Below are 57671 nucleotides of genomic sequence, written 5' to 3'. Positions count from 1 at the left end.
GTTCATGTTGTTGTACTCAACAACGCCACTGCCCCCAGGGATCAAGAAGACATCTTTAGATACTTCGGTCAAAATATCTTTCATCTCTTTTTGGCCCGAGATGATGTCATGAATATTTCCATTGGTTCTTATACCAAAAAGAATATCCACATTCGCCATGCCCAAATCGCCATCAAGAATCAAAACCTTTTTGCCTTTTTGAGCCAAACTCAATGCAAGGTTCGCAACCAATGTTGTTTTACCAACGCCGCCCTTACCGGATGTCACGCTGATTGTTCTTGTGCGGTACATATCAAAAGAAGAGTTCACTCTTTTCATATTGCTTCAGAATCCTGTTGTTTCAATTGTGAGATTTTAAAAATCAAATCCAACAAACGTTCTTTCGTCGCGAATTCATAATCTTCCGGCACACGAGAGCCGATCCCGAACGAGTGCAATGGAATATTGAAACGCTTCATAAAGTTGAAAATCGTTCCATGTTGAGCAGACTCGTCAAGACCTGTGAAGATCACGTCCTTATAATTCAAGATCGAATAACGGCGGCCCAATTCTGTCGCATCCATGTCTTTCGCATTCGCTGACAGACACAGATGGACATTTGGATTTAGTCCTTGAGGTGGCAAAAGATTACGCATCATTTGGATCTCGTCGTTATTTTTAAGGCTCAACCCAGTGAAATCCACAAGAACGCAGTCAACGTTCGCAAGATATCTCATCAAGTTATGCCAGTCATTTTGTGTGCGGATTACAGAGAAAGGCACATTCAGAATTTGCGCATAGATCTTCATTTGATCTGCTGCACCCACCTTGTATGTGTCAGTCGTGAACAAAGCCACTTTTTTACCTTCGCGAACAACCATGTGGCTAGCCATCTTAATCATTGTTGAAGTTTTGCCTGCGCCAGCCGGGCCAACAAAGCAGTGGATCTTTCCCGCAGTTGGGTGCACCTGAATTTTCGTTGTTTCTAGAACTTGTCGAGCCACGAAAGCTTCCACCAAAGATTTATTCTTCAATTTCAACGCAGGCAAAGTATCCTGCGCCTGAGTCAAGATCTCTGCTGTAATTTCCGGAGCAACACCTGCCGCCGTCAATTTTGCGAATACAGAACTCAAATCATAATTGATTCCATAATCAGCGCCAGGATGACTGCCTACAAAATTTTGTGGCATTTGCTGGAACTGAGTGATCACTTGCTTCAAACTTGCGATTTCATTTTTCAATGCGCGAATCGCTTCAGATTCAGCCTCCGAAACCGCAGGAGCAACCTTAGCAGCTGGCTGCTGTGGTGCTGGAGATGCCGGCTTACGAGTTTGTTGGAAGGTCTCTTCCTGCTCTTGGAACGCATGAAGAGCACGTTGTGCAGAAGCTCGAACTCTCTGTTCAGAGATCTGCTGTTGACGGACGTAATTGTTGTTGTCGTCTTCATCGATGTCGATGTATCGACGTTGTGTAATCGGAGCCGGTGGCTGATTTTTAGCCACATGCTTATCGACCATCTTGGTGATCAATTCCTTTTGCTGACGCGCGGGACTTTTCAAGAATCTTTCGCGATCTTGCTCACGAAGCTTAGATTCTGCGAATTTCTTTTTTTGCAACGTTTCTTCTGAAACAGCCGCTGTGATCTCAACACTGCCTTCGCCAACAAGTCCGAAGCTTTTATTGTTGTCGCGTGCAGAAAGAATAATGGCGTCGGGACCCAGCTGAGTCTTCACCATTTCCAGGGCTTCTTTCATCGTACGTGCTTCAAATTTCTTAACCTGCATGGCTCATCTCCACTAGTGCAACTGATTGAACGTCTGCATCCGATGTCAATTCATTATGAGAAAGGACAACAAGTTGCGGGATAAATCTCGATGTTAATTTATACAAATGACGGCGCGCTGTCGGACTCGTCAAAAGAATCGGCTGTCCTGCAATTTCAGGATGGCCTTCAACAGTGCGTGCGATCTCGTTGATCAAGCGATGAGCCGTGTTCGGGTCCATCACCAACTGCACACCCTGTTCTGTTTGCAACAATGAATTTGCAATCAATTCTTCAATCACTGGATGCAAAGTCATTACAGGGATATTTCCTTGATCCGTTGTGTATTTCGCAGTGATACCGCGAGCAAGAGCCCTGCGAACACCCTCCGTCAACACTTCGATGTCTTTAGTGCGAGGAGCATCGTCGGCCAGCGATTCAAAGATCGTCAGCAAGTTACGAATTGATACTTGTTCTTTAAGCAAGTTCTGCATAACACGAACCACCGATCCCAGAGGAAGAAGATCTGGAATAAGCTCTTCCACCACTTTCGGATGAGACTTCTTGAAATTCTCGATCAAACTAGAAGCTTCCTGACGGCCCAACAACTCGTGAGCATGGCTTCTAATAAGTTCCGTGATATGAGTTGCCATGACAGTTGGAAGATCCACAACCGTGTAGCCCGCGATCTCGGCATCTTCTTTACGAGCTGGAGAGATCCAAATCGCATCCAAACCAAATGCAGGTTCTTTCGTTGCAATACCGTCGATACGATCCATCACATTACCTGGATCCATCGCAAGCATGTAATCGGGGCGAAGGATTCCGCCACCGACTTTATTTCCTTTGATCATCATGCGGTACTCACCCGGAGCCAACTGCAAGTTGTCACGGATGTGAATGCTTGGAACAACGATACCCAAATCCAAGGCAAACTGTTTACGGATACTGACGATACGCTCAAGCAAATCGCCGCTTTGGTCAGACTCAACAACTTTGATAAGTCCGTAACCAACTTCTAACTCCAGCATATCCACTGGAAGCATCGTTTCGATATTTTCTTTCTTTGGAACGTTTGCTGCTGCTTCGATTTTCTTCTTCTCAGCATCAACCGCCTCTTTTTTATAACGTTTCAATACCCATGAAAGACTCACCAACAAAGTTCCCATGAAAAGGAAAGGAACCGTTGGAAGACCCGGAATCACACCCATCAATAGCAGCACGCCACCAGAAATCATAACGGCACGAGGATTCACCAAAAGTTGGCTTGTAACCTCAGCCCCCATGTCTTTATCAGAATTTGAAGTACGAGTTACGATCGTACCGGCAGCGGTTGAAATGATCAGAGCGGGAATTTGTGCAAGTAAACCGTCACCGATCGTCAACATCGTGTAGTATTTCGCAGCCACACTGATATCCAGACCTTTTTGAATCACACCGATGCCCAAACCACCGATGATATTGATCATCGTGATAATGATACCTGCGATAGCGTCACCGCGTACGAACTTAGAAGCACCGTCCATGGCACCGTAAAAGTCGGCTTCTTGCTCGATTTGCTTACGACGTTTGCGGGCTTCTGCTTCAGTGATGTGCCCAGCATTTAACTCGGCATCAATCGACATCTGCTTACCTGGCATTGCATCCAAAGTGAAGCGGGCAGCAACCTCAGCGACGCGCCCAGAACCCTTTGTGATAACCATGAAGTTGATGACGATCAAGATGGCAAACATGATAAAACCGATGATGTAGTTTCCGCCCACAACGAAGTTGGCGAAGGACGCGATCACGTCACCGGCAGCTCGTTCCCCTTCATGGCCATGAGTCAGAATCAGACGTGTCGTCGCCACGTTCAGGGACAGCCTGAACAACGTCGTCATCAACAGCAGTGACGGGAAAGACGTGAAATCAAGGGCTCTTTCAGTATAGATACTGACTAGCAAGATCAAGATTGCGATAGATAGAGAAAACGTTAAACAGATATCCAAAAGCATCGGTGGCAGTGGAATGATCATCACCGCCAAAATCGCCAAGATACCAAATGCAATAAAAAGATCCGTATTCTTAGTGTACTTTTCGAATCTCTTTAAAAACTGAAACACTTGTTCCATTATCTTTTCTTCCTACGCAAACGATAAACATACGAAAGGACTTCCGCGACAGCGACAAAAAGCTCGCGCGGGATGACCTGACCAATTTTCATTGTTTTAAAAATAGTTCGAGCAAGGGGCTTATTTTCCACGATCGGAATATTGTGTTCACGCGCCAAGGCTTTAATATTTTCTGCCACGCTATCAGCGCCCATAGCCACCAACTGTGGTGCAGGCAAATTATCAGAGTACTTCAACACAACCGCGATATGCGTTGGATTCGTAATCACAACGTCGGCCTTTGGTACATCGGCCATCATACGCTTACTCGCCATCTCACGTTGAATACGGCGAATGCGTGATTTGATCATCGGATCACCCTCACGCTGCTTGTGTTCTTCCTTGATTTCCTGTTTGGTCATCATCATTTTCTTTTCAAGGTCCCAGCGCTGATAGAAATAATCAGCTCCGGCAAGTACAAGCATCATCGCGCCTACACCACCCAAAAGTTTAACGACCACAGCACCAAGATAAGTGATGATTTGCTCGATAGAGTAGCTCATCAAGTATGGAACTTGATGAACCTCACCGCGCAATAAGAAATAAAGTACGATACCGATCGCTGCCATCTTCAACAACGACTTCAAAGCTTCAACAACAGCGCGTAAACTGAACACGCGTTTGAAACCTTCAACAGGATTGATTTTTTCAAAGTTTGGAGTCAATGCATCTTCAACTTGCAAGAAACCAACCTGTGCAATTGAAGAAGCAGCACCAAGAATGCCCGCGATACCCATGACAGGAGCGATCAAGATCAAAGCCTTTTCGCCATTCATGCGGAATGCTTCCGTGAATTGACCTTCGCGAATTGTTTTTACAAGATCTGGTCCGAATGAGTAATGGAAAAGCTCATAGAAGTTCTTGAAGAAGAAGCGACCCAACGCATACACGCTACCAGCCGCAGCCAGTAATAATACTGCTGACGCTAGTTCCTTTGTATGTGCGACATTACCTTGCTTACGGAATTCTTCCCGTCTCGCATCCGTCGCCTGTTCGGTCTTCTCGTCGTTCTCTTCAGCCACTTCAGTTCCTTCCTAGAACTTTAGAGTTGCTTCAGCTTCAGGCCCCGGGCCTTCCGCTCTGCGAGGCCTCGCCTCACAAGTGTTTCATAACCTTGAAAAGGTTGTCAGCTGTGATTTCCACAAGCCCATTCATTTCCATTCCCATCAAAGGAAGGCCAATAAATACAACTGTCATACCAATCATGATTGTGACTGGCATACTTGTGACCAAGACGTTGATCTGGGGCACAGCGCGACCCAGAATACCCATGGCCAAGTTAACCAACAAGATGGTGACGATCACTGGAGCACACATCTTGATAGTTAAAAGCAGAGCGGTCTGACCAAACATCGCCACCTCTGCAAAAGGACCTACATTCAAAGAAAGAGAACTCACAGGAACAAGTTGATAGCTTTGTGCGATTGCATTGATCAACATGTGGTGACCGTTGATCGACAAAAAGATCAAAGTACCAAGAGTGGAGTAAAACGTATCCAGAACGTTTCCATTTGAACCCATCATCGGATTGTACATCTGCGAAGCACTCAAGCCCACGCTCATGGAAACCAAATCCCCCACCATTGTGACAACAAAGAAGAACAAGCGGGTTAAAAAACCCAAGGCTAATCCCACGATCAGCTCGCGAATTGCTAAGCCAATGATTTCATTTGAAATTGTGAGATAGTCCACGTGCCCAATGCGAACCACCGGGTAAAGCACCATACTCAAGGTGATTGAAAGAAGGATCTTAACATGAACCTGAACGGCGTTAGCGCCAAAGAATGCAGATGAAACGATAAATGCAATCATGCGCAGAAGAACTAGCGCAAAAAGCAATATCTGAGCTTCGGTCATCGCACTCCAGTTAAGCATCTATTCCCTTACCATCACAGCGATGTTATCGAAAAGAGTCGTCGTGTATGTACTCATCACGTCCATCATCCACGGTCCTGCCAGGACGAACACAACAGCAACTACAATCATTTTCGGAATGAACGTCAAAGTCGCCTCGTTGATCTGAGTCAACGCCTGGAAAATACTTACTGCTAAACCAACTACCAGCGTGCTCACCAAGAGAGGAGCAGACAACATCGCAGTCGTTCTAAGAGCATCTTGTCCTAATTTAATGATCAATTCTTCTGTCATCTTTTACCTCACCCGAAACTTTTCACCATAGAACCGATGAGCAATCCCCATCCATCTACAAGTACGAAAAGCATGATTTTAAACGGCAACGAAATCACCACTGGCGGAAGCATCATCATACCCATCGCCATCAATACACTGGCTGCAACGATGTCGATCACTAGGAACGGAAGGAAGATGATGAAGCCGATCTGGAAGGCTGTTTTCAATTCCGAAACCACAAAAGACGGAACTAAAACCATTGTTGGAACTTCCGCGCGAGTTTTCGGTTTATCAATTTTAGAAAGCTTAATGAACAGCGCCAAGTCAGAATCACGAGTTTGCGCGAACATAAATTTACGCAGCGGTGCTAGCGTATTTTCGATCGCTACATCTTGTGAAATCTTACCTGCAATATAAGGCTGAATGCCCTTCGTATTCATTTCATTGAACGCCGGTTGCATCACAAAGAAAGTTAGAAACAAAGACAAACCCACGAGAAGTTGATTCGGTGGCATTTGTTGAACGCCCATCGCTTGTCTTAGGAAAGACAACACGATGATGATACGAGTGAAACCCGTCATCATGATCAAAATGGCTGGTGCCAAAGTCAGCACCGTCATGATCAAGATCAATTTTACTGCATTCACAACTTCATTTGGATTATCAGTTGTTTTGAAGCCCAAGTTCACAGTCGGCAATGTCACTTGCGCATGTGCCATGGCTCCGAGAAGGAAAATAATTGGGAATAGAAGCAAAGCCCAGCGTTTCACTAGAACGACCTCATTCCTTTAAGACGTTTAGAAACGATATCTTTGATACCACTAATAGCGAACTCTTCATCGCTATCAAGCTCTTTTGACGAACGTTTGCGAGGAGCTTCTTCAGCTTGTTCTTCATCCACAGAATTTTCTTCGAAACCCGCAGAGAATTTAGAAGAAGATGCTGCACTTTTGCCGATACCTAGGCCGCCCAAAACATTGCCGAAGCTTTTTGGCGCCTCTTCAGGAACTTCATCGTCTAGCAAAGACAATGATTTGATCATAGAGATATTCTGATCTGTAATGCCTATCAAAATCGATTCACCAGCGACTCTTACAATCGCCAAACTCTTTTTGGGACCCAGAAAATGTTGCTGCAAAACTTTGATTTGCGTCTGGTGTTTCTTTTCTTTTGGAACTGAATATTTCTTAAGAAAGATGAAAGCGCCTGTTCCCACTACGCCCAACATAGACAAGGTAAGAAGAATGCGGAACATACCTCCGCCTTCAGCTGCTGCCTTTTTATTTCCTTCCAAGTTCAATGGAATCTCGGATTCTTTACGATTATCTATCTTTGGCTTATCGTCGGCAGAAGCGGCTCCGGCCTTTGCGTCAATCGACGCTACGGCACTGCCAGCATCCGTCGCCGAAGCAACAACCGCATCTTTTGCTTTCACGTCAGAAGCAGGGGCTACTTCTTCAGCTTGAGCAGTTACAGAGATAATAAAAAGTAAAGGCAACAACCAACGCATCTTAAAACCTCTTATCTAAGTTGTTCTACACGCTCAGCAGGAGAGATAACATCCGTCAAACGCACACCGAATTTTTCATTGATAACTACGGCCTCACCGCGAGCGATCAATTTGTCATTCACGTATACTTCCATGGGCTCGCCCGCAAGCTTGCTTAACTCTATGACACTTCCTTGGGTCAAATTGAGTAATTCACTGACCGGCATTTTTGTACGGCCCAATTCAACCGTTACACGCAGTGGAATATCGAGAATTAAATTCAAATTTCTATCTTTTTGACCGCCGCCACTTGCAGCTTCAGCTTTTTTAGGAGTGGAATCCGCAGCCATTCCCGCCGCTTCTGCCACTAACTGATCAGCCAAATCGTCCAATTTATCTCCAGACATCTTTCCCCCTACTTAGTCACTGGGCGAGTCACTTGAACTGCCACAGTACCGTGATGAATTCCGTAATAACCTTTAAATTTCTTAGTACCTTCAACTTCAACATCGAATTCGCCGGATGCATCTTGATCCAGAGGAATGACGTCGCCGACTTTCAGATTCATCAAATCGCGCAATTTGATTTCTGTTTCGCCAAGGTTCACTTTGATCTCCATGTCAGTTTCAAGAAGTTGTTCTTGAATGATGGATGTCCAAAGTCTTTTATCTGTTTGATCGGATTCCACTTGGAAACCCGTAGAAAGTTTTTGCTTGATAGGTTCAATTGTCGCATACGGAATTACGATTGAAATAGTCCCGGACGCGTTTTCAAGTTCAACGTCGAAAGTAGAAGCGATAACCACATCTGTCGGAGGAACAATACCTACGAACTGTGGATTCACCTCGGTACGAACAAACGAGCAACCAATTTTCTCGATAGAAGCCCATGCAGCCTCCATATCGTTGATCGCGAGTCCTACAACCTTTTGCACGATTTGCAACTCGATCGGCGTAAAGTCCTTACCATCAATTTTCGTATAAGGGCGATCTGCCCCACCGAAGAAGCTATCGACCAAGGCATATGCCAATTTGCTTTCAATAACGAAGAGGGCCGAACCACGCAAGTTACCAAAACGCAGAACGCTCATGCAAGTTGGCATTGGAAGAGTATTAATGAACTCCCCGAATTTCAAAAACTCAGTTCCTGTCAAAGTGATCGAAGCGATCTTGCGAAGCGCTGATGACAAAGAAACGCGGAACGCACGCATGAATTTCTCGTAGATAACTTCCAACTGAGGAAGACGACCACGGATGATACGGTCCTGGCTGGTCAAGTCGTAGGAAACAATCTTACGATCGTCCGGAGCTTTCGCACCACCAGAAGCCGCCGCTTCCGCTTTAGGAGAGTCTGACGACGCGACATCCCCATCAGAGACCGCGGCTAACAGAGCATCCACTTCGCTTTGCGAGAGTACCTGATTCATAGGCCTGCCTTAGTTATAAATAAACTCTGTGAAGAACACGTTCGAGATCTTTCCTTGAACCAAGAAAGAGTTGATTGTGTCTTTAATTTCAGTTCTAAGATTGTCTTTTCCCTCACGCGAAGAGACTTCTTCATAAGTCTTGCTTGAAAGAATAATAATGATGATGTCACGGATTTGAGCTTTGCGCTTGTCGATCTCTTCTGCGGCATGATCACCTTTAAGCTCTAACTCCATGTTAACTTTCGCGACTTTACGGCCTTTAGAGCCCGCTAGATTCACCAAGAAAGTTTCAAGAGGCACAACCTTACCCACCACTTCTTTTTCTTCAGTGGCTTCTTTATGTTGAGCTTCCGCTTCACCTTTAATGACGTTTTCGATTTTAGGTTCTGCAGCTTCTTTTTGTTTGCCTTTATAAAGCATGAAGCCAACGCCTGCGACGATGAGCATATTGATCACTGCTAATGCAATAAGAAGTATAGGCTTTTGTCCTGATCCACCACTTGGCGCCGGGGCTGCTTCCGCCGCTGCCGCTTTTTCTTCTGCCACTCTCATCCTCCGGTTGGCTTCGTCACTTCAGATCCTCTGAAGTAAACACACTTGTCTCGTAGGAATCTTAAGCAACGGTAATGCCAACAGGCCACTGGTCTAGTCGAGATAGGTGACTTGCAACATATTTGATTTCAGGCAATTTTTGCCTTGGGGGAAAATGTTTCCATCCAAAAATTCTATGACATCAGTCAAAGTTTTGGCGTCAGAATTCCCGCAACACTGACTGTGCTGTTTGAAACTAAGACCTCGCACAATTTGACGAAAGGTTGCAAAGAGAGTGCCCTTAAGGTGGAAGTGATTTGGTCAACCTCGATTTAAGTCGAGAAGGAGGAAACATGGACACTCAATCAGTTTTCCAAGGGAAAGTCGGTGAAATTTCCAATGCGTTGAAAAGCCAATTCACCAATTTGAATTTGTCCGAAGATGATATCAAAATGGCGATGAAAAGCCCCGACGATCTCATCAACTTAATCTGCGAAAGAACCGGCATTTCTAAAGAGGAAGCCACTCAAAAAGTTCACGCGGTTATGTCGACTCTTCATATTGACGATGACACTGCAAAAAGTTGGATGGCAAAATTTGGCGATAAAGTGGAATCTAAATACGACGCCTTCAAAAGCAAATTCACTCACTAGATTCAATCTTACATTCGCCAAAATACAACGAAGAGGTTACGGTGACCTCTTCGTTGTATTTTGGAATCTAAATCCCTTAGCGAAAATTGCATCCATCGCACGCACAGGTAATAGGCGCGCAAGCAGAGCCTGCAAGTGAATGTTCTTACCCACAAGATAATACGGATAGGGATTTTCTAGATCCACAGCATTTTCCACGGCCTCAATAACGTGTGAAACGGGAACTGCATTTTTCGCGACATCTTCCACGGCTCCGACAAGACTTGCCATCGCTTCACTATAAACTGCTTGCAACTCTGGTGTCATCTTCGCCTCAAGTTCCCGACTGTGCTGAATCGACTTATCCCAAATCTCTGTACGAATGGGACTAGGTTCGATCAAAACAACTTTCACACCCAAAGAGCGCATTTCTCTGCGTAATGAATCTGAAATTGCACGAACCGCATGTTTTGAGCTTGTGTATGGCGCAAGAAACGGACTGGACATGCGCCCACTGATAGATCCGATATTAATCACTCGGCCCTTCACCTGACGCAACAATGGCAAAAATGTTTGAGTCATTGCAAGCAATCCAAAGACATTCACCTCAAAAAGTTTTCGCCACTCGTTCAAATCAACGGCCTCGACGGGACCGCCTAAGGCAATCCCCGCATTATTGATGAGAATAAAATCTTGCGGCCTCGTGGCCTGAACGACTTGCAATGCTCGAGTGACCTCATCAGCTAATGCGACATCTAGCTTTAGAACTTCCAAAGTCTGAGGGAACTGAGATTTCAAAGAAGACAGAACTTCGGGATTTCTAACCCCGGCCCACACAAAATCGCCACGCTTCAAAAAACTTTCCGCTAAAGCGCGACCGATTCCCGTGGAGGCGCCCGTGATTAAAATATGCTTCATACCCTATCCTTGATTGCTGGTACTTCAACGCTAGCAAAGGTTCAGGGGATTTAGAAATAAAAAAGGCCGCCCTAAAGCAGCCTTTTTTCGGTGGAAGACATCTTCCCACTCAGATATATATTCGAAATTACTGTTGAGCCTTTTGATTTACCAACTCTTCAGCAACTTGATTTAACCATTGCATAATGCCATTGATCTGAGCGTAAGCTTGAGAGTCATCGTTCAACAATTTCTCGATCGCTTCCTTCATGCCTGGTTGATCTTCGCTGAAGCTTTTATTTTGGGGATTCAATATAGTTTTCAAAGCGCCAGCAACGCCCGAGCGATTGATAGACATTTCAAGCTGAAAAGATTTGAACTCAACATCTTCAATTTTCATCGTCGCTGGCAACTTGCTGAAGTCTACCACGCCTTGAACCGCAACCTTTGCAGATACAACATTACCGGCTTCGTCCTTTGTCAAATCAAGAAGCTTTGCTTGCACAGTCAAAGCATCACCATAACTTTGCCCAAAATTCGCTGCAGAGTTTTTCACTAGATCTTCAAAATCAGCGCCAGCAGAGTTTAAGAAGGACTGACCGAATGCTGTCACCAGGTCCAATTGTCCCGTCAACTTACCAGTCAAAACTGGATTTTCGCCATTGCCATAGTGGTATTGAAGACCTTCTAATTTCAAATTCAAAGTATTTTGAGTTCCTTTTTTATAAACAGAGCCTTTCACGCCGAAATCAAGGGCGCGAATGGAATCAACATTCAGATCCGTGAAAACAATTTGAATGTTTGTAGTGTCGTTGTTGTAAGCGGAGGCAAGGGCGCCCACTTTCGCATTTACCGCTTCTTTAGTGATAACACCTGCAGCAACAGCTACAGAGGAAAGAACAAACACGAACGGAACGGATTTTTTCATTAGCGCTTTCATTGAGTTCTCCTAAGGTTTTGATGATCGGCACCATATAGGGGCCAATAGTAAAAGCCAAGAAAAGACCTTTTTAGATGAAAACAATTCGCGATTTTGAATCTCAATTCCTCTAAGATTTCAATATCGCAAGAAACAGCCCTGCATTGTCCGCTGTCGAAATCCTAGACAGCTCTGTTCCTCAAAACAACCCTCCAAATCATTTAAACAGTTCCCCTATATTTTGGTGAATGGCTGAGCTTTTGCTTTAAATCCCTCTGAATTAACAGAGGATTTATAAAATGGTCTCAAAACTGGTGATTTTGGCATTGATTCCTATTGTAGTTGCTTGGGTCGTAGCCAAGGCTTTGCGCAATAGCCTTCTTACAAAGCTTATGACCGAACAGCACAGAAGGCTTTCTGATGCCGGATGCTTTGACCCGACAGAGGCACTTCATGGAATCCTCTAATGCCCATGCATTAGAATCACGTCGAGAGTTAAAGACACGCCAAAAAGCATGGGCGCGGAGCTTCGCTCGCACTCTAGCTTCTGCCAATATCAGCCCGAACATCATTTCTACTTTCAGTGTTGTTTTTTCTATTGCAGCACTGTCAGCGTTTGCAATGGCTCATAGCTCGCAAAACTCTTTGATTTTAATTCTCGCTGCTGCGGGAATTCAGTTGCGCCTCCTGTGCAATATGATGGATGGAATGGTTGCCATTGAATTTAAAAAGAAAACGGCAACCGGCGATCTCTACAATGAAGTTCCAGACCGGATTGCTGATGCAATCATCATCTTAGGAGCAGGTCTTTATTGCCAAAGCCACGATCAGGGCATGAGCCTTGCGTGGGCAAATATTTTCTTGGCTACGATGACTGCTTATATTCGTACATTGGGTGCTTCTCTGGGACACGGTCACCGTTTCTTAGGGCCCATGGCAAAACAACATCGCATGGCTTCGCTCACTGCGGTGGCTCTGATTGAAGCATTTGTGAAATGTGATGCAATTTATATTGGTCTTTGGATTATGCTGGCTGGCCTGATAGTAACTGTTATTCGCCGTCTGACAGACCTCGCTCAATTCCTTAAGGAGACAAAATGAACTCATCATTATCGACTGCGCTCATTTCGATCTACTCCCTGCTGACGGTGCTCACTTCAGTCTTTGCCCTTGTTCGTTGGATTAAAGGACCAGGCAAATTAATTTCTGAATTGATCGAACGCACTCTATCTTGGTGGGCGATGATCACTGTGGCATCTATCTGTTTGTTCATGAACGATATCGTGGCTACTATCAGCTTGATGGTTCTTTCTATTTTTGCTTTTTGCGAAATCATTTCTAAATATGAGTTGGGAGCAGAACATCAAAAAGTTCTAAGAATCTGTTACATCTCAATTCCAATACAATATGCGTTGGCTTACTTTGACCAATACTCTTTATTTTTGACGTTCATTCCGGTTTTGATGTTCTTACTTCTAAGTCTTCGCAGCGTGGCCTCAGGGGCCACACAGAATATCAGCAGAGCCATGGGTGTTATTCACTGGTCATTGATGATGACCGTGTTCAGCTTCTCGCATATCGCTTTGCTTTATTCGCATCCATTGAAACTTGCCAATCAGGATCAAAAATATCATTTGATTCTATTCTTGTTCCTTGCGACCGAAATCAATGACGTTTTTCAATTCACTTGGGGAAAGCTTTTTGGCAAACATAAAATCTGCCCAGAGATTTCTCCGAAGAAAACGATGGAAGGCTTTATCGGCGGAGTCGTTTCAACAACGGCATTGTCTTATGCTTTGAATGGCTTTATTGGCATGACCGGCACACAATCAATGATCCTTGGCTTCTTGATTGCTACTACCGGGTTCTTTGGCGACATCACTTTCTCTGCTATCAAACGTGACTTAAATATTAAAGATCTTGGTAATTCAATCCCCGGCCACGGTGGTCTTTTGGACCGAGTAGACTCGTTGGCTTTGACGGCAATCGTATTCTTCTATGCCATCAAATTTATGTAATCATATTTTTTCAACGAACAAAAAGAAAACCCAGCATCTGCACTGATAGCTGGGTTTTTCTTTTTCTATAAACTTATTCGGCGTGTTTATTGATTCTTCTCTAGTTGGTTTCCTTGTGTAGAAACGGCGCAAGTTCTCTCTGCAATTCCTTAACAATCGCAGGGTTTCCAGCAACGATTGAATTTTTGTACGGAGTGTACTTGTCTCCACGATATGTTTGAACAATGCCACCCGCTTCTTCGACAAGCAGAATTCCCGCAGCGGCATCCCACGGTTGAATGTTGCGTTCCCAATAGCCATCGAAGACACCACGAGCAACTTGTGCAAGATCGTATGCGGCCGCTCCGGGACGACGAACACCGCGACACTTACGCACGATATTTTCAAAGACTTTCAATTGCTCAGAAATCACGTTTTCATGTTCGGCCACGAAACCCGTTGCCAGCAAAGCACTTTTCAATTCGGCTTCTTTACTGATACGCAGAGGGCGTCCATTTACGTAAGCTCCTTTTCCACGAATTGCCGTATAAGTTTCTTTCAACATTGGCACATCGATGACGGCCAACTGCATTTGCCCGTTCACTTCCAGGCCGAGACTTATGCAAAAGATTGGAAAACGATGAACGTAGTTTGTTGTTCCATCCAAAGGATCCAAAATCCAACGACCTTGCGGGCCCGCAGGAGTCTGGACTTTAGCCCCAGAGATATAAGCGGATTCTTCGCCAAGGAACTCTATCGCGGGAAAATTTTTCTTGAGATGCTCTGCAATGACTCGTTCTGATTCTTTGTCGGCCTCGCTGACCAAACCGGCTTGGATTTTTTCTTCGACGTGCTCTAAGTTGCCGAAATAATTGAGAAGGACTTCTCTGCCAAGGCTCACAGCCTTGATAGCTGTACCTAAGACCTGCTCCCAATTCATTGATTTTACGCTGTTTTCCACGCTTTCCTCCAAGGGATTAGCCGTCCAGATGATTGACCAAGAATGCGTGTTAACGCTAACATGGATCTAAGGCCAAAGGAAGGGCCCGAAACTTAAGCATTCAAGCGAGTTTAACCTTATGAGGATTCAAAAAATGGCTTCAAAGACAGATGTTGTCGTAAAACTAGTATTAGTTTTCTTTATTTCTTTGCTCTCGTTCTCGATCGGAACATTCGTAGGCAAAAAGTATAGTGACAACCAACATCAATTGTCTCAATTGGAACCTCAAAAAGGTGAAAAAGCAGAGCGCGAAGTGGCTTCAGTAAATAATGAAGAAGGCACTGCTGCGACTGGCGAGAAAAAAACCGGCGCAATGACTGATGCAGAGATCGCTAAACTTGCGGAAGAATTCGTAGCTGACGAAACGACTCCTGCCACTGAAGGCGGCAAAGAGGGTGAACACGGCACTGAAGTGAAAAACGAAGAGGGCCATGGCGCTGCTGAAACTGCAAAGACTGAAGCTAAAAATGAAAAAGCCGCTCCTGCGCACGAAGAAAATCACGGCGAAAAAGCTCAAATCACGGCGAAACACGAAGAGCCTTCTGCTGTAGCAAAAGAGATCGCTTCTGGTAAAACTCCTGCTGTCGCTGAACATAAAGCAACAGCGACTCATGAAGCCCGCGTCCCATCATCACTTCCTAAAGATGTTGCTGGTTACACTGTTGGCAAATTCACTGTACAAGTTGCTTCTTATGCCGATGAAGGTGAAGCTCAGAAATTGGCTTCTGATTTGAAAACCAAAGGCTATAGCGCATTCTATGTACCCGCGAATGTAAAAGGTAAGACTTGGTTCCGCGTAAGCGTTGGACAATTTGCTACGCCAAAAGAAGCTGCCTCTTACAGAGCAGAACTTTTGAGCAAAGCAAAAGTAAACTCTGCCATCGTTCAAAAAATCACAGAGTAATTCCTAACTCTGTCAGCTGACCTTTAAAACTCACTCATAAAGGTAACTCGATACCGATTCTAAGGACCCCACTGCCAGTGGGGTTCGGATCAAAATCTCCGGCGAAAAGACCGCGCCCTTCTAAAGCACCCACAACTGCAAAATCTTTGGTAAAGTAATAAGACGCCTCTGCTCCGACACTGACACCCGACATGATTCTTGTTCCGGTGTCGTCCGTGTGAGAGTCCCCCAGTACTGTTGTCTTCACTTGTTCTTTATAAGCTCCAACACCAAGGCCACCATACAAAGACCAATGAAATGATGTGCCTGTACCTCTTAAAAAGTGCCAGCGTCCCCATATCATCATCTCTTGATGAGTGCGATCGATGCTCGACGTCGTATTGCCTGACTGATCCTCGAACTGCCCGTACTCAACTAATCCGGAAACAATAGGTGTTTTGTAAGCAAACGAAAAATTCCAGAAATTACGAGCTCCATAGTCTTGTGAAGCACCTCGCTCGACACGAATGTCTTGGCCAACTGGATAAAGTTGCAAAAGAGGAGGTGGTTCTTCCGGCTGAGGCATTGGCATTCGTGTTTCTTGTGCGAATGCAGAAAGGGAAACAAACAGGCTGCACAATACAAAGATGGATTTCATGATTTACTCCGCAGGAACAAGTTTCCAAGAACCGTCTTGTTTACAAGTTTGTTTCTTGTCGGAACTTGAAATGGAATTGTTCATCACAGCCATCCAGTAATTGCATTCCTTTTCTTGAAGATCAGGAATTGCGCCAACAAAGCCTTGAACAAAATTTCCTGGATTATAGTAGCTGCCATCAGAGCTCTTCTCAACATCAGAGCGCAATGTCGCCAGCGACGCCAGCAACCACTTTGCTACTTGCCGACGTGCCGTCAGGGAATCCAGCCCTCGATTGCTTGCGATCAAATCCGCAAAGCCCTTCATTACTCGAGAATATTGAGTCCCCACCGTGTAAGCATAGCCCGTCAAATATTGAGTTTGGTTCAAATCGTAAGTCATATAAGTGCTCACAGAACGTTTTACTGACAGCTCTGTCGGCAACCAGTCCAGGCCGCGAGTTCCCGAAACACTTAAAGAGCGCGCTGACTTTTCTGAAGGTAAAGACGATGCGATGAAGTCCGGATTGCCGGTGTAAACCCAGCCCCAGAAATCCGCCATTCCTTCATTGATGCCACGAAGAAGAGTCTTTTGATAAGCAGCATGGATGTCGTCATCAGTCGCTATCAATTGTGGACGTGTCATGTCGACAATTCGATTGCTTTCTTTAGGCTCTGTTTTTGTTTCGCCGCTTTTTGAATCATCTTTGGTGTCGATCTCCTCAATGCCGGCATTTTTTAGGAAGAATTCGCGATCATGAACAGTTGCGTCTTCTGCCAAGCCCTTAAGTACAATTTTATAAAACAGTGAATGAAAATGTTCGTGAGCAAGAATGCCACCATTCACCGCAATTGGAAGATCCGCCTGCGTATAGGGAACGAACAACATCGAGTCTGTTTTGCCATCATAAAATGCGTTGTTGTCCATGCCTCCGGTGACACGAACTCCAACGCCGACATCACGGGGCCATTGATTGATGCCTTCAGCGCCCAGATCGACATCCATTTGCGCCAAACGTTGCATATGAGCATAGATCACGGTCATTTGTTGGGACAGATCATTCGCCGGAACATAGTTGCCATTGGTATTACGAATGAAGCGACCTTTCGGAGCAACTCCGTCTAAGTGGTTGTTCACGATACGTGGGCTGAAAAAGAAATGAACGAATTTGCCGGAAACTTCCTGCAAATTGTTAAGACCAAGAAGCTCGATAAATTGCAGTGAATAATGGGACGCCGCCTTGTCATCATTCATCGGTGCAAGAACTTTAACGTCGCCAGAAACATTGGCTGAGTCAGGATTCGACGAGCAGGCCGTCAGAGCTGCTACAACAGCAATCGCCGCTGTGATTCGACGGAGAGTTTGTTCGAAAAGGTGCTTCACAAAATCCTCTCTAAGCACTATAAACGGGAGGGCCCGCCAGGCTTCTGACAAAACGCGTTATATTTGTAGTCGAGCCAAGGCAAAATCACAATCAAAACTTCAGCGAAAACTGGGTCTTAGCAAACTTTGTCTAGTCCGCTAAAGTTTCGACAGTGGCTTCATAGAAAGGCCCATTTCAGGGCCAATCACAGGCGCAAGGAAATACAATGGATGTACTTGAATTTGTTACGAAAAACATGAACCCGCCGCAAAAAGACGCCATTGAGACCCTGCAAGGGCCCCTATTGATTCTCGCAGGCGCCGGCTCTGGAAAAACCCGCGTTTTAACCCATCGTATGGCGAACATTATTGGCCAAGGGGCCGCAGCTCCGGATGGCATCCTCTGCGTGACCTTCACCAATAAGGCTGCCAAAGAAATGGAGCACAGGATTTACAAAATCTTGGCCGACATGGGCGTAGTGATTCGGGAACAACTTTGGATCAATACATTCCATAGTTTCTGTGTGCGCGTGCTTCGTGCCCATATCACCTTGTTGGATTATAAGCCGTTCTTTAATATCTACGATTCTTCAGATCAGCTCAGCCAAATCAAAAAGGTCATGGCCGCGTTGGATATCAACGACAAAATGTATCCCGCAAAGAATTTCCAATCGCGTATTAGCAATGCCAAGATGCTGGGGCTGACTCCAGAAGCATTCGAAAAAAGCTCGAAACGTTTGATGGATCAAAAAACTGTCGAAGTGTACAAAGCTTATGAAGTTGAAATGAAACGCGCAAACTGCTTGGACTTCGACGACTTATTGATGAAAACCTACGAACTCTTCCGCATGTATCCGGATGTCTTGAAAATGTATCAAGAAAAATTCCAATACATCATGGTGGACGAGTATCAAGATACCAACCACATTCAGTATCTTCTTGTGCAAATGCTTGCGAAAGCTCACCGCAATTTGTGCGTGGTTGGTGACGAAGATCAATCGATCTACAGCTGGCGTGGAGCCGACATCAAAAATATCTTAGACTTCGAAAAAGACTTTCCCGAAGCCAAAGTTGTAAAGCTTGAAGAGAACTATCGCTCGACCGCGAACATCGTAAATGCCGCTACGGCCGTCATCAAAAACAACTCGCAAAGAAAAGATAAAACTCTTTTCACGTCGAATTCTGCTGGCGACCTTATTAACGTTCGCGAAGAGCGTAATGAATATGATGAAGCGAAGTTTGTTGCAAAGACCATTCAAACCATGATCAACGAGGGCGAAGGCTCTTACAATGATTACGCTGTTTTTTACCGTACCAATGCGCAATCCCGCGTTCTGGAAGAACAACTTCGTACATTGGCGATTCCGTATCGCCTTGTCGGCGGCGTTCGCTTCTATGAACGTATGGAGATCAAAGACATCTTGTCTTTCATGAAACTTGCAATCAATCCTGCTGACGATATCGCCTTGAAACGCATTATCAACGTTCCAGCTCGTGGCATTGGTAAAACGACAATCGATAAAATCGAAGAGTATTCTGCGCAAAGAGGTCTTACGATGTACATCGGTGCGCAAAAAGCCGTTGAAGAACGTCTTTTCAACGCTGGCACATCAGGCAAAATCCGACGTTTCCTGGATATGATGGACGAGCTGCAAGCGAATGCAACTTCATTCAAATTGACTGACTTCTATCACATCGTTTTGGATCGTACGGAATATCTCTTGTCTTTAAAGAAAGATGAATCTCCAGAAGCACAAGCTCGCATCGAAAACTTAGAAGAACTCGACAACGCCATCGCTCAATTTGCAAAAGAGCGTGGCGAAGAGGCCACTCTCACAAGCTTCCTTGAAGAGATGGCTTTAGTGAGCGACGTGGACTCTTTAGATCAAGAGCAAAACTCTGTGACATTGATGACGTTGCATATCTCTAAGGGTCTGGAATTTCCGTACGTATTCGTCGTCGGTGTTGAGGAAAATCTTTTCCCAAGCGGTCGCGCCTCAGAAAGCGAAAGCGAGACAGATCTTGAAGAGGAACGCCGTCTTGCTTACGTTGGCATGACTCGAGCTCGTCAAAAATTATGGCTGACGTATACAAAAATGCGTCGCGTGTGGGGACAAGAGCAATTCAATCCTCCGTCGCGATTTATTAAAGAAATTCCACAAGAGCTATTGTCCTTCAAGTCCGCTGCGGCTGAAGCGCCAAGATTCTTGTCTCGTTATGGCGACAGCGCTGGCCCTAATGACCACTATGAGTCCCGCTGGAGCAACTCTAGCTCGGGTCGCAACAAGCCACGCGCTGCTGATGACTTCGACGCGCAGTCATTCCCTGATGACGACGACGTATTTAGCTCTGGCGGTGGTAATGGCGGTTATTCAAAAGGCATGCGTGTTCGCCATCCTACATTTGGTGTGGGAACTGTTTACGCAACAGAAGGTGCCGGCGACAACTTGAAAGTCAGCGTGATGTTTACAGATAATACCGTGAAAAAGTTTGTTGTGAAATACGCTCGCTTAGAGCGCGTTTAAACTATTTAATCACAGTCACGTCAGACAGCATAGGTGCTAAATTCGTCTTTGGCACCCAATAATATCCATCTTCATTTTCCATCGGTGATGATTCATCGAATTCATCACCCCAGCTATTGCGTATCAGATATTCGCATTGTTGTGTCTTTGAATTGTATCGACGGCCTACGATAGAAGATGCATGTGAACCAGAAGCATCACTTCCCAAGACATCCGCATAGTAACCAATGCCAGCAATGGATTGATGATCTAATGCTTTATCAATTGTCGCAAAGGCATCGGCCCTGGTTTTATCGTCACTGACAAGGACGTCAGCAGTCTCGATGCCCTTCATTGAAATGCGCTTCCCACTGCAGTTCTTATCAGCAAGCTTGACCATCATATCACTGTAATCGCTATCGTAAGCGGTCTGCAAAATCTGAGGAATAGATAAGGCCGGAAATCTTGCGAAGCTCTGACGATAATTTCCAAACTGACACATTCCCGAATCTTTCTGCATCTGATATTTCAATCGCTGCAAATCGTCCAATGACGTTTTCAAGTTGCTCATATCGGTGTCGTCCGAGGGAAGATCCGCCTCTAAGCAAGCGCCTTTTTCTGCCTCATAATGAATAGCGGGGGACGTGAGCCCACCCTCACTGGTCGTCTCTAGAGCGAAATTATTTTTCCCGGTAATATTGCCCGAATTCATCCGTGCTTTAAGCTTGGCACTCAAGGTCCCAAGATCTTTTTGATTAAAATGATAGGCAATATCTAATGCAGAAATTCTTTTCTTCAGTTTATGTGAAATAAGATCGGCCGCAGTAAAGGCGTAACACCACCCCACTTCACCTTGATTGCGAATCGGACCTAAAGAGTCATCGCGGTTGTCTTTTTTGGTACATTGTTTCTTTCGAGCACTGTCATCTTGGGATTGTCTTAAAAGACCTCGAATGTTTTCATCTTGTCGACTGGGCCCAAGAATTTTTGTTAATCCTTCAAAGTCTTTTTCTTCGCCATCAAGTCGACGGTCTTTAAAATCGGATTTAATCATTGTGACAATGTCTTTCCGCCAGTCCACCAATTGACCTCTGATAAACAGGCGATCTACTGATGTATTGCCCAGGTCATTTACTTTTTGAGGGCAGTCACGAATCATTTGCCACAAGGCATTTCGAGCCCCACCATCACTCTTCTCTAAATTAGAAACAAAATCGGAAGGAGCCATCACACATGGCGATACAGTCGAAGCCGCCCGAGCACTGACAACGAACAAAATTGCTGAAAACATAAACATAAGACGCATTTTTTTAGAATATATGACAGATTCGACCAAGAACAGGCCGCACTCGACCTATTCTGCTTGATAAGCAAAATTACTGAAAAGAAATGCTCCATAAATGCACCGCTAAGAGATTGACTAGACCTTTGGAACCATAAAGAATTTTGGAGTCAAAACAAAGGAGTCACTGATGAACAAGTTGATCGTATCTTTAGCTGCTGTGGTGTTGTCTGTATCCGTAGCAAATGCAAAAACCAAATCTTCAAACACATACGTAGCCAAAGCTGCTCCAGCGGAAAGAAGTTATGCTTCTGAAAACTCATTCCTTGCTGGTGGCAATAACGAAAACGAATTCGAAACAATGATGACGAACGGTTTGTTCTCTTCTGAAAAAGTTTGTAAAGATTGCGATAGCGGTACAACTTTAGATATCGGCGCATCTTACTTGCACTATCTCAGAGATGGTTTCCAAGTAGGTGGTGAAGGTCGCCTTCGCCTTCTTTCTAAAGAAGTTTCTGGCACTGGTGGCAGCGAAACTCTGCTAGATCTAGCAGCTGTAGGCGCTTACAACTTCCAAAGTGATCTAAAGAATGCAATCTTTGTTAAAGCCGGTGTAGGTCTTTACTCTGTATTGAAAGACAGCCGTGATGGTTATGAAAACAAATTGGGCTTGTTCGTAGGCGCTGGTAAACGTTTCGCTCTTTGGAGCAACGTAAGTTACACTCCAGAGCTTCGTTTGGTTAAAAAAGGCGACATCGACATGGGTGTTGAGATCGCATTGTTGAACTTCTCTGTAATCTGGTAATCAGATCTATTTAGAAGCATCACAGCAAAAGGCTCCGCAAGGAGCCTTTTTTTATTTCAAAAGACTTTCATCTGAATTTTTCAAGCAAATTCACTAGGGACTTTGCTTCTCGCCTGCTAGGCTTTTTATATGACAACATTAAAAGCCATCGCCATTGTTTTAGCTCTTTCAATTTCTTCTTCTGTATTTGCCTCTGTACCAAAAGGTTTTTCGCAGGTTCGCGTCATGGACATTAAAGAAGACGACGTCACTTTCAACTACATGTCCAATGATGGCACGATTGATTTGAAATGCGCCCATGTTTACGACAAACCAGATGCGTGGGATTGGGACGTTTGGTGTGGAAAAGGCACGAACATGTTGCGCATGTTCCGGGTGCATTTCCTTCTTCGACAGTATGTCTCTAAAACCGCAAATAAAACTGCTTATGAAGTTTTGTATTGGGTTACCGATCGTGACGCTGATACAACCAAAATGTTTTCTTCTGCGACGAACTGGCTGCAGTTCAATGGCATGACAACTCCGGACATGTTGAGCTTCTCGCAAAGTGTAGAAAATGACTACGCTTCTTTGACGTTACAATTCCATCCATCTTCGTCTAAATAAATCTTTTCAGTTCTTGCGATGGATCTTGGCCACTAAAGGGGAAGGGGGGGGAATCCCTCGAACCCCATGCTACGAGCGGCACGTCGTCGTGACTCAGTTGCCGCCGCAGCTTTGCTGCGGTTCGCGCATCCATGCGCCGGCAAAGGCCGCTCTTCGATGGGATTCGAGGAGCCCCCCTTCCCTTTAGTAACGAAGTTGCCGCTTTGATCGATATTTTTTTAAAAGCCAAATAAGAAAATTCTGTGGCAGATCAAAAAACTTCTCATTTAAATTTCAAAGATCATTTGAATGCACTAGAAGCGGTTGGGAGTGGGGTATGCCCCTTAGCTAGGCGTTACCGAAGACGGCCTTTGTCGGCGCCACGATGGCGCGAACCCGACGAAGTCGGGCGACAACAGAGCCCGGATGGCGTGCCGTCGAAGCGTAATGCCTAGCTAAGGGGCATACCCCACTCCCAACCGCTTCCCTCGCATTAATTCTTCTTGGAATTTTTCAAATGAGTCCATTCGTCCTGATAAGCCCCGACGAATGGTTTTTTAATTTTCTCGGGCGCAGGACTGACATATTCGGCGTCAACACCGTCCCAGCCAGTGTAGTAACGAGTCAATCCCTCTTGTCCTGTTTGGAAATTAGGGACCAGATAAGTTTTGCCACCGCCATTTGGAATATCCAAAGACAAGTTTGGCATTGCAAGACCTGAAAGGTGACCCCACAACTCTTTTTGAATTTCCATGGAGTCTTCAACCGAAGTGCGCAGATGATCTGTCCCGATCGAAGGATCGCACTGGAACATGTAATAAGGCTTCACACGCAAGTAAAGCAAACGACGATTCAATGCCTGTACAAGCGCCGCGTGGTTGTTCACTCCGTTGAGAAGAACCATTTGGTTCATCACAGGGACGCCGTTATCAACTAACATTTCCAAAGCACTTGCAGCTTCTTCTGTTAATTCGTTTGGATGATTGAAATGTGACATCAAGAAAACAGGCTTGTGCTTTTTCAAAATCTTCACCAGATCTTCAGTGATACGCATAGGGCACACCACTGGCATGCGTGAACCAACACGAATAATTTCGACGTGATCGATTTTGCGAAGATCGCCAAGAACGCGATCAAGCTGAGCATCTCCTACTGTCAGCGGATCTCCGCCCGACAAGATGACTTCACGAATGCCCGTGTGACGTTTGATGTAAGCCAAAGCCTGTTCGTATTCTTCGTTGCGGATGAAGGCCTGCTCTTGTCCCGTGAAATGCTTGCGCGTGCAGAACCGGCAGTACACGCTGCAAATATCAGTGATCAAAAATAAAACGCGATCTGAATAGCGGTGAATCAAGCGAGGTGCCGCCTTATTTTTTTGTTCACCTAAAGGGTCCAGCATCTGCTGAGCGCCCTCTTCAATCTCATGTCGTTGAGGCATCAAAATCTGACGAATAGATTCACCGGGACCACCCGCAAGACTTGCGTAGTATGGCGTCGTACGAATGTTGAAAAGTTCTTTTCCCTCACTGAAAGCCGCGCGCTCGTCAGCGTTTAATTCAAAATGTTTTTCAAAGTCCGCCATCGTCTTCAATGAATGACGAAGCTGCCACGTCCAATTATTCCAATCGGCTTCGGCTATGTGTTCTGGTTTGGGACTCTTTGGGAAATGAAACTTCATCGAGGGAGTTATCGCTAATTCCCCCTCGAGAGGCAAGCCGGAAGGTGCCCAAAACGGTCGCTTTGGGACCTTATGATCATTTGCCCTTTAAAACTGCTAAGTTATTGAAATCTTTATCCGATCTAGATTTCTCAAAGAGGGGCACTAGAAGTTTAACAAGCTCCCCTCTGCCAAAAATTTTTCTCAACGTGAGAACTCTTAAATATTTCAGCAGTTTAAACCCCTTGGCCTCGTTCCTGTGATCTGGCCCGGCTCTCGCTCTACATCTGTGTAGATAAAAGGGTCTGGAAGACCTATTAACAGGAGGACTTTATGAAAACTTTCACGAACACCCAAAAACAATGGGCGATGGCATCGGCACTTCTGCTGGTGTTAGGTTTTAATGTCTCTTTCAATAGTCACACAGGTGGAGTTGCATCTTTAGAACTGGCTTCTGAAGACGGCGACGTTATTCCATCCAAAATCACAACATCTAATGGTGTTGCGAACGTAAAATACATTAAGACAGGTGATCACGAAGTCCTGGCTCTGGTTCCAAAAGTAACTGAAGGAAAAGGTTACTGCGAAGATTGCGGTTTCAATAAATACACTTTGAATGTGGCTTTCGATAAAAATGCAAAAGACATTGATGCATTGAATGTGGCTCTTCTTAAGAAGATCGACGAGCAAAAAACGATTGCTCCAATTGAAGCTAAACCATCTACAACTGTTTCTGCGGATGCAGATGTAAAACCAAAACCTAAAAAGCCATCTTTCACTGATAGAGTTTTGAAAAAATGCGGTGACGAGAAGAAAGACGTATCTGCGGATACACTTGAGTGCCGTGTAAATGAAATCTCTTCAATTCTTGACGATGAAAAGGTTGATCAAAAAGAAGTGACAGCATTCTATGCCAAGTACGTCCAACAATTCCTGGCAAAACAAATCGCTAGCGATGATCAAGATGCGAATCAAGCAGCACTAGATCAATTGACAGGTTTACAAGACAGTTTGACTCAAGTGACTGGCTGGAAAGAGCTTCGCACTAAAATCGGCCAAACATTGGCGAACTCAATCGGTTACGCCGGCAACACACTAAAAACATTCTACACAAATTATCAAACAGCTTTGAATGCGAAGGACTTAAATGCCTCTCAGTATTGGATGCAAATGTATCAAGCAGGTCAAAGCAATATCTTCAATGCGAAGAACAACTTCCAAAGAATCGAAACTGGCTGGGCAAATACATCTTTGCAACAACAGGCGATCAATTATGCTGACTTAAACAACGTGGTTTGGGCTTACACAACACCAGCGGATCAAATCTATGCACAAATCGTGGCTTCTCCGCAAACATTCACATACATCAACGGTCAAATCGTGACGACAGGTCCGGGCGCGAACGGCTCTGCGACACCAGGCACTTTGGTAAATCCAAATACTGCGACAGTTGTGCAATTGCCAGATGGAACTCTAGTAGCTCCTCGCTTGGCTGCGGGTCGCGGTGTGGTTGTGAAAAATCCGGTGGCAGTTTCACCTAACGGTGCAATCGTAAACAACGGAACGGTAACAACGGCTCCAACAGCAACTTCTAATCAATACACAATGGTTGGCAGCAGCTGCTACGACAATAACGCAAGAGCAGTAGTGAACTTATCAATGTGCTCTAGCGCGGTAACAACAACGGGAGTAACAATTCTTCCAATGGCTAACGCTGCAGCTCGCACAACAGGCCGTCAGTAATTTGATAAAGTTCCTTGAAAATGTTCGATCCTCCACGGACCCACGACGGGTCCGTTTTGCATTTCAGAAGGCAGAGCTATTTCATCCACACACGAACATGGACTGGCTGACCCGGACTGATCGAGCGAACGTACATACGAATAAAGCGCACCTGAGTCGCACCCATATCCGTTGTTTTCACTTGGCCAGCATCATAGTGACCATCAAGCCCAAAAACCTGCGAGCCCCACAAGATATGCGAAATAATATCAAAGCGATCGATGTAACCTGCATTATCCATTTGCACACGCACTTGCGAATAAGTTCCGGGGTTGTGAATCAAGACATCGCGATAAGAGGGCGATTGTTCTGTCGCAAGATACGAGGCAACTTGAGTCCAACTGGCATCAGCATCTGCCTCAGCGTGAGCAACAGCACCGATGAATAATGTCGCGAATAGGCCTAGAATGATTTTTTGCATGATTTCTCCTTATAATGCTTGGTAGGCAAAGGAGTGCACACGCACAACCGCATCCTCCGTATAAAGACCTAAAGCACCGGCCTGGTCATAAAGAGACTCTGGCATTTGCCTACCACGATAATCAATGATCTCTTCCCCATTCTTATACACTTGAAAATGATCTTGTTCCTTTACAATGATGAAAGTGGCGCGCTCGCCAATTTTCAACGGAACAGCTTCATCTGTTTTTAAGAATTGCTGACCGATCTCTTGATAGACGCGACCTAATTCAGCGCCCGAGTTTGGCTTTAAGATAAAATAGTTCGCGGTTTTTTCTTTACCAGCACCTTGTTGATAGTTTCCGAAGAACCAGAACACTTCCCAATCATTCGGAGTTGACGAGCGAAGCTGCTTTTCCGTCGTTACTTCAATTTTTACGGCATAATTTTTTAAAGGCTTTTGAATTGTGTCTTTCAACAACAAAAGGGCGGCAAAAGTTTGGGCCGATGTCGACGCTGTCTGAGGTTGAAAGATCAAATCACCTTTTCCATCGGGGCTGAACTGAATTTTTCCTCCGCCATCGTACTTCACGATCCAGCGATCCTCTGTCAAAGGCACCACAGTCATATTATAAGTACGATTTATTCCACTCACTTTTGGCCTTTTGTGAATGCAACCGGATAGAAAAGCTAATAAAGGGATCAGAAAAAGGAGTCTCATGAGGATATTTTGATAAAAAAAATCCCGGGGAGCAACATTACTGTCACTCCCCGGGCCCTGCTCACCACCAAACAAGATGTAAAATTAAGTCATCAAGTTGTCGTACAAGTTGCAATCAAGCTGTTATCAAAAGCTGATGGCGGCTTTAGTCGCTAAACCAAATGTAAAATCATTACTCAAGTTGTCGTTACCGTTCTTCCATGCTTGACCCGGGAACAACAATCCCACCTGATTCAACCACTGAATGCGTTCACTTGGTTTGTAAATCAGAGAGATATCCCATTCTAGGCCTAAATCTTTTTTCGCATCAACAGAATTTTGCACGGTGTTCAACAATTGCGCATAAACCAGCGTGTTCTTCAAATCAAACCTGTCATTCCATGCATAAGTCACAGTCGGTGCAAGATAGAAAGCATTGCTGATACTTTCATCGTCCGCTGAATTTCCAACGCTCAAATTCGTTGAATCTTTAACTGTGTTTGTTTGGAAGAAATCTTTTTGACCGAGTCGATGATTAAACATCAACATCGCAACGTCATAGTTTTTATTGAAAGCATAACCGCCAAAGTTTGTAGAGTTGGCGTCATCACCTGTTGCCATACCTAATTTGACAACCCAGTCCCATTTAGATTCGGCACGAGGGAAGTACAATTCAGCAGCGATACCATATCCGGTCAAACGAACATCATCATTTGCAGTCGTCACAAGACCTGTTTCACCTTGAAGAAATGCAGCTTCCAGTTTGAAACCAAAAGAATCCCAACCACGTCCCAAAACGAAGCCAGTTGATGTCTCATTCAAGTCAGTTCCAACATGATCACCGCCGTAAGCAGAGATCTGGTCAGCTGTGTAGCCCAGAACCGAGTTATTAGCCGCACCTTTTCTTTGCTCCATAAAAACACCGATCAAAGATTTATTTTCGGTGTTTTCATATTGAAGTTGAACTGCCGCTGTGCTGATTGAGTTCCCTTGGCCAAAACCTTGGGACTGCATGCGACCCAACATTGGCATCAAGAACCAGTCACCCACGACAATTTTGTACGCCACTAGATCACGAGTATCAAACCAGTGATCGAACATGCCACGACCTGCGCTGTAGTTTATGCCAAGACCGAATTCCAATGGAACACGACCCACCATCAAAGCACCGAACTCTTGATTCACAGTAAGATACAATTGATTTACACGAATTGAAGCACTGCCATCATTGTTTGAAGTTGCTGCTGACGAATTGTCATTTAAACCCCAAATCATACCCAATTGAGAGTTTGGATAAAGTGTGTTGCTGAAAACATCAAAGCGAGATGTGATGTTAATACCATCGGCAGCGATGATTTTTGGGCTCAAGTACAACTCATTCAAGCCATAAGCTTTTCTGTCAGTTGGAGTTCCCAAAGAAGGTTTATCAATCTCTGTCCATTCAGTACGGTAACCACCGCTCCAGTCCAAAGACATCGCTCCAGCAGTGGAGGATACCATGGCAATGGAAAGACCCAAAAATTTGATCCATTTTGCGTTCAACATTGTTTTCCCTTTATTTAGCTACCACGCCCATCACGTCGCCTTCGCGAATGATAATGAGGTCTTCATTTTGAATTTTGATTTTAGAACCTGCGTACTCAGAGAAAACAACTTTGTCTCCGAGTTGTACGTCCATAGGACGAAGATGGCCTTTTTTGCTGACGTGACCACGACCTACAGAAACAACAACACCTTGAAGATTGCCCGAAGTGTCTGCTACCGTATCAGGGATATACAAACCACCTGCGGTCATTTTTTCGGCGCCGGAAAGTTGAATGATCAAACGATCATCTAACGGCGTTACAAAATCACTCAAATCCAAAACTTTCGTTGGCTCAGAAGACTTCAGCAAGTGCTGCTTCGCAGGAGTTGCTGCCTTAACAGGAGCAGACTTCTTCGTAGCAGGGGCCTTCATCGCTTTTTTTGGTGAAGCTTTAGCTGAAGATTTCTTTGCAGAAGTTTTCGCAACAGCCTTTTTTGCGGCAACGGGCTTCGCTGCTTTCTTAACTGCGGCTTTTTTCGCAACAGTTTTTTTAACTGCTTTTTTGGGAGTTGCTTTCTTTGTTACGGTTTTCTTTTTCGGAGCGGCTTTAGCCTTTTTGGTTTGCTTAGCAGAAGATTTCTTCTTAGCCACAAACGTTCCTTTCACTCAAATCGAACTCTGGAATTTTCATCATCGACTCGAACAGAGTTTCGTACTACGCTACATGTATGTTGCGACCACGATTAAAGACTATTTTAATTTGTTTTACAATCCTTGTGACGCTTGTAATCATCGCGGGGCTTGGGATTGGCGTCTATTCTTACTTCTCTCTTGAAAAAGAGATGACTCAAAAACTAGAGTCAAAAAAGTTCTTAATTCCGACGGAGTACTATGCAGCTCCGCCTACTTTCACAGCACGCACTCTGGTCAAGATCGAAAATCTCGAGTCACAATTCGTGAAAGAAGGTTATCGCCGTCGTAATTACGATCAACGTTTGCTTCCAGGCGATTATTTTATTGCAACTCGTGAAGAATGCAGTGCTCGATTGCAAGTTCCTTTGAACGACGATCAACAGCAATGCTTCGGTTGGGTGAATCAAGATGTGTCCACAAGCCAGATTGATAACTCTATTCAAGTTTTGGTATTGCAAAAGGATAATCTGATTTCACAAGTGTTCGTCGGTGCTCCTTTCCACGAAGTTCCTTCCCTCACAGGTGAGGCCCCCCTTCTTGCCCAATATATTGGCAATGAACCTTTAATGCAGAAGACAGTGACATTGGGTGAGATTCCTCCGATGTGCTCGAACGCGGTCATGTCCATCGAAGATTCACAATTCCTTGAACATGGAGGAGTCAGTTACAAAGGCATCTTCCGTGCCCTCCTAAAAAATCTCACTCATGGACGCACGGCCCAAGGAGGAAGTACCATCACTCAACAGTTGGTGAAAAACTACTTCCTCACAAGTGAACGCACTTTGAAAAGAAAATTTCAAGAGTTCGTGATGTCGATCCTGCTTGAATCACGATTCAGCAAAGACGAAATCTTGGAAACTTATTTGAACATCATTTATATGGGCCAAAATGGATCTTTCCAAATCCGTGGTTATGGCGCAGCCTCTCGCTATTATTTCGACAAAGATGTTAGTGACATGAACTTAAGTGAGTGTTCTTTACTTGCTGCCATCGTCAATAGCCCGGGGCTTTACAATCCATTCAAAAAACCAGTGAATGCTGAACGCCGTAGGCATCTTGTTCTTCAAAAAATGCAGGAACTTCAATTTATTTCTGCCGAACAAATGAACGAAGCCGATCGCGTTCCACTCCCAAGTGCTCCAGTGACATTGGCCACTGAAACGGCACCTTACTATTTAGACGCCGTTCGCAAACAAATGGATGCGATGAAAATGTCGCCTGAGGGAATGAAAATCTACACGGCTTTAGACCTTGAGGCCCAACAAGTCGCTCAAGAATCCCTGCGTGATCATCTTTCTCGTCTAGAAAAAGAAAACAAGTACATCAAAAGCCTTAAAGACAAAGGTAACAGCATCGAAGGTAGCGTTCTTGTCGGGGACAACAAAACCGGTCTCGTAAAAGTTGCAGTCGGCGGTCGTAATTACCGCATGACTCAGTTCAATCGCGCCGTCGACGGCCATCGCCAAGTGGGCTCTATCATGAAGCCCTTCGTTTATTTGACGGCTTTGATGAACGACACACCTGAAGGAAAACCGTATACTCCGATTACTTTGGTAAAAGACGAAAAGTTCACAACGAAGTACGAAGGTCAGTCTTGGTCTCCGGATAATTACGGCCACAAATATTTCGGAACGGTTCCGATGTTCTATGCTTTGAAAAACTCTTTGAATGCAGCAACAGCTTCATTGGGTATTTCTGTAGGATTGGGAAATATCGTCGATATCGCTCACAAAATGGGAGTGGAATCAGAACTTAAAACATTCCCATCGGTCACTTTGGGTGCATTTGAGATGTATCCGAAAGAAGTTTTGCAAAGCTACATGACCTTGGCTTCCTTGGGTCGCAAATCCAACATTTCATTCATTCGCAAAGTCTTGAATTCAGACAATGCCGAAATTTTCGTTTACGATCCAAAACCAGAACAAGTTGAGGACCCTGCAACTGTTTCAAGCCTTGTCAGCATGATGAAGCAAACCGTTATTTCGGGAACGGCCCGCGCAGTGACAACAAGTGGTTTCTTAAATCCTGCCGCAGGTAAAACAGGTACAACCAGTGACAATAAAGATGCGTGGTTCGGAGGTTTTACTCCGTATCTGACAACTGTTGTCTGGGTTGGTTACGATAACAATATCCCTCATCGCTTGACAGGAACAAGTGGAGCTTTGCCAGTATGGATCAGCTTCATGAAACAAATCGGCACGCGCTATCCGCCAGATGATTTCCCTTGGCCGGAAGGCACAGTGAAAGTCACTTTGGACGAAAAAACTCTCGGAGCTCTAAATGCGTTGCAAACTCCGACAGATCCAAAAACAGTTGAGTTGATATTTAGAAAAGGAACCGAACCTTAGAGTTTGATCTCAAGGCCTTCGTGTGCGAAATCCCACTTTATTTCCTTGATCGGCTCGCTATTTTCCGCAGCTTGAGCCGTCAAGGATTCATAGTATTCGCGAGTTTGGCGTTTTAATTCCATCACATGTTCAGTGCGAGCGCCGGGATCATGATGGGCAAATAAAACTTGCGGAATTCCTTCGCGCAAAGCGATCTCTAAGCCTACTTGAGCGGCACTGTGTCCCCAGTTTGCTTTTTCAGCCAACTCAGGCAACGTGTATTGCGCATCGAAATACATCAAATCGATATTCTGATATAAAGGAAGATCCGGCCCTAGCTCTTCCGGTGTCACACGAGTTCCCTCGGTATCCACACAGTGAGCATAAGTTTTTCCACCAGCTTCAACTTTATAACCCCAACAAGGATCTGGATGATCGAGCTGAAATGGAGTGATCGAGAAATCACCCACGTTGATAGTTTTGCGAGGCTCTAGAACATGGAAATGAATCTTAGCTTTCAAACCTTCAAATGGAATTGGAAAGTAAGGTTTCTTGAAAATTCCACGAATCATCTCTTCAAGATTTGACTGAACTGCATAGTAATGAATTTCAGTCCCAGGAATAAAATGTGGCGTAAAAAATGGCAGACCAATCACATGGTCCCAATGGAAGTGGGTCATGAAAATATGGAAAGGACCTTTAGCAGGTCCTGCATTTCCTCTCATCAAAGCTTCAGAAAAAGTTCTGATACCACTGCCGCCATCGATAAGAATTTGAGATTTTCCGCTTTTCACTTCCACGCATGTTGTAGCAGTTCCGTATCCGCCAACAAGGGCAACGTCACTTGCCTGAATATACTTAGAAACTTGAGAAAGATCGCGATAACCCTGCGAGAAGAAGTTTCGAATAACTCCTTCTATATGATAGGTCCATTCCATCGGTGTAGGAGCAGAAGGAAGTGATCCCCGAACGCCCCAGAATTTAACTGCGAATGACATAGAGCTTGCAGGATAACAGCGAAAAAACATGATACAAACACATATTATTCGGCCTCCGTTTTATCGTAATTTACGACGATAAAATCAGACCTAGGTATTGCCTGACAAGTACGCACCACTCGAGACTCTGAAGAGTCCTCGGTCGTCTCACCCACTTCAATGAAAGCACGACAAGTCCCACAACTTCCTTCAAGACAGGAATATGGAGGATCCACCCGAGCGATGAGAGCGATATCCAAAAGACTTCGTCCTTCCTCAGCTTCAACTTCTGTCTCTCTATCGGCGTTGATAAATTTGATTTTCATAAACTCGAAACAGCCCTCTTGAAACAGAGTATCTGTAAGGCACCCCAATTGCATCATATTCACGCATATTCTGGAGGCTATTTTATGAAGTTTAAAAATCAACTTATCGGCATGTCATTGTCTGCGGGGCTCATTTTGGGCACTTCTGCATCAGCTTTAGCCGGTGGATTGGACTTCCTCGAGCCCGCAAAAGTTGCTCAAAAGGTGAAAAATATCATAGCAAAACAGAAGATTGGCGGGACCGTTAATGTTGTCAATGCCGAGGTTTTCGACGGCCTTTCAGCAGCCATAAAATACAAAATCCAGTCTGAGCCTTCTTATGTTGACGGGTATTATACACGCTTGGATCAATATACCATCGATCTTAACGCAAACCCGGGCGATTTGATCAACGGAAACGATTTGCCTCTTGGCTTTTCCATCGACAACACCTCAGAAATCATTTTTGCCCGCCAGTTCAAAAAGCAATCTGAGTCTTTGACAGCTCTTCCTTATGGCCCGAAAAATCTGCCTTTGTCTGCTCACGAAGCTATTAAAAATTTGAACCCAGGTGACTTCGTTGCGTTAACGGGAAATCTTTCTTTGGTTCTTTCATTGAATGCAAGTGCTCCACTCGCAGGGGTTGGGGCTGCGACAGGCTCTACTCACGTTTATATTTCAGGTGAATTCCTTATTCACACATTCCGTATGCCGAACAATAAACTTCGCTTAAAATTGATCGCGATTCGCGGCAAAGGACTTGGCGCCAACGCAGGTCTTTCTTTCGATAACTTCAAAATCGTTGGTTTAAAAGTCGTCGACAATAAAATCAAAAGCCTCATCAACGTTGATCCTCTGACTCTTGGAGCAAGCAAAGATTCAAATGCGTTGTTCATGTTGGATTACGTTTTCGATCTGGATAATCCACAAGCAGCTCAGGCTTACGATGATCTCGTTCACAAAAAAATGCGCGTAAAAGATTTGGCTTTTGTAAGTCCTGTCGGCAACAGCCAAGAACTTAAGGACTCTGTTTTAACGGACCTTTCAGAGGTTGAAGATATCGTAGCTGAAGATCATAATCTTCCAGCGGAGCAACGTCGTGTGGACCGCATTTTCAAAGGCTCCAATGACTCTATCAGCACCGATAGTTCCTTCAAATTCGGTTTGAATGTTCTTCGTTTCGAAGCTGGTTCGACATACGCACAAAATAAAGTTGTGCATGTGGATCGTGATGAAAAAGAGCAGAAATACATTCTTGATACATTTCAATCCTCCAAAAAACTAAAGGTTATCTTCGGCCTTTTCGGTGATGAATCAGCAATCTCGACAAATATGCTTTTCTCTTCTGATGATCAGTGGGGAATTCATGATTTTGTAGCAATGACGTTAGGTCGTGAGATCAAAATGAAAAACGTTTCGAAGCATGACTTTCAACAAATTCAAGAGCACGTAAAATCAGTAATTCCCGCTTCTGAATACGCGAAGATCGACTGGAAGCACTGGGACTTTTCTAGAGCCGCTCGCGTGAATGGCTACTTTAAAAATGAAATTTTCTTCCATCCAGACACGATCAATGCTTTACCAAAGCTTGATTATCAAATGGCTTACACCCGCTTGTATAACTTCATCAAAGCAAGTGGATATCCAAAGGTAGCACCTCACGAGACAAGTCCTTATGGTGACGCTGATCAGGAAGTAGGCCTGGATCGTTGGGACCGCGACATCAGATACATCGCGAGCCAACTTGCAGTCATTTTCAATACTCAGGAAAAGGCCGAGGTACGCTACAACTCTTTCAAAAATTTGAAAGACTTCCCGCTATGGCAAGAATACGCGGGTGGCTTCCTGGTCTCTCTTATTCCAGCGGATCGCCGTGCTACTTTGATGTCGTATGAAATGACTTTCTCTGCGAAGGGTGTTGATACAATTTCTTTCCGCTTCGGAAACTTCCAACAAGAGGAACTTTATAAATCCCTTATGTACATCCAGCGCGTCATCACAGATCGCTCTTTCGACCTGCGCTTGTACACAGATGAAAACGGCGAGTTCAAAGTCCACTAAGATCTTTTGGACGAATCTGTAAAAAGTGCATTTTGACCCCAGAAAAGCCTTAATTTTCTGGGGTTTAGCCCACTTTTAGCCCTAAAATTCATGGCCCATCCTTTGCACATCTACCCTGCTGGTGACGAAGGGGTACCAGAATGCAATTGCGCAGACACAAAGACATCATCGCTTTTAAAACAGGGACGAACTCCCTGCCGGTGGCGTTTCATGCTCGCAATCTGGAAGTAGCTCAGGTTTCTGAAGAAACTTGGGCATCGATGGCCCCAACAACATTCGACAACGGTTTCGTGATGAATATGGAATCTTACGAAGCTGGCGTGGATGCAAGCGCTCTTGAAGCCCTTGAATCATGGAATCAAGAACATAATCAAGAAGCCCGCACAAGCAGCCTTAAATTCGGCATTCGCAGTCTTACTTTGAACGTCACGCAAATCTGCAATTTGCACTGCACTTATTGCGCTGCTGGCGGGGATGGCACTTACGGAGATCCGATCGCGCGCATCTCCGTAGAAAAGACTTTGCCGCAAATTCAATACTTCATGAATAAGCTTAAAAAGGGGGAAACCTTCCACATCACCTTCTTGGGTGGCGAACCTTTGCTCTACCCTGAAGCAATTAAGTTGATCGCAGATTATGTGAACATCATAGCGGCAGAAAAAAATCTTCGCTCTGATTTCAACGTCATAACCAACGCGACATTAGTGAACGATAAAAATATCGAGCTTCTGGCTTCAATCAAATCTTCGATCACTGTCAGCATCGACGGACCGGCCGAGACTCATGATTTAGCTCGTCCACAAAAAAATGGCGAAGGTTCCGCGAAAGCGACAATTGCGGGTCTTAAGAAAATTCTTTCTCGTAAAAACGACTTGGGTCGTATTCTTTTGCATGCGGTTTTCAGCCGCCAAAATCTTGAAGTGGAAAAAGCGTATCGCTTCTTCTGCGAATTCAATGCAGATGCTTACGAATTCACATTCGACGTGACGGAGTCAGACTTTGAAGCCAACCGCAAGTTCATGTCTGAAATGACTCGTGTTGCAGAAATCGCTTACGCTCGTGGTGGTGAAGCAGAGCTTCGCAAGATCACTCTCTTTGATGGCTACTTCAGAGCTCTTGATCAACAGATCAGAACTGAGAACTACTGCGGAACTGGCAAGTCTCTTTTGAGCCTTGATTCTAATAACAAGCTTTACTCTTGCCCTCTTGAGGTGGGTAAGAAAAACGAACTCTTGGGTGAAGCTCAAGATCTCAATATGGCTGCACTTGAAAAGTTGCAAAGTCCATTGATTGAGAAAAATAACTGCCAAAGCTGCTGGGCTCGACACCTGTGCGGCGGCGGTTGTCTTTTTGTCCATAAATCGCTCACAGGCGACAAGCATAAGAAGCATGTGAGTTTTTGTGAAAGAACTAGATATTTGATTAGCCTGACGCTTTCATATTATGAAAGAAGCCGAGGGTAGAAAGGTGCTTATGACAGACAATAAACACATCAAGAAAGTAGCTCCAAAGAAAACTCAGTCTACGGAAGTAAAAGAGGCCGCTCCTCACGGTTGCATTCCTCTAGCTGGAACCTAGTTTCCTTCAACAACCAAACGTATTGAGGTAACTGAAAGCATGTCTCTTCCTCCCTCCCTTGAAGAGCAAACCGTAACAGGGCAACGTCGTCGTTATGCCTTTATTGCACTGCGAGTCTTATTGGCTTCAGTGATTGCTTTCTTTTTGTCTCAGATCAAATTGGATTATCTCGAAGGTTTCTTCTATGACCTTCGCGTCCGCACAAGAGCGACTCAACCTACTTCTGGCAACATCGATCTTGTTCTGCTTGATTCCAATAGCATTCAAAAATTAAAAAGTGATATCACAGCTCCGATGCTAGCGGATTTGCTTGAAAAATTAAAAACTCAAGCTCCCCGTTACATCGTCTTGGATATTCGTCTTGAAGAGCTTAAGGGCACTCTTGAGGAAAAGAAAAAGCTCGCTGACATCGCGTCTCACATTCCTGGACTTTACGTTGTCAGTAACGACCTGGCTTTAAAGGGCGAAGAAAATTCGCTGACTTTAATTTACCCGTTCGAAAAAGTTCCGGTAGCTTCGGCTCCGAAAACATCTGACGTAAAAATCTTTGCGAAAGACAACGTCACTCGTCGCATGCTGGTTTCTTACCAAGATCAACCTTTGTTCCATGCGAAAGTTGCTGGTACTTACAATCCTGAAGTTTTAGATCTTAAAAAAATCCGTGGTCAGTTTGAATTTGCAGGTTCTCAACAGGCTTATATCGATTTCAGACCGGCAGGTACATATCCTCGTCATTCGTTCGCTGAAGTTTTAGATGCGAATCTTCCGATGGGTGCTTTCCACGATAAAATCGTGATCGTGGGATTGGATACAGCGCAAACCTCTCGTGACTATGTTTTGACTCCGTATTCTCGAGATATCATGGCGATGCCTTCTGCTGAAATGCACGCCAATATGTTTGATACAATGATTTTGAATTCAGCTCCGCGCATGGCTCCGACCTGGTTGAATGCAGCGCTGATCCTTTTGATTTCTATCCTGACAATTCACGTGGTCCTAAGCATGAAGCCAACCCGTGGGCTTTTACTTCTGGGTGAAACTTTGTTAGGTTTCTCGGTTCTTTGTTATGTGGCGTTCTGGCCCTTCGGTCTTTGGATCTCCATGGCGGCACCCGTGCTGGCGATCTTCCTGTGCTATTACTTCTTCATCCCATATCGTCTGATCGTCGAAAACCGCCGCAGCTGGGAATACTATCAAAAGAATAAACTTTTAAGCCAAGTTGAAGAACTAAAGACAAACTTCATCTCGATGATGTCCCATGACTTGAAAACGCCGATTGCGCGCATTCAAGGGATGACGGACGTGATTCTTTCGGATTCTTCCGTTCATTTAAGCTCTCAGCAGCGTGAGGCTGTTGATACAATCAAACATTCTTCCGATGATCTTTTAAAGTTTATCAGTGCGATTCTTAATTATGGTCGTATTGAAAGTGAAGGAGTGCAACTTCACCTTCAAAGTAAAGACATCAATAATATTCTTCAGGAAGTCATTCGGAAGCATGAGTTCCTGGCGAAAGTGAAACGCATTCAAATCGTGTCAGAGTTGGAACCGATGTTCCCAATTCCAATGGATGCGGATCTTATGAAACAGGTTCTTTCAAATCTGGTTGAGAATGCGATCAAGTATTCTCCAGAAGACACGAAAATCATGGTCAGCAGCGAGGAAAAGGACAGTCATGTCGTGATCCAAGTTGCCGACCAGGGGCCCGGCATTCCAGCCGACGAGCTTCCTAATATCTTTATGAAATTTTTTAGAAGCAAAAATGCCAAGAGTTCACCTATTAAGGGTTCGGGGTTAGGGCTCTACTTGGCTAAATATTTTACAGAACTCCACAAGGGAAGCATATCTGTGGAATCTAATGATGGAAATGGTTCCACTTTTACGGTAGAACTGCCTATCGAGCAGGGGGGTATGAATGCTTAAGGTATTGGTTGTTGATGATGATCAGGGGCTAAGACTTTCTGTTAAATCCGCACTCGCAGTCACGCAGCGTTTTGAAATCGATGAAGCCTTCGATGGCGTTAATGCGATGGAGAAAATCAAAGCGGGTGATAAAAATTATGACCTTGTGATTCTTGATGTCGACATGCCTCGCATGAACGGCCTCGAGGCTCTTCGCCAAATCAAAGAATTCAATCCGGGCACCATTGTTATCATCATGACAGCTCACGCGAATCTGAACGATGCGATTCAGGCCGTAAAAGATGGTGCTTATAACTATCTTGCTAAACCTGTCGCTTCTGATGATCTTCTTGCTTTGATCGACAAAGCTGTGAATGCTCACAATTTAATTTCAAACATCGCCGCTTCTGCCCCAGTGATGGTTGAAGCCGGTCGCAAAATCATCGGCCACACTTCACAAATGCAGAAGGTGTTCAACATCATCCACCGTCTTGCAAAAGTTGATACTCCTGTTTTGATTCGCGGTGCTTCTGGTACGGGTAAAGAGCTTGTCGCAAAGGCGATCCATTTCAACTCGGCTCGCAAAGACGAAAAGTTTGTTGCAATCAACTGCTCCGCTATTCCAGAAAATCTTTTCGAATCTGAATTGTTCGGCCACGAGAAAGGTTCTTTCACAGGTGCTGATCAACGTAAGATCGGTAAATTCCAATTCGCTGAAGGCGGCACTTTGTTCCTCGACGAAGTTGGCGATATGCCTCAACTGATGCAAGTTAAAATCTTGCGTGTTCTTCAAGAGAAAGTGTTTACGCCTGTTGGTTCTAACCGTGAATTCCCAGCCAACGTTCGTATCATCGCTGCCACAAACCGTCCTTTGGAAGATATGATCAAAGCCGGGACTTTCCGCGAAGACTTGTTCTATCGCTTGAACGTTGTTCCTATATTCTTGCCTGCTTTGGCAGAGCGCAAAGATGATATGGAGCACATGGTGAACATCTTTGTTAAGAAGTTCAACCAAGCTCATGGCAAGCGCATCAATGGCATTGCTCCGGACGCAATGGCTGTTTTGAAAAAACATTCTTGGCCAGGAAACATTCGTGAACTTGAAAACGTGATCGAACACGCTTTCGTTCTTGAGATGAGCAACATCATCACCATCGCTTCGTTGCCAGAATCTTTATTGATTGCGACAGGTACAAACTTGATCGATGTTCCGCCAGTGATGGAAACGGCTGCAACAGTGGCTTCTGCAGGTGTTTCTGCGGCAGCAACTGCACACTCTGGATTAGGTGACGATGACGACGCTGATATGGGTGCTGATTCAGATGACTCAGATAGTGATGAAATCGTTCCTTATTCTGGTGGTGAAAGTCTTGATTTCAATGCCCAGAAGGAAGCCTTCGAGAAGGAATTTATCATCAAGGCTTTGAAAACGTTCCGTGGGCGTATTAACCAAACAGCGCTTCACGCGAACATTCCTAAAAAGACGCTTCTTCGGAAGATTGAAAAGTACGGTATTAACGCTAAAGACTACGCGAACTAAAAAAAGCCCGGAGATCCCGGGCTTTTTCTTTTTAAAATCTTGAACAGAATTCTGTCGCAATCGGCAATGTCACAAAATAAATATTTGATTGATCGAATATCATGCGCGCACGGAATGTCGATTGCTTGCCGTTCAACGTTGTCTCGTCCAAGCGTGATGTCGTAAATCCTAAAGATGGAATTTTATTTTTCTGGTCGACGGCATTCACAGAACCCTGGCAGGAAATCAACCACTCATCCGGTGAACCAATTGTGCACTTCTCGCGAGGCCAGTGATATTCGTAAGAATCTCCGAGTCCCTTCAAATCATCACTTTGCATTTTCAAAAATGGGATCGAACTTTGTCCAACCGTCTCCATCTGTGGCATGTAGCTGTATCCCATCGGATTGATGACTTTTAGAATAATCTCTTTTTCATTCCAGGAAATCATCATCTGTGTGTCGTGGGGATTCGGTTGACAGGCAATACCTTTTGCAAAGCTCTGCATCGGTAACAGTGTCAGTGACAATAACAGGACTTGTAGAAAGTGTTTCATCGAAAATTCCTCGCAGATTCTATTGTCCCGCGAGGCTTCAGTGAAATTGCAAGAAAAACTGTTTGTGATTTTTTATTTTTCCGCAGCGCCTCTAGTTTTGTAATTCAAATTTGCTGTCCGTATCTAGTGATGCACATTTTTTGTGCACGAATAGTTTTTAAATTTTGCGGTCATCACGTTGACTCGCATTCTTGAACTCTGTAGTTTCAGCTCCTCGTCGCGGAGATAAAACACACATGACTATGAACCCGTTGCCACCACAGGCATACACCAAAGAGATCCTGCTCAAGGCCTATCAATGGCTTATGAGTCAGAACTCTTCTATCAAGGAGATCGCTACGACTCCTGATATTTTGGTGAGCTTGTACCTTAAGGCAACTCGCGATGGTGACAGTGCTTTGGAGCGTCCAAGTATTCAGAACTTCAAGAATGAATTGAAGAGCTTAGCTGGGATGATGGGCGAGTTAGACCGCCCAAATCAGAGTCATATGGGAGCAACGGCCGCGGGCCCTGCTACTATGTCAGCCTCAGCAAGTATGGCGACGATGACGGCCACCGCTCATACGGCTCCGACGATGGCTCATGGTCAGATGACTTTGCCTCACCAGAATGTGGCTCCGACGCCTGCTGTTCAGCCGCAAACTCATCAAGTTTCTTATACAGAAAAGACTGTGACAGCCACAACATCGCGCCCTGCGGAACTTTTAGAGGCTTTTGACTGTGGAACTCGCCTGATGATTCAGGAAGTCAAAGAAGAGTTCAACCTCAGTTCTGACCTGGAAGCCCTTCGTATGTTGATCAAAATCGGCTATGTGAAGGCGAAAGGCATGCTGAAATAGTTTAAATTCTTGAGGAATTTGAACTATCGTGCGATTCTCCACCTCTAGAGGCATCCATGAAGAAAAAATACATCTGGTTAATTGCTATTGCTGGCTTTTTGATCGCTTTGGATCAGCTTGTGAAGCTTTATATTCATACACACTTCCACTTGGGTGAATCCCTTGTTGTGATTCCGAACTTCTTCAATCTAACTTATGTAAGAAACTTCGGTGCAGCTTTTGGCTTCTTGGCGGAAAGTCATCCATCGTTCCGTGAGTTGTTCTTTTTATCAATGCCACCCATCGCCTTAGTTATTATCTTAGGCATCTTGCGTGGAGTGAAAGACACCGACACAAAACAGGTTATTGCACTATCGAGCATCTTTGGTGGCGCCATTGGAAACTATGTTGATCGTTTGCGCTTCCGCTATGTGATCGACTTCTTGGATTTCCATGTCGGTCGCTGGAGCTGGCCAGCCTTCAACATCGCCGATATGGCGATCGTGGGCGGGGTCGGTTTGTTGCTCTTGTTGATGTTCGTGGAAAATAAGAAAAAAGAGAAAACGGAAGGCGCTGCATAGGCGCCTTTTTCATTTCGAAAAGTCTTGCGATCACTTCGGAATATTCTTGCGCAATTTTCTTTGCAAACTTTGTCGATGCAATCCCAACTTCTTCGCGGCCTGAGTGATATTGCCGTCGGAATTTTGCAAAACGTAATCGATATATTCACGCTCCATACGGGCTAAAGAGATCTCGGATTCTTCTGTTGGCTTATTGGCCGCCTCTTCGCCATTGAAGGCTTTCACGATCATATCGGGGCTGACCGGTTTTGTGAGGAAGTTTTCCGCTCCCATCTGCATGGCTTTCACAGCAGAGGCCACGCTGCCAAAACCGCTCATCAAGATGATACGAATTCCTGGGAATTTCTTTTTTAAATCGTTCATCAGATCAAGACCATTTTCTTGCCCTATGCGCAGGTCCAATAAAGCACCATCAAGGGTAGAGACTTGACTCAGATTTGGAAGCTCGGCAAAGGCTTGAACCTCAAATCCACGTTCACTGAGTTCTTCCTTCAAAACCTCACGCAAGCGTTTGTCGTCCTCAACCAACAAAAGTTTTTTCACTGCGATTTTCATGAAAGCACCCCTTCCTGTGGAAGAGTGAATTTTGCGGTGGCACCAACTCCTGACGAGTTATTGAACAAAGAAAACTCGCCTCCCATAGACTGCGCTGCCATGTGAGCCGAATAAACTCCAAGGCCGTTGCCATTTTTCTTGTCGGTCGCGAAGGGCTCCCCAAGTCTTGAAAGGATCTCTTGAGAAAGACCTTTTCCTGAGTCGATGATTTCTAAAATCAAATTCGTGCTTTCACTGTACAGGCGCAAAGATATTTTTCCAGACATATCCGAGGCTTCAGCGGCATTATCTAACAGATCAAACACTGTTTGAGAAAACGCTAAGACTTGCAGGCGGCAATTGAAGTCTTTGTCTTCAAAATGAGTCTCTACATGAAATGAAGGATTGTCTTGCTTCCATGCCTTCAAAATATCGCGCAACAAAGACGGCACCTTCGTTTTTTGCAACTCCCCTTCAGTCGATTGAGAGAAAACCCCGGCCATATGATGAAAGACCGAAATACACTCGTTCAAAGATTCTTGAGCTTCATTGAGTTCGCCAAGAATTTCCAGTTGCTGCGCCGATTTGCGTGTGGCGCGATCCATACGCAATTTCAACGCATTCAATGGGGTCGCCATTTGATGTGAGAATCCCGCAGTCAAAGCTCCCAACGCCTTTAAGCGATCTGCTTTAAGCTGGCGTTCTTGCAAATTACGAATGCGCTGCTCTTGTTTTTGCATCAGATCTGAAAACAGATAGGCCACGAACCATGCGACGCCGATCAAGATCCATTGTGCAAGGAACTGGAAATACAGTTCGCGATGATCAACATTAAGGGTCACTTCAGCATCTTGATAAGTCTCACTTTGTAGGATGGCTAATAATCCGAGGACCAAAGCCAAAAAGAAAAAGCTGCGCCAACGACGCAAAAGACTTCCCCCCAAAAACGCATGAATGCATAAAACGAAAATAAAGGGATTATTCGCTGATCCCGTCGCGAACAACAATCCTGTCGCCGCTAAAAGATCTACTAACAACTGCACGAAAACGATTCGCTCTTCCTGAGCGGCAGAAGGACGACTCCAAATTCCCTCGGTCAAACCATTCAAGACTGCAAGCAATGCGATGACTGCCATAAGATATGGCATCTGCGACTTTTGCAAATAGCCCACCTGAAGCATCGGAGCGACCCCGAGAATCATGCCCGTGATGGCAAGCCAACGAAAACGAACCAAACCCTGGATTCGGTTCGCTGATTCGGGCCAGAATACTTTAAGAAAGCTGGAAGTCATGGCCCCTTCATAATCGACACGACATGACCTCGCAAGGAAGTCTTGCTGCTGCAACCGGAAGTTGCTTGTGCGGCGCTTCTCTCTTAATCGCAAGTTACTTGCATTTAAGAGAAAACCCGCTACATTAGCAAAACCACACATAAAAGGATCTATCCATGCGCAAGTTTTTGCCTTTATTTGCACTCCTGGCGTTAACACCTATGGCTCATGCTCAGTCGCAGGCCCCCTTAGTACAGAATTTGAATTTCTCGGCGGCTTTAGATGCCGTAGCTCCGATGGATTTCGATGATTCAAGCAACAACCAACTGCAAATTCGTTCGGCCGAGTTGATGTTGTACGGAGCTGTCGATACCTACTTCGACGCCGTCATCAACTTTGCAGCTCATAATGAAAACGGTGAATACAAGGCTGAACTTCATGAGGGCTACATCGCCTCTTCGAAACTTTTTGACGGTTTCCGCTTTAAGGCCGGTACTTACTTCCTAGGAGTAGGACGTTTGAATCAATTCCACCAACATGACTGGCCCTTTATTTCCGCCCCCCGTGTTCAGCGTGAGTTCTTCGCGGAAGAAGGTATTCACGATACAGGTTTAGAGATGAGTTACCTGCTTCCACTAGATAGCTATTGGGATATCACGGTAGGTGTCACTGACGGCTATCAATGGGGCGAAAACAGTCCACGCGAAAAACCTCGTGTGCCAGTTCACTATATTCACCCTGTGACATTCATTGATTTGGGTGCTGATCGCGGCTTGCAAATCGGCGCAAGTTATTTGGGAAGAACGGATTCTACTGGCTTACAAACCAAACTGACTGGTCTTGATTTTGTCTTCAAGCAAAAGGAGGGCAAATTCAATCGCTGGTTCTTCCAATCAGAATTTTGGAATCAGGAACAGAATAGCAGTGAAACAGCATACTCTAACAAAATTGGTGGTTATGTTTACCCAGAGTACGGCTTCGATGAAAATGTTTTCTTTGGTGTTCGCGTCGATGCGTTTTCTGACCTTACACAAAAATTCTCGGGCACTTCAGATCGTCAAAAGAACCTGGATTATGCCTTTGTTCCGACATTTAGTTATAAAACCAGTGAATTTACGACATGGCGTCTTGCCTTCACTTACGAGGTGCAAAATTCCGAGTTGCAAGCTGATCAAATTGATAGAAAAATTGAACTTCAATTCATTGCCATCTTGGGCGCTCATCCAGCGCATCCATTCTAGAGGTGATTCGTGAAAAATATTATTCTTGCTCTAACATTCCTTCTTTCTTCAAGTGCTTTTGCTAAAATAAAAGTTGTTGCAACTTTGCCTGACATTGCCGAAGTCGTTCGCGCCATTGGTGGTGACGATGTCGATGTTTCAACTTTATTGTCGGGGAATGAAGATCCGCACTTCTCTGATGCTCGTCCTGACTATATTTTGAAAGTTCGTCGCGCTGATGTGGTCTGCGCGATCGGTCTTGACCTTGAAATCGGTTGGCTGCCAAAAGTTTTGGATAAATCTGGAAATGCGAAAGTTCAACCAGGCGGTTTGGGCTTCTGCGAATTGGGCCATGCTGTAAAACCACTCGAAATTCCAGTGGGAGTCGTAGATCGTTCTTTAGGCGACGTACACCCTCACGGCAATCCACACTTCACGACGGACCCTTTGAAACTGGCTGAATCTGGCGAAGAGGTCGTCAGAGTTCTTTCATCTGTCGATCCAGCAAAAGCATCTGAGTTTCAGAAAAATTATGAAACGTTCAAAAAGAAAATGGCCGATCTTCGCATGGCGACTCAGAAGAAAATCAAAAAAGTGAAGGTCATGGAGTATCACAAGGAATTCACTTATTTCTTTGCTGCTTATGGTCTTGAATCCGCAGGTTCCTTAGAGGAAAAACCAGGCATGCCTCCTTCAGCCGCTCGTATCGCTGCTGTTGCCGCCAATGCAAAACAAGCAAAGGTTGCCGTGTTGTTTGCGACAGCTTCGGCTCCGCACGCGACGCTTGAAAGATTTCACGAATTATCCGGAATTCCAGTTGTCACTGTTCCCTCGTACGTAACGACTTCTGGTGAATCAAAAACCATTGAAGGTTTGCAAAACCTTCTGGCAAACTCAATTCCATAGGATCTGACTATGGCAAAACTTTTAGAGGTGAAAGGGCTTCAGGCGTTCAGTCGTGAAAACCGCGCCCTTTCCCCCATCGTAAATTTTGAATTGCACGAAGGCGAAGTTCTTTTCCTGCGCGGTGAAAATGGTGCGGGAAAAAGTACAATTATGAAAACCCTTTTGGGCCTCCATAAAAACTATGTCGGAGAATTTCAAATTTTCCCCTCGAAAAACGAGATTCAATATCTGCCGCAATTAGGAAATCTGAGTTTTCATTTGCCGCTGACTTTAGCAGATATGTTAGAGAGCCCGTCGAACTCTCCCCTTCTTAAAGGTTTAGACCTTAACAAGAAATGGAATACCGCGAGTGGTGGTGAACGGCAGAAAGTCTTATTCACTTCAGCGTTAATGAAACAGCCACGAATTTTATTCCTAGATGAACCTTTCAATCACGTGGACAGAGAAGCAGGGCTGCTGTTGGAGGAAAGCCTTGGTGACTATCTGAAAACACATCCTCAGACGGCGATGGTTCTGATTTCTCATCGATCTTTGATTCTTGATTGGCCTACTGTTCGCTTTGTGGAGATTCGCTGATGTCATCTTTTTTAGAACTTCTACAAGTGTACAAATGGTCCTTGCCAGCAAGCTTGATGATGGCTGCAGCGCTATCACTGGTTGGTGCTCAATGGACAGCACGCGAGAAAAGCGCACAGGTGTTTGTATTGGGCCAAGGTTCCTCTTTAGGAATCGTATTGGGCTTAGTGGCCAATATCTTAATGAAGACCGACTTCCATTGGTTAAGTATCTTAATCGGTCTTTCTTTGGGATGGCAGACATTAATCATCTCTGATTTTGCTATCGAAAAAAAATCTGATCGCAATCATATTTATCTGACGCTGTTTGTGTTCTTTCTTGCGTTGACTTACTTGATGACGGCACTGACTCCGTCACTTGAGTCTCATATGGCTTCAGCTTACTTCGGTGACTTAGCGGTGATGAGTGACAGCGAAGGCCAAATCGCTCTTGTAGCGGCTTTGATCTTCGCAGGTTTTGTGCTTAAAAATTGGCGAAAGCTGACACGCATTTCTTTTGAGCTTGTCAATCATAGCTGGATTCATTCAAGTTGGAAAAATCGTATCTTTGATATTGGGACGTTGTTGCTGACGACCCTGTCAATTCAAGGGATGGGCTATCTATTTACGATCGGGTCTTTGTTCATTTCAACAAGTTTCGCTTCACAACGAAGCAAGAATCTTAATAGTTATACGCAAAGAATTCTGCTGATCTCAAGTATGGGGTGTCTGGTAGGTTTCGCGATTTCGTTGTTATCCACAACCTTACCAACAGTACCTTGTGTGCTGTTAGGACAGATGATTGTGGGTTTCCTTACTTACATGAAGAAATAATGGAATGATGGCTGGGCTTCTTTTTTCTGGCCATCAATGTTGAACAAGCAAATCACTTCGCTGCGAACGCCTTTTTTTACATTGAAAATGGTCAAATCCGCATTTTCAATGATCTGATGAAGACCACGACCAGCTCCGCCCTTTTCTGAATTCAAGCTTCCCGCAGTGCCGTTATAGCAAGTCATCAAGTAGTTCACGATAATATCTTTGGTCAAAGAACCAAATGGATCTACAACTGAAACCGCAAGCAAAACACCATCACTTCCATAGCAAAGCTGCGACTGCTGGTGAGTTTCCAGTTGGATTTCATTCTTACGAGTCAAATGATTGAAAAGGGATTTGCCTTGAGCATCGACCGGAGCATCGTAGATCGCATTCATTAACATTTCTTCAGAGACTGTATTCACGCGATCTAAAACTGTATTTCTTACGCCCATCTTTTTGAAATAAGCGCACATATCGTCACGAAGCTGTTCGCGTTGACCTGAGTGAGTGACAGCTCTCTTTTGAACTTCCACACCCCATGTCAGATACTTCTCGACCCCAAAAAGGTCTTTATTCAAAAGTTTCCCGAGAGCTGTAAGGACATAGCGAATCGTTGCATTCTTATCTTCCGCATCGCGAGAAATAATGTGTTCAACGAAGCGATTGTTTTCAAGAATCTTCAGGTTTCCTTGCACGTCCTTACTAGTCAAAAGAACCGCGTAAGGAGACAGCTTTCCCTCATAAACTTCCTTCAGAACTTCCACGCCACTTTCTTCACTGAGAACGATGTCGTATTTGTTTTCCTTTAAGAAGTTACGAGCAGCTTCAGCATCACCCGCCAAATCCAACTGCACGCCTGTTCCGCCAAGGGCCATGCGCACTGGAAGTTGCTGTTTTTTATCCGGCTCCACCAAAAGAACACGTCCACCATGACCACGAGTCAACGCACGTTGAGCTTCATGAAGTTCGCGGTTTAAGATCTCAAATAAACGAGCTTTCTCGTTCGTCTTCACCAAGCGTTCTGTCAAAATGAAGCAATAGATTTGGTAAAGCAAAGCCTCGAAATGATCTTTATCTTTTGGATGAACGTGTGCGAAATCTTCGGAACGGATCGCAAAGCACTCGACTGTTGAAAGTGCCTTCACCGTCGTCGAGGCGGGATTGGAGGTGATGACACTCATCTCACCAAAAACTTCACCGGCCGCATCAATTGTCGTGATAATTTCGCCGCCAAGAGAAACTTCGACTTTTCCTTTGCGTAAGAAAAGCAATGAGTCGTTCTTTTGTCCCTCTTTTAAAAGATAGTCACTCTCTTTAAAATCAACGGAATGAACCATCGCAGAAACCTGCAACAACAAATCCTGATTAAAGGATTTGAAGAAAGAATATCCCTTGATTTCCTTGGCTACGTCGGCCGGGTGCAATCTCATATAGAACCAATTATGTGGTGATACAGGGGGGATTGGGTAGATAGGTCTTGAATATTTCTAAGAATATTACAAAAATTAAGTCTATCGTCGGTGTTCGGGAGTAAACTTGTTTCCACTTATCCACGTCACTTCTTCTGTTAGCATTCCAACTTATTATTTAGTGATAAGTTTAGTAGTGATTTTGAGTTTGGTGTGGGTTGCTCGCCGTGCGGAAAAGTTTGGACTGTCTCGCAATATTGCTCTCGACGTTAGTCTAATCCTTATGATCTGTGGCTTTATAGGCGGACGACTGATGCATGTTTTCTATGAAAGCCTTTCTTATTACCAGGAAAATTGGATGCGCATTCTTTATTTCTGGGATGGCGGATTTGTTTTCTATGGAGGCGCTTTGCTGAGTGCCCTCGCGGGAATTTTATTTTTAGAATGGAAAGTTCACACTCAGACTGAAAAATATCTGGATATGTTTGCTCCTGTTGTGGCTCTTGCTTACGGCTTAGGCCGCATCGGATGTTTGCTTGCCGGCTGTTGCTATGGCAGAACCTGCGAGCTTCCTTGGGCTGTGGCCGGTCGTCACCCTGCTCAGGCCTACGCATTTTTGTGGGAACTTGGTGTCGTCTGCATTCTTCTTGGCATTGAATCGATTCAACCAGCCGATCGCAAACCCGTGGTTCTAAAAAACAAAGGAAGTGTCTTTTACGTGTGGATGATCCTTCACGGTATTGGAAGATTATTGATGGAAAGTTTCCGTGATGACTTCCGCGGCCCTTCATTGGGTCTTTCTATTTCCAGCTGGATCAGCTTGTGTTTAATAGCTTTGGGATTATTTCTTCTATTGAGCAGGAAGCCAGCAAGTCGGAGCTCGGCACTCTGATCCCAACTGACATTGGGCTCCAGCCAAGAATGTGTCTAAACGGCATTGATCTGATGGATAAGTATTTAGAACCAATTCCTTCGCAGGCTTCTCATGAACATCTAGACTGACCGGTATAAATTCGTGATAAGAATATTTCTGGAAGAAGTTCACAAGATCCCATCCTGTTTGCGCCGTTCTTTCACAATCAACATTATCACCACACATCTGAAGAATTTGCGGAGCAATATCAGTTAAAGAAACAAGCTCTGGATGATCGCGAAGGTACTCTGGCAAACATTGGCTTCCCGCATAGAAATCAGACTGCCCTTCCGTTGAAGCCCATTCCGATCCAGGAATCGTCTGCTGTGGCGCTCCTGCAAGGATATGTCCTAACTCGTGGCAGAGGATTGCCGCCATCATCACTTTCTTCATCCCTTGAGCTCGGACAGTGCCTCCCCACAAAGAGACTTGCATGAAGTCGTCTTTTTTTATTGCGTAGGCCGCGAAGTAAGGACTGCTCCACTCGTTGGGAATTACAAAGGGCTTGCCTGTTTTCGCAGTCACTTTTTCTTGAAAGCGATTTTGAAATTCATTGATGGTTTCGATGTAGTCTCGTTCTGAGACATTGGAAACATTTGGTGAGCCTACAGGTAAATAGAAGTAATCAGTGCCCGCACTTTCCTGAGCGTGAACGCCCCTGCCCATCGATGATTTCGTGGTCTGCATCGACGTCACTAACAACGCAATCAAAAGAGTCGCCAAAATGTAGGGTGAAACTTTAAGTCCCTTCATGGCTTCGCAAGTTAACACAAAATCCGGGCCGTGCGGTGTGGACTGTAATCAATTTAAAAGCATGTCAGGAATTGTCTCAGTGTGAGACTTCTCGACAAAAGCGACGCAATTTGTCTCTTTTCCCTCGGGAGTTCGACAGATTCGCCACCCTCAGATTCGATTTATGGACATTTGATGGAGTGAACTTAGTGGCACAACTCATGAACTATGGATTCAATGAGGAAGTTTATTTTTTTTAGAGAGGTCTTTATGAAAAAGCTCTTATTCTCGACAATCGCGTTAGTGTCTGCAGTTTGGTTTGTTGGCTGTAGCAAAGGTGGCGGAGGATCCGACACTGTTATTCCGACATGCACATACGTGAATGGTGTTTGTTCGAACGGTGGTATTACTTATCCAGGCGCTACGACACAGTATCGTTACTATGATTATAAATACTACTTCGATTCTACTGGTATGTCTTACCCTCAATACGCGGGTGGTATGACAATCGTAAACTCAGGTGCTTATCAAGCATTCTTAAGAGAAGCGATGGCAGTGTGCGATAACGCCTCATACAGTTATGGAAGTTCAAGCTGTTCAACGTGGGCACAAGGTTCTTTGCAAGTGCAATTTACTGTGGATGCTTCAATGGTTCCGCAAATTTACTTTGCCGCAGTTCCAGGTGCTTCATGGGGTAGTTTCAACTTCGGTTGGTACGGCAGTAACGGTGTCACAATGAATCCGTTGACTCTAAATACTGGAACAACTTTCAGCTTGATCAATAACAGCCAAGGTTTTGAAATCCGCTCACAAGGCTCTTCTTTGAATGCTGGTGGCTTGAAATTGATCCAAATCCAAGTGAACCAAGGTACTTTGGGTCAAAACAATCTGTCTTACAAATTGTTCTACCCATACAACGGTGTTGCGACTTTATTCGCGACAGGTACTTTCAAACTCTTCTAATTCATAAATCTTTGTCTTCTGGCTGCGCGTCTTGCGCCGCCAGAAAGACTTTGCAAGAATCCATTTCATGACTGAACCAAAAGCTCGTGAAGTCAAATGCCCGCAGTGCGGGCGTTTAGCTTTGTACTCACCAGACAATCCATTTCGTCCTTTTTGCTCAGAAAGATGCCGACTTATTGATCTCGGTGAATGGGCAAGTGAAGGTTATCGAATCCCCGTCACCGGCCAATCTTCAAGTGACACTTTAACTTCCGACGATGATTATTATGATGATCACGAGGGCGGAGAAGATCAAGAGCACTAAGAAGATTTCAAAATCTTCCGCGAAGCCGCACTCTGAGCCTTTTTCGCAAATTGGTATTGACGAAAACTGATTTTTGATTTCATATTTGGCTGTCATTGGATGACGAAGAGTTATCATCAAGATTTTAATTACAACGCAAGACACACAAATGTGTCTAAACAGGAGTTCACATGAACAAAGCACAACTTATCGAAAAAATCGCTGGCGAAACTAAAGTTTCTAAAGCTCAAGCTGAAGCAATTTTGGACTGCGCAGTAGAAAACATCAAAAAAGCAGTTAAAAAAGGTGACGATGTTAAACTTGTTGGCTTCGGTACTTTCACTAAAGCTAAACGTAAAGCTCGCACTGGCCGCAACCCACAAACTGGTAAAGCAATCAAAATCCCAGCTGCTTGGGCTCCAAAATTCCGCGCTGGCGCAGAATTCAAATCAATGGTTAAGTAATCTCCTTTAAAGAGATTCTTTCCTAAAGGACGTTCGCAAGAGCGTCCTTTTTTTTTGCCTTCATCACATCAAAGCAGTACGCTTTTCCTATGGCGAACTTTAATCAGAAAATCAAAAGAATCGGTGTCTACACAAGCGGAGGTGATGCTCCCGGAATGAATGCAGCGATTCGCGCAGTCGTTCGTGTTGGTATCGCACAAAATCTGGAAGTTTACGGCATTCACAGCGGCTACGTCGGAATGATTGAAAACAGCATTCAACCACTTCATTTGCGTGATATGGCGAATATCATTCAACGTGGCGGAACAATGTTAAAAACAGGCCGTTCAACTGATTTCATGAAGCCTGAAGGTCGCGCCAAAGCGGCAGCTCATATCAAAGCGGCGGGCATTGATGCGTGCGTGTGCATCGGTGGTGATGGTTCCTTCCGCGGAGCTCACGCCTTGTGGGAAGAACATCAAATTCCTATCGTCGGCATTCCCGGCACCATCGATAATGATATTTTTGGAAGTGATAAAACTATCGGCTTCGACACGGCTGTGAATACCGCTTTGGAAGCTATCGATAGAATTCGCGATACAGCGGCTTCCCATGATCGCCTGTTCATTGTTGAAGTGATGGGAAGGAATTCTGGATTCATTGCTTCTCATGTCGGCATCGCAGGTGGCGCAGAAGAAATCTTTACTCCAGATGGCAATGTCACTGTTGAAAAAGCTATCGAACATATCAAGGAAGGTATTCTTCGAGGAAAAACCAGCAGTATTTTGATCGCGGCTGAAGGACAAAAGCCGGGCCGAGCTTATGATTTGGCTGATTCTATTCGTAAAAAATCCGGTATGGATGCAAAAGTTTGTATCTTAGGTCACCAACAACGTGGTGGATCTCCGACGGCTGCAGATCGTATTTTGGCCAGCCGAATGGGTGCTGCTGCCGTAGACTCTTTGCTCAAAGGTTTCTGTGACATCATGATCGGCACAGAGGGCGAACGCCTTGTACAAGTTCCCTTGGATGTCGTTACCAAGACCGAAAAGAAATCCCAAATGGATCTGATTTCTTTAGCAAATCTTTTGGCTACTTAGATTATCTTTCACTCACGAGGCATCTCGATCTCACATCACAAGCCAAGGTTCTCTAAGGGAGTAGGAAGGCTGATTTACCTTTAGGCCCACCGAAGAGCGGCCTTTGCCGGCGCCACGATGGCGCGAACCACGGCGCAGCCGTGGCGGCAACAGAGGCCGGACGCCGTGCCGCTCGAAGCGTGGGTCTAAAGGTAAATTAGCCTTCCCACTCCCTTAGAGGATCAGTCATTTTGACCTTGACCTCTGCCGTAGGAGCTTGAATTCTAAAGGATATTTGCATTCTGAATCTACAAATGAGGTTTTCATGAAACGTCTTCTTCTTTCTCTCGTATTGGTACTTCCGCTTCTTGCGGGCTGTACAAAAAAAGACAACGAAATTGCCATCGGTGAATATGACTCTATGACTGGAAGCGAAGCGACTTTCGGTTTGAGTTCAAACAAAGGTGTTCGTCTTGCTATCGATGAAATCAACGCTGCCGGTGGAGTGAAAGGTAAAAAACTTGCTCTGACTGCAATGGATGACCAAGGCAAAAATGAAGAGGCGGCGGCAGCAGTCACTCGCTTGATCACGCAAAACAAAGTTGTGGCGATCCTAGGTGGCGTTGCCAGTGGTCGTTCAAAAGCGGCAGCTCCGATTGCTCAATCTAAAGGTGTACCATTTCTTTCAACAGGATCTACAAATCCTGACGTTACCAAAATCGGTAACTTTGTATTCCGCGTTTGCTTTATCGATCCATTTCAAGGTTTTGTGATGGCAAAGTTCGCAAATGAAAACCTGAAACTTAAAAAAGTGGCCATTCTTCGTGACGTAAAAAATGATTACAGTGTCGGTCTTGCTGACGCTTTCGTTCAAGAATTTAAAAAACGCGGTGGCGAAATCGTAGATGATTTGAGCTACCAATCTGGCGATATTGATTTCAAAGCTCAACTGACTCAAATCCGTTCAAAAAATCCAGACGGCATCTATATTCCTGGCTATTACACGGAAGTAGGCTTGATTGCACAACAAGCTCGTCAATTGGGTATCAAAGCTCCTTTGATGGGAGGCGACGGTTGGGATAGCGATAAGCTTTCTGAAATCGGCAAAGATGCTATCAATGGCAATTACTATTCAAACCACTACACGACTGAGTCCACAGACCCGGCTGTGACAGAGTTTATTAAGAAATTCAAAGCAAAATACAACGAAACTCCAGATGCGTTGGCAGCCCTTGGATACGACGCCGCTAAAATTTTGGCCGCTGCAATTGAACGTGCTCATGACTTGTCAGGCAATGCAATCCGTGATGAACTAGCTAAGACCAAAGATTTCGCCGGAGTGACTGGCAAAATCACTTTGAATGAAAATCGCGATGCTGTGAAAAGCGCCGTGATCATTCAAGTCGACGGCAAAAATCGTAAGTACGTAACAACGATCAGCCCGTAGCACTTTAAGGAGTTTCATGCAGGATTTCGTACAACATCTTATCAATGGGATTAGCCTCGGTTCTATCTATGCGCTGATCGCCCTTGGTTACACGATGGTGTACGGGATCTTGAAGATGATTAACTTCGCCCACTCTGACGTTTACATGGTGGGTGCTTTCGCGGCTTATTACGTCGCACGCTGGATGGGCATCGATGCTCAACCAGGAATCGGCACTTTGATTTTACTTCTTGTGGTGTCGATGGTTTTCTGTAGCATTCTTGGTCTCTTGATCGAGCGTCTTGCTTATCGCCCTCTTCGCAATGCGCCTAAATTGAATATTCTTATTACTGCTATTGGAGTCAGCCTGTTGCTTGAATACGGCGGCCAGGTTGTTTTCGGAGCCGATCCCAAAGTTTTTCCAGATGTCATGAAAGATTTTGTGATCTTTTCCGTTGGTGGTATTGAGTTGAGATCTTTCGACGTTACTGTTTTGATCGTAAGTATTCTCGCGATGTTGGGTTTGCAATTCCTGATTTACAAAACAAAGTTGGGAAAAGCGATGCGCGCTGTAAGCGCCAACCCTGGCGTCGCAAGTCTTATGGGCATCAATCCTGATCGCATTATCGCTTTCACTTTTGTCGTGGGTTCTGCACTTGCGGGTGTCGGCAGCGTTCTTGTCGGCATGAAGTATCCAAAAATTGATCCCTTGATGGGCATGATGATTGGCCTTAAAGCTTTCGTCGCAGCTGTTCTTGGCGGCATCGGCAACGTTGGTGGAGCAGTTGTCGGAGCTTTAATCATGGGCCTGTCCGAAGAACTTGTAGTCGCTTATTTGTCGAGCACTTATCGCGATGCTTTGGCCTTTGGTATTCTGATTGTCATCTTGATCTTTAAACCTGCAGGTATTTTCGGAAAATATTCAGTGGAGAAGGTGTGATGATAAAGTCTTTTAAAAATCCTCTTCTTGCATTGATTGCTTTGTCAGTTTTAGGCTTCATCTTTGATGTCGGGTTAAATGCTTATATTCAATTAACCATTTTGTTTATTCTTGTGAATTGTCTGATGTCTATGAGCCTGAATTTGGTGAACGGCTACACTGGTCAGTTTTCCTTGGGCCATGCAGGGTTTATGGCAATCGGCGCCTACTTTTCTGCCTATGCTTCGACGAGATGGAATTTCCTGCCAGAGAATCTTCAACTGATCAGCAACTTCGTTTTTGTGATCGGCAGCGGATTGCTTGCGGCCTTTGCAGGATTTATCGTCGGACTTCCTTCTTTGCGATTAAAAGGGGATTATCTTGCGATTGTGACTTTAGGATTTGGCGAGATCATTCGAGTGGCACTTCTGAATATGGATTTTCTAGGTGGGCCTCGAGGATATGCAAATATTCCAAGTCTTGGATCTTTCTTTTCATCATTCATCTTTGCAAGCATCTGGATGATAGTTTGCTTCTTCACGATCTGGCGCGTGATGAGATCTAGCTACGGACGAGGGTTCCTGAGCGTCCGAGAAGATGAAATCGCTGCCGAGTCGATGGGTATTAACACCACCGGAATGAAAGTGCGTGCTTTTGTCTTATCAAGCTTTTTCGCCGGAGTTGCAGGAGCTTTGTTTGCGCATTTTACAAACTTCATCAATCCTTCTTCATTCACATTCTTGCAAAGCGTGAATGCCGTGATCATGGTCGTTCTGGGCGGCATGGGTTCAATGACAGGGGCTATCGTTGCGGCAATCTTTATTACAGCTTTGCCCGAGCTTCTTCGCCCCCTTCAGGAAATCACTGGTGTTGATTTGCGCATGGTGATTTATGCATTGTCTTTAATTCTGGTGATGATCTGGAGGCCGAAAGGCATCTTCGGTGATCTTGAACTTACAGATGTTTGGAGAAAATATGTCCGACGTTCTGCTTGAGGCTCGCAAGATCACTATGCAATTCGGCGGCCTGAAGGCCGTTGACTCTTTAGAATTTAGAATTCTAAAGGGGCAGCTTGCAGGATTGATTGGCCCTAATGGAGCGGGAAAAACAACGGTCTTCAATATGTTGACCGGTGTCTATCAACCAACTCAAGGTGAAGTCGTCCTCGAAGGAAACTCTTTAAAAGGATTCCGACCTTTTCAGATTTCCCAAAAGGGTATTGCTAGAACATTTCAAAATATTCGCCTATTTAAGAATCTTTCTGTTTTAGACAATGTTTTGGTGGCGACTCATCAGCACGTGCACTACGGAATTCTTGACCCACTTTTGCAAACGAAACGTTTTGTTGAGAGTGAAAACTATTTGACTGAAAAAGCCATGAATCTTTTGCGGCTATTTTCTTTGGAAAATAAAGCCCATGAAATGGCCTGCTCACTTCCTTATGGCCAGCAACGCAAACTTGAAATTGTTCGTGCTCTTGCCACTGATCCTAAAATTATTTTATTAGATGAGCCTGCCGCAGGAATGAATCATTCCGAGACCCATGGATTGATGGAAACTATCGCACAAATTCGCGAAAAGTTTAATTTGACTGTTTTGTTGATCGAACACGACATGAAACTTGTTATGGGTATTTGTGAAAATATCATCGTCCTTGATCATGGGACCAAGATTGAAGAAGGCTCGCCCGCTCTCATTCAGAACTCGCAAAAAGTTATCGAAGCTTATCTTGGTGTAGAGGAAGAGTTATGACGTCTCCCCTAATTTCAACTGATAACCTGCATGTTCACTATGGATCCATTCACGCATTGAAAGGTGTTACCTTCCAAGTGAATCAAGGCGAAATCGTG

Annotated in this window: 59 protein-coding genes (2 of these 59 cut by a window edge); 30 read left to right on the top strand and 29 right to left on the bottom strand. The window is 44.8% G+C overall.

Annotated features, from left to right (window positions below; translation table 11 throughout):
- The 11 genes from VF412_RS01200 to VF412_RS01150 all read right to left on the bottom strand — a co-directional run.
- On the bottom strand, window positions 1-318 hold the 5' end (the start) of the coding sequence (locus VF412_RS01200) for a MinD/ParA family protein (protein WP_331337364.1). Its footprint begins 516 nt before the window's first position; only the first 318 of its 834 coding nucleotides appear in the window; the start codon lies at window positions 316-318; its stop codon lies beyond the left edge, outside the window.
- A complete protein-coding gene (gene flhF / locus VF412_RS01195; protein ID WP_331337363.1) occupies window positions 315-1763 on the bottom strand; it encodes a flagellar biosynthesis protein FlhF in 1449 nt (482 codons plus the stop codon). The genes VF412_RS01200 and flhF overlap by 4 nt, the downstream gene beginning before the upstream one ends.
- Complete coding sequence (flhA, locus tag VF412_RS01190; RefSeq protein ID WP_331337362.1) at window positions 1753-3852, bottom strand: flagellar biosynthesis protein FlhA; 2100 nt, start codon at window positions 3850-3852, stop codon at window positions 1753-1755. Before flhA ends, flhF begins: the two co-directional genes overlap by 11 nt.
- Window positions 3852-4913 (bottom strand): flagellar biosynthesis protein FlhB, encoded by a 1062-nt coding sequence (flhB, locus tag VF412_RS01185; RefSeq protein ID WP_331337361.1) that lies wholly within the window; start codon window positions 4911-4913, stop codon window positions 3852-3854. The genes flhA and flhB overlap by 1 nt, the downstream gene beginning before the upstream one ends.
- A gap of 73 nt (window positions 4914-4986) precedes the next feature.
- Entirely contained in the window at window positions 4987-5766 is a 780-nt protein-coding gene (fliR, locus tag VF412_RS01180; RefSeq protein WP_331337360.1) for a flagellar biosynthetic protein FliR, read from the bottom strand.
- Window positions 5767-6039 carry a flagellar biosynthesis protein FliQ gene (fliQ, locus tag VF412_RS01175; RefSeq protein ID WP_331337359.1) on the bottom strand — a complete coding sequence of 91 codons (273 nt, stop codon included), beginning with the start codon at window positions 6037-6039 and terminating at the stop codon, window positions 5767-5769. It lies immediately after the preceding gene.
- 8 nt (window positions 6040-6047) lie between these two features.
- Window positions 6048-6740, bottom strand: coding sequence for a flagellar type III secretion system pore protein FliP (gene fliP, locus VF412_RS01170; RefSeq protein ID WP_349258989.1), 693 nt, complete (start codon window positions 6738-6740; stop codon window positions 6048-6050).
- 50 nt (window positions 6741-6790) lie between these two features.
- Window positions 6791-7531 carry a flagellar biosynthetic protein FliO gene (locus VF412_RS01165; protein ID WP_331337357.1) on the bottom strand — a complete coding sequence of 247 codons (741 nt, stop codon included), beginning with the start codon at window positions 7529-7531 and terminating at the stop codon, window positions 6791-6793.
- Window positions 7532-7542: 11 nt separating this feature from the next.
- Entirely contained in the window at window positions 7543-7917 is a 375-nt protein-coding gene (fliN, locus tag VF412_RS01160; RefSeq protein ID WP_331337356.1) for a flagellar motor switch protein FliN, read from the bottom strand.
- 8 nt (window positions 7918-7925) lie between these two features.
- Entirely contained in the window at window positions 7926-8936 is a 1011-nt protein-coding gene (gene fliM / locus VF412_RS01155) for a flagellar motor switch protein FliM (protein ID WP_331337355.1), read from the bottom strand.
- 9 nt (window positions 8937-8945) lie between these two features.
- A complete protein-coding gene (locus VF412_RS01150; protein WP_331337354.1) occupies window positions 8946-9488 on the bottom strand; it encodes a flagellar basal body-associated FliL family protein in 543 nt (180 codons plus the stop codon).
- A gap of 332 nt (window positions 9489-9820) precedes the next feature.
- Between VF412_RS01150 and VF412_RS01145 the strand changes: the two genes are divergently transcribed.
- The gene (locus VF412_RS01145) at window positions 9821-10120 is read left to right on the top strand and encodes a hypothetical protein (protein WP_331337353.1); all 300 of its coding nucleotides are present in this window, start codon (window positions 9821-9823) and stop codon (window positions 10118-10120) included.
- A 36-nt stretch (window positions 10121-10156) separates the two neighbouring features.
- On the opposite strand, the gene VF412_RS01140 is transcribed toward VF412_RS01145, so the two are convergent.
- Window positions 10157-11017: an SDR family oxidoreductase gene (locus tag VF412_RS01140; RefSeq protein WP_331337352.1), complete on the bottom strand. Its 861-nt coding sequence runs from the start codon at window positions 11015-11017 to the stop codon at window positions 10157-10159.
- A 127-nt stretch (window positions 11018-11144) separates the two neighbouring features.
- A complete protein-coding gene (locus VF412_RS01135) occupies window positions 11145-11936 on the bottom strand; it encodes a hypothetical protein (RefSeq protein WP_331337351.1) in 792 nt (263 codons plus the stop codon).
- 278 nt (window positions 11937-12214) lie between these two features.
- Between VF412_RS01135 and VF412_RS01130 the strand changes: the two genes are divergently transcribed.
- From VF412_RS01130 to VF412_RS01120, 3 genes are read left to right on the top strand one after another with little or no spacing between them, the layout of a single operon-like run.
- Complete coding sequence (locus VF412_RS01130) at window positions 12215-12382, top strand: hypothetical protein (protein ID WP_331337350.1); 168 nt, start codon at window positions 12215-12217, stop codon at window positions 12380-12382.
- A complete protein-coding gene (locus VF412_RS01125) occupies window positions 12369-13016 on the top strand; it encodes a CDP-alcohol phosphatidyltransferase family protein (RefSeq protein WP_331337349.1) in 648 nt (215 codons plus the stop codon). Before VF412_RS01130 ends, VF412_RS01125 begins: the two co-directional genes overlap by 14 nt.
- Window positions 13013-13933, top strand: coding sequence for a phosphatidate cytidylyltransferase (locus tag VF412_RS01120; RefSeq protein WP_331337348.1), 921 nt, complete (start codon window positions 13013-13015; stop codon window positions 13931-13933). The genes VF412_RS01125 and VF412_RS01120 overlap by 4 nt, the downstream gene beginning before the upstream one ends.
- A gap of 100 nt (window positions 13934-14033) precedes the next feature.
- Here VF412_RS01120 and VF412_RS01115 read toward each other — a convergent pair whose 3' ends face one another.
- Window positions 14034-14873, bottom strand: a complete 840-nt coding sequence (locus tag VF412_RS01115) for an inositol monophosphatase family protein (protein WP_331337347.1) — start codon at window positions 14871-14873, stop codon at window positions 14034-14036.
- Between the two features lie 133 nt (window positions 14874-15006).
- On the opposite strand from VF412_RS01115, the gene VF412_RS01110 reads away from it, so the two are divergent.
- The gene (locus VF412_RS01110) at window positions 15007-15816 is read left to right on the top strand and encodes an SPOR domain-containing protein (protein ID WP_331337346.1); all 810 of its coding nucleotides are present in this window, start codon (window positions 15007-15009) and stop codon (window positions 15814-15816) included.
- A 34-nt stretch (window positions 15817-15850) separates the two neighbouring features.
- Here VF412_RS01110 and VF412_RS01105 read toward each other — a convergent pair whose 3' ends face one another.
- Both VF412_RS01105 and VF412_RS01100 read right to left on the bottom strand, forming a co-directional pair.
- Window positions 15851-16453 (bottom strand): hypothetical protein, encoded by a 603-nt coding sequence (locus VF412_RS01105; RefSeq protein WP_331337345.1) that lies wholly within the window; start codon window positions 16451-16453, stop codon window positions 15851-15853.
- A 3-nt stretch (window positions 16454-16456) separates the two neighbouring features.
- Window positions 16457-17815, bottom strand: a complete 1359-nt coding sequence (locus VF412_RS01100) for a hypothetical protein (protein ID WP_331337344.1) — start codon at window positions 17813-17815, stop codon at window positions 16457-16459.
- Between the two features lie 206 nt (window positions 17816-18021).
- Here VF412_RS01100 and VF412_RS01095 point away from each other — a divergent pair, with 206 nt between their 5' ends.
- Window positions 18022-20319: an ATP-dependent helicase gene (locus VF412_RS01095; protein ID WP_331337343.1), complete on the top strand. Its 2298-nt coding sequence runs from the start codon at window positions 18022-18024 to the stop codon at window positions 20317-20319.
- 1 nt (window position 20320) lies between these two features.
- Here the strand turns inward: VF412_RS01095 and VF412_RS01090 are convergent, their stop codons facing one another.
- Entirely contained in the window at window positions 20321-21589 is a 1269-nt protein-coding gene (locus VF412_RS01090; RefSeq protein WP_331337342.1) for a C1 family peptidase, read from the bottom strand.
- A gap of 181 nt (window positions 21590-21770) precedes the next feature.
- Here VF412_RS01090 and VF412_RS01085 point away from each other — a divergent pair, with 181 nt between their 5' ends.
- Window positions 21771-22385: a hypothetical protein gene (locus VF412_RS01085; RefSeq protein WP_331337341.1), complete on the top strand. Its 615-nt coding sequence runs from the start codon at window positions 21771-21773 to the stop codon at window positions 22383-22385.
- 129 nt (window positions 22386-22514) lie between these two features.
- Window positions 22515-22991, top strand: coding sequence for a hypothetical protein (locus tag VF412_RS01080; protein WP_331337340.1), 477 nt, complete (start codon window positions 22515-22517; stop codon window positions 22989-22991).
- Window positions 22992-23463: 472 nt separating this feature from the next.
- Here VF412_RS01080 and VF412_RS01075 read toward each other — a convergent pair whose 3' ends face one another.
- Window positions 23464-24648, bottom strand: coding sequence for a KamA family radical SAM protein (locus tag VF412_RS01075; protein ID WP_331337339.1), 1185 nt, complete (start codon window positions 24646-24648; stop codon window positions 23464-23466).
- Window positions 24649-24960: 312 nt separating this feature from the next.
- Here VF412_RS01075 and VF412_RS01070 point away from each other — a divergent pair, with 312 nt between their 5' ends.
- Window positions 24961-26370: a hypothetical protein gene (locus tag VF412_RS01070; protein ID WP_331337338.1), complete on the top strand. Its 1410-nt coding sequence runs from the start codon at window positions 24961-24963 to the stop codon at window positions 26368-26370.
- A gap of 76 nt (window positions 26371-26446) precedes the next feature.
- Here the strand turns inward: VF412_RS01070 and VF412_RS01065 are convergent, their stop codons facing one another.
- From VF412_RS01065 to VF412_RS01050, 4 genes are all read right to left on the bottom strand, one after another.
- Entirely contained in the window at window positions 26447-26830 is a 384-nt protein-coding gene (locus VF412_RS01065; RefSeq protein WP_331337337.1) for a hypothetical protein, read from the bottom strand.
- Between the two features lie 9 nt (window positions 26831-26839).
- A complete protein-coding gene (locus VF412_RS01060; protein WP_331337336.1) occupies window positions 26840-27463 on the bottom strand; it encodes a hypothetical protein in 624 nt (207 codons plus the stop codon).
- 192 nt (window positions 27464-27655) lie between these two features.
- Window positions 27656-29053, bottom strand: a complete 1398-nt coding sequence (locus VF412_RS01055) for a hypothetical protein (RefSeq protein ID WP_331337335.1) — start codon at window positions 29051-29053, stop codon at window positions 27656-27658.
- A gap of 10 nt (window positions 29054-29063) precedes the next feature.
- Window positions 29064-29699 carry a co-chaperone GroES gene (locus VF412_RS01050; protein WP_331337334.1) on the bottom strand — a complete coding sequence of 212 codons (636 nt, stop codon included), beginning with the start codon at window positions 29697-29699 and terminating at the stop codon, window positions 29064-29066.
- 110 nt (window positions 29700-29809) lie between these two features.
- Here VF412_RS01050 and VF412_RS01045 point away from each other — a divergent pair, with 110 nt between their 5' ends.
- The gene (locus VF412_RS01045; RefSeq protein WP_331337333.1) at window positions 29810-32074 is read left to right on the top strand and encodes a PBP1A family penicillin-binding protein; all 2265 of its coding nucleotides are present in this window, start codon (window positions 29810-29812) and stop codon (window positions 32072-32074) included.
- Here VF412_RS01045 and VF412_RS01040 read toward each other — a convergent pair.
- Entirely contained in the window at window positions 32071-33051 is a 981-nt protein-coding gene (locus VF412_RS01040; protein ID WP_331337332.1) for an MBL fold metallo-hydrolase, read from the bottom strand. The two genes, VF412_RS01045 and VF412_RS01040, sit on opposite strands and share 4 nt — an antisense overlap.
- A 44-nt stretch (window positions 33052-33095) precedes the next feature.
- Window positions 33096-33356: a 2Fe-2S iron-sulfur cluster binding domain-containing protein gene (locus tag VF412_RS01035; RefSeq protein WP_331337331.1), complete on the bottom strand. Its 261-nt coding sequence runs from the start codon at window positions 33354-33356 to the stop codon at window positions 33096-33098.
- An 84-nt stretch (window positions 33357-33440) separates the two neighbouring features.
- Here VF412_RS01035 and VF412_RS01030 point away from each other — a divergent pair, with 84 nt between their 5' ends.
- The 4 genes from VF412_RS01030 to VF412_RS01015 all read left to right on the top strand — a co-directional run bounded on the left by VF412_RS01030 (window position 33441) and on the right by VF412_RS01015 (window position 40416).
- Entirely contained in the window at window positions 33441-35396 is a 1956-nt protein-coding gene (locus VF412_RS01030; RefSeq protein WP_331337330.1) for a hypothetical protein, read from the top strand.
- A 140-nt stretch (window positions 35397-35536) separates the two neighbouring features.
- The gene (locus VF412_RS01025; RefSeq protein WP_331337329.1) at window positions 35537-36859 is read left to right on the top strand and encodes a radical SAM/SPASM domain-containing protein; all 1323 of its coding nucleotides are present in this window, start codon (window positions 35537-35539) and stop codon (window positions 36857-36859) included.
- A 154-nt stretch (window positions 36860-37013) separates the two neighbouring features.
- On the top strand, window positions 37014-38897 hold the full coding sequence (locus VF412_RS01020) for a CHASE2 domain-containing protein (protein ID WP_331337328.1): 1884 nt from the start codon (window positions 37014-37016) through the stop codon (window positions 38895-38897).
- On the top strand, window positions 38890-40416 hold the full coding sequence (locus tag VF412_RS01015) for a sigma-54 dependent transcriptional regulator (RefSeq protein ID WP_331337327.1): 1527 nt from the start codon (window positions 38890-38892) through the stop codon (window positions 40414-40416). The genes VF412_RS01020 and VF412_RS01015 overlap by 8 nt, the downstream gene beginning before the upstream one ends.
- A gap of 31 nt (window positions 40417-40447) precedes the next feature.
- On the opposite strand, the gene VF412_RS01010 is transcribed toward VF412_RS01015, so the two are convergent.
- Window positions 40448-40951, bottom strand: coding sequence for a hypothetical protein (locus VF412_RS01010; RefSeq protein WP_331337326.1), 504 nt, complete (start codon window positions 40949-40951; stop codon window positions 40448-40450).
- Between the two features lie 236 nt (window positions 40952-41187).
- On the opposite strand from VF412_RS01010, the gene VF412_RS01005 reads away from it, so the two are divergent.
- Both VF412_RS01005 and lspA read left to right on the top strand, forming a co-directional pair.
- On the top strand, window positions 41188-41790 hold the full coding sequence (locus tag VF412_RS01005) for a hypothetical protein (protein ID WP_331337325.1): 603 nt from the start codon (window positions 41188-41190) through the stop codon (window positions 41788-41790).
- Window positions 41791-41846: 56 nt separating this feature from the next.
- A complete protein-coding gene (gene lspA / locus VF412_RS01000; RefSeq protein ID WP_331337324.1) occupies window positions 41847-42350 on the top strand; it encodes a signal peptidase II in 504 nt (167 codons plus the stop codon).
- Window positions 42351-42380: 30 nt separating this feature from the next.
- On the opposite strand, the gene VF412_RS00995 is transcribed toward lspA, so the two are convergent.
- Window positions 42381-42905: a response regulator transcription factor gene (locus tag VF412_RS00995; protein WP_331337323.1), complete on the bottom strand. Its 525-nt coding sequence runs from the start codon at window positions 42903-42905 to the stop codon at window positions 42381-42383.
- Entirely contained in the window at window positions 42902-44176 is a 1275-nt protein-coding gene (locus VF412_RS00990; protein WP_331337322.1) for a HAMP domain-containing sensor histidine kinase, read from the bottom strand. Before VF412_RS00990 ends, VF412_RS00995 begins: the two co-directional genes overlap by 4 nt.
- Window positions 44177-44331: 155 nt before the next feature.
- Here VF412_RS00990 and VF412_RS00985 point away from each other — a divergent pair, with 155 nt between their 5' ends.
- Genes VF412_RS00985 through VF412_RS00970 form a run of 4 tightly spaced genes read left to right on the top strand, consistent with a single transcriptional unit; the run spans window position 44332 to window position 47669 of the window.
- The gene (locus VF412_RS00985) at window positions 44332-45396 is read left to right on the top strand and encodes an outer membrane beta-barrel protein (protein WP_331337321.1); all 1065 of its coding nucleotides are present in this window, start codon (window positions 44332-44334) and stop codon (window positions 45394-45396) included.
- Window positions 45397-45405: 9 nt separating this feature from the next.
- Entirely contained in the window at window positions 45406-46281 is an 876-nt protein-coding gene (locus VF412_RS00980) for a metal ABC transporter substrate-binding protein (protein ID WP_331337320.1), read from the top strand.
- A 9-nt stretch (window positions 46282-46290) separates the two neighbouring features.
- Window positions 46291-46857: an ATP-binding cassette domain-containing protein gene (locus tag VF412_RS00975; protein WP_331337319.1), complete on the top strand. Its 567-nt coding sequence runs from the start codon at window positions 46291-46293 to the stop codon at window positions 46855-46857.
- Window positions 46857-47669, top strand: coding sequence for a metal ABC transporter permease (locus VF412_RS00970; RefSeq protein WP_331337318.1), 813 nt, complete (start codon window positions 46857-46859; stop codon window positions 47667-47669). Before VF412_RS00975 ends, VF412_RS00970 begins: the two co-directional genes overlap by 1 nt.
- Here VF412_RS00970 and VF412_RS00965 read toward each other — a convergent pair.
- Window positions 47654-49084, bottom strand: coding sequence for a cyclic nucleotide-binding domain-containing protein (locus tag VF412_RS00965; protein WP_331337317.1), 1431 nt, complete (start codon window positions 49082-49084; stop codon window positions 47654-47656). The two genes, VF412_RS00970 and VF412_RS00965, sit on opposite strands and share 16 nt — an antisense overlap.
- Window positions 49085-49190: 106 nt before the next feature.
- On the opposite strand from VF412_RS00965, the gene VF412_RS00960 reads away from it, so the two are divergent.
- Window positions 49191-49955, top strand: a complete 765-nt coding sequence (locus tag VF412_RS00960; protein WP_331337316.1) for a prolipoprotein diacylglyceryl transferase — start codon at window positions 49191-49193, stop codon at window positions 49953-49955.
- Here the strand turns inward: VF412_RS00960 and VF412_RS00955 are convergent.
- On the bottom strand, window positions 49914-50729 hold the full coding sequence (locus VF412_RS00955; protein WP_331337315.1) for a hypothetical protein: 816 nt from the start codon (window positions 50727-50729) through the stop codon (window positions 49914-49916). The genes VF412_RS00960 and VF412_RS00955 overlap by 42 nt on opposite strands.
- A 249-nt stretch (window positions 50730-50978) precedes the next feature.
- On the opposite strand from VF412_RS00955, the gene VF412_RS00950 reads away from it, so the two are divergent.
- The 9 genes from VF412_RS00950 to VF412_RS00910 form a co-directional block, all read left to right on the top strand.
- Complete coding sequence (locus tag VF412_RS00950; RefSeq protein ID WP_331337314.1) at window positions 50979-51671, top strand: hypothetical protein; 693 nt, start codon at window positions 50979-50981, stop codon at window positions 51669-51671.
- 67 nt (window positions 51672-51738) lie between these two features.
- Window positions 51739-51975, top strand: coding sequence for a DNA gyrase inhibitor YacG (locus VF412_RS00945; RefSeq protein ID WP_331337313.1), 237 nt, complete (start codon window positions 51739-51741; stop codon window positions 51973-51975).
- 170 nt (window positions 51976-52145) lie between these two features.
- Complete coding sequence (locus tag VF412_RS00940; protein WP_142701575.1) at window positions 52146-52418, top strand: HU family DNA-binding protein; 273 nt, start codon at window positions 52146-52148, stop codon at window positions 52416-52418.
- Window positions 52419-52507: 89 nt separating this feature from the next.
- Entirely contained in the window at window positions 52508-53497 is a 990-nt protein-coding gene (pfkA, locus tag VF412_RS00935) for a 6-phosphofructokinase (protein WP_331337312.1), read from the top strand.
- A 304-nt stretch (window positions 53498-53801) separates the two neighbouring features.
- Window positions 53802-54923: an ABC transporter substrate-binding protein gene (locus VF412_RS00930; RefSeq protein ID WP_331337311.1), complete on the top strand. Its 1122-nt coding sequence runs from the start codon at window positions 53802-53804 to the stop codon at window positions 54921-54923.
- Between the two features lie 16 nt (window positions 54924-54939).
- Entirely contained in the window at window positions 54940-55842 is a 903-nt protein-coding gene (locus VF412_RS00925; RefSeq protein ID WP_331337310.1) for a branched-chain amino acid ABC transporter permease, read from the top strand.
- Window positions 55843-55844: 2 nt separating this feature from the next.
- Entirely contained in the window at window positions 55845-56816 is a 972-nt protein-coding gene (locus tag VF412_RS00920; RefSeq protein WP_414640826.1) for a branched-chain amino acid ABC transporter permease, read from the top strand.
- A complete protein-coding gene (locus VF412_RS00915) occupies window positions 56797-57573 on the top strand; it encodes an ABC transporter ATP-binding protein (protein ID WP_331337309.1) in 777 nt (258 codons plus the stop codon). The genes VF412_RS00920 and VF412_RS00915 overlap by 20 nt, the downstream gene beginning before the upstream one ends.
- On the top strand, window positions 57570-57671 hold the 5' portion of the coding sequence (locus tag VF412_RS00910) for an ABC transporter ATP-binding protein (RefSeq protein ID WP_331337308.1). It continues 612 nt past the right edge of the window; the window shows 102 of its 714 coding nt (coding positions 1-102); the start codon lies at window positions 57570-57572; its stop codon lies beyond the right edge, outside the window. The genes VF412_RS00915 and VF412_RS00910 overlap by 4 nt, the downstream gene beginning before the upstream one ends.

Source organism: Bdellovibrio sp., from assembly GCF_036384735.1.
Lineage (GTDB): Bacteria > Bdellovibrionota > Bdellovibrionia > Bdellovibrionales > Bdellovibrionaceae > Bdellovibrio.
This window is presented reverse-complemented; position numbering and strand designations above follow the sequence as displayed.

Bases quoted from the DNA above. Each gene is read 5' to 3' on its own strand.
- pfkA (WP_331337312.1), top strand. From the start codon at position 52,508: ATGGCGAACTTTAATCAGAAAATCAAAAGAATCGGTGTCTACACAAGC.
- VF412_RS01125 (WP_331337349.1), top strand. From the start codon at position 12,369: ATGGAATCCTCTAATGCCCATGCATTAGAATCACGTCGAGAGTTAAAG.
- VF412_RS00985 (WP_331337321.1), top strand. From the start codon at position 44,332: ATGCGCAAGTTTTTGCCTTTATTTGCACTCCTGGCGTTAACACCTATG.
- VF412_RS01015 (WP_331337327.1), top strand. From the start codon at position 38,890: ATGCTTAAGGTATTGGTTGTTGATGATGATCAGGGGCTAAGACTTTCT.
- VF412_RS00930 (WP_331337311.1), top strand. From the start codon at position 53,802: ATGAAACGTCTTCTTCTTTCTCTCGTATTGGTACTTCCGCTTCTTGCG.
- VF412_RS01095 (WP_331337343.1), top strand. From the start codon at position 18,022: ATGGATGTACTTGAATTTGTTACGAAAAACATGAACCCGCCGCAAAAA.
- VF412_RS00915 (WP_331337309.1), top strand. From the start codon at position 56,797: ATGTCCGACGTTCTGCTTGAGGCTCGCAAGATCACTATGCAATTCGGC.
- VF412_RS01075 (WP_331337339.1), bottom strand. From the start codon at position 24,648: ATGAAGTTTCATTTCCCAAAGAGTCCCAAACCAGAACACATAGCCGAA.
- VF412_RS01150 (WP_331337354.1), bottom strand. From the start codon at position 9,488: ATGAGAGTGGCAGAAGAAAAAGCGGCAGCGGCGGAAGCAGCCCCGGCG.
- VF412_RS00945 (WP_331337313.1), top strand. From the start codon at position 51,739: ATGACTGAACCAAAAGCTCGTGAAGTCAAATGCCCGCAGTGCGGGCGT.
- fliM (WP_331337355.1), bottom strand. From the start codon at position 8,936: ATGAATCAGGTACTCTCGCAAAGCGAAGTGGATGCTCTGTTAGCCGCG.
- VF412_RS01105 (WP_331337345.1), bottom strand. From the start codon at position 16,453: ATGAAATCCATCTTTGTATTGTGCAGCCTGTTTGTTTCCCTTTCTGCA.
- VF412_RS01040 (WP_331337332.1), bottom strand. From the start codon at position 33,051: ATGTCATTCGCAGTTAAATTCTGGGGCGTTCGGGGATCACTTCCTTCT.
- VF412_RS00995 (WP_331337323.1), bottom strand. From the start codon at position 42,905: ATGAAAATCGCAGTGAAAAAACTTTTGTTGGTTGAGGACGACAAACGC.
- fliR (WP_331337360.1), bottom strand. From the start codon at position 5,766: ATGCTTAACTGGAGTGCGATGACCGAAGCTCAGATATTGCTTTTTGCG.
- VF412_RS01080 (WP_331337340.1), top strand. From the start codon at position 22,515: ATGACAACATTAAAAGCCATCGCCATTGTTTTAGCTCTTTCAATTTCT.
- VF412_RS00975 (WP_331337319.1), top strand. From the start codon at position 46,291: ATGGCAAAACTTTTAGAGGTGAAAGGGCTTCAGGCGTTCAGTCGTGAA.
- fliP (WP_349258989.1), bottom strand. From the start codon at position 6,740: ATGGCACATGCGCAAGTGACATTGCCGACTGTGAACTTGGGCTTCAAA.
- lspA (WP_331337324.1), top strand. From the start codon at position 41,847: ATGAAGAAAAAATACATCTGGTTAATTGCTATTGCTGGCTTTTTGATC.
- VF412_RS01085 (WP_331337341.1), top strand. From the start codon at position 21,771: ATGAACAAGTTGATCGTATCTTTAGCTGCTGTGGTGTTGTCTGTATCC.
- VF412_RS00990 (WP_331337322.1), bottom strand. From the start codon at position 44,176: ATGACTTCCAGCTTTCTTAAAGTATTCTGGCCCGAATCAGCGAACCGA.
- flhA (WP_331337362.1), bottom strand. From the start codon at position 3,852: ATGGAACAAGTGTTTCAGTTTTTAAAGAGATTCGAAAAGTACACTAAG.
- VF412_RS01030 (WP_331337330.1), top strand. From the start codon at position 33,441: ATGAAGTTTAAAAATCAACTTATCGGCATGTCATTGTCTGCGGGGCTC.
- VF412_RS01010 (WP_331337326.1), bottom strand. From the start codon at position 40,951: ATGAAACACTTTCTACAAGTCCTGTTATTGTCACTGACACTGTTACCG.
- fliN (WP_331337356.1), bottom strand. From the start codon at position 7,917: ATGTCTGGAGATAAATTGGACGATTTGGCTGATCAGTTAGTGGCAGAA.
- VF412_RS01165 (WP_331337357.1), bottom strand. From the start codon at position 7,531: ATGCGTTGGTTGTTGCCTTTACTTTTTATTATCTCTGTAACTGCTCAA.
- VF412_RS00955 (WP_331337315.1), bottom strand. From the start codon at position 50,729: ATGAAGGGACTTAAAGTTTCACCCTACATTTTGGCGACTCTTTTGATT.
- VF412_RS01020 (WP_331337328.1), top strand. From the start codon at position 37,014: ATGTCTCTTCCTCCCTCCCTTGAAGAGCAAACCGTAACAGGGCAACGT.
- VF412_RS00970 (WP_331337318.1), top strand. From the start codon at position 46,857: ATGTCATCTTTTTTAGAACTTCTACAAGTGTACAAATGGTCCTTGCCA.
- VF412_RS01140 (WP_331337352.1), bottom strand. From the start codon at position 11,017: ATGAAGCATATTTTAATCACGGGCGCCTCCACGGGAATCGGTCGCGCT.
- VF412_RS01070 (WP_331337338.1), top strand. From the start codon at position 24,961: ATGAAAACTTTCACGAACACCCAAAAACAATGGGCGATGGCATCGGCA.
- VF412_RS01065 (WP_331337337.1), bottom strand. From the start codon at position 26,830: ATGCAAAAAATCATTCTAGGCCTATTCGCGACATTATTCATCGGTGCT.
- VF412_RS00950 (WP_331337314.1), top strand. From the start codon at position 50,979: ATGAAAAAGCTCTTATTCTCGACAATCGCGTTAGTGTCTGCAGTTTGG.
- VF412_RS01120 (WP_331337348.1), top strand. From the start codon at position 13,013: ATGAACTCATCATTATCGACTGCGCTCATTTCGATCTACTCCCTGCTG.
- VF412_RS01090 (WP_331337342.1), bottom strand. From the start codon at position 21,589: ATGTTTTCAGCAATTTTGTTCGTTGTCAGTGCTCGGGCGGCTTCGACT.
- VF412_RS00965 (WP_331337317.1), bottom strand. From the start codon at position 49,084: ATGAGATTGCACCCGGCCGACGTAGCCAAGGAAATCAAGGGATATTCT.
- VF412_RS01135 (WP_331337351.1), bottom strand. From the start codon at position 11,936: ATGAAAGCGCTAATGAAAAAATCCGTTCCGTTCGTGTTTGTTCTTTCC.
- VF412_RS01005 (WP_331337325.1), top strand. From the start codon at position 41,188: ATGACTATGAACCCGTTGCCACCACAGGCATACACCAAAGAGATCCTG.
- flhF (WP_331337363.1), bottom strand. From the start codon at position 1,763: ATGCAGGTTAAGAAATTTGAAGCACGTACGATGAAAGAAGCCCTGGAA.
- VF412_RS01110 (WP_331337346.1), top strand. From the start codon at position 15,007: ATGGCTTCAAAGACAGATGTTGTCGTAAAACTAGTATTAGTTTTCTTT.
- VF412_RS00940 (WP_142701575.1), top strand. From the start codon at position 52,146: ATGAACAAAGCACAACTTATCGAAAAAATCGCTGGCGAAACTAAAGTT.
- VF412_RS01025 (WP_331337329.1), top strand. From the start codon at position 35,537: ATGCAATTGCGCAGACACAAAGACATCATCGCTTTTAAAACAGGGACG.
- VF412_RS01145 (WP_331337353.1), top strand. From the start codon at position 9,821: ATGGACACTCAATCAGTTTTCCAAGGGAAAGTCGGTGAAATTTCCAAT.
- VF412_RS01130 (WP_331337350.1), top strand. From the start codon at position 12,215: ATGGTCTCAAAACTGGTGATTTTGGCATTGATTCCTATTGTAGTTGCT.
- fliQ (WP_331337359.1), bottom strand. From the start codon at position 6,039: ATGACAGAAGAATTGATCATTAAATTAGGACAAGATGCTCTTAGAACG.
- VF412_RS01035 (WP_331337331.1), bottom strand. From the start codon at position 33,356: ATGAAAATCAAATTTATCAACGCCGATAGAGAGACAGAAGTTGAAGCT.
- VF412_RS01055 (WP_331337335.1), bottom strand. From the start codon at position 29,053: ATGTTGAACGCAAAATGGATCAAATTTTTGGGTCTTTCCATTGCCATG.
- VF412_RS00925 (WP_331337310.1), top strand. From the start codon at position 54,940: ATGCAGGATTTCGTACAACATCTTATCAATGGGATTAGCCTCGGTTCT.